The sequence below is a fragment of the Corynebacterium sp. ACRPJ genome, from assembly GCF_022347345.1.
In the GTDB taxonomy this organism is placed as follows: Bacteria; Actinomycetota; Actinomycetes; order Mycobacteriales; family Mycobacteriaceae; genus Corynebacterium; species Corynebacterium tuberculostearicum_D.
The window spans coordinates 57,672-98,746 of the sequence record NZ_JAKRNC010000012.1 but is presented as its reverse complement, the minus strand read 5'-3'; the positions used below and the strand labels follow the sequence as shown (position 1 = coordinate 98,746).

The 41,075-nt window shown below is 57.8% G+C and carries 32 protein-coding genes and 3 tRNA genes (1 of these 35 only partly in view); 20 read left to right on the top strand and 15 right to left on the bottom strand.

The features are described 5' to 3' along the window. Nucleotides 1-380, bottom strand: a 380-nt coding sequence (locus tag MHY08_RS09285; protein WP_239236388.1) for a PH domain-containing protein, incomplete at its 3' end; no start/stop codon positions are given. Nucleotides 381-687: 307 nt separating this feature from the next. Between MHY08_RS09285 and MHY08_RS09280 the strand changes: the two genes are divergently transcribed. From MHY08_RS09280 to MHY08_RS09245, 8 genes are all read left to right on the top strand, one after another. Then, the gene (locus MHY08_RS09280) at nucleotides 688-2,538 is read left to right on the top strand and encodes an acetolactate synthase large subunit (protein WP_239236387.1); all 1,851 of its coding nucleotides are present in this window, start codon (nucleotides 688-690) and stop codon (nucleotides 2,536-2,538) included. Nucleotides 2,539-2,540: 2 nt separating this feature from the next. Beyond that, nucleotides 2,541-3,059 carry an acetolactate synthase small subunit gene (gene ilvN / locus MHY08_RS09275; RefSeq protein WP_239236386.1) on the top strand — a complete coding sequence of 173 codons (519 nt, stop codon included), beginning with the start codon at nucleotides 2,541-2,543 and terminating at the stop codon, nucleotides 3,057-3,059. 99 nt (nucleotides 3,060-3,158) lie between these two features. Beyond that, entirely contained in the window at nucleotides 3,159-4,172 is a 1,014-nt protein-coding gene (ilvC, locus tag MHY08_RS09270; RefSeq protein ID WP_239236385.1) for a ketol-acid reductoisomerase, read from the top strand. Nucleotides 4,173-4,284: 112 nt separating this feature from the next. After that, nucleotides 4,285-6,075, top strand: a complete 1,791-nt coding sequence (locus MHY08_RS09265) for a DUF262 domain-containing protein (protein WP_204609314.1) — start codon at nucleotides 4,285-4,287, stop codon at nucleotides 6,073-6,075. After that, complete coding sequence (locus MHY08_RS09260; RefSeq protein WP_239236383.1) at nucleotides 6,023-6,970, top strand: hypothetical protein; 948 nt, start codon at nucleotides 6,023-6,025, stop codon at nucleotides 6,968-6,970. Before MHY08_RS09265 ends, MHY08_RS09260 begins: the two co-directional genes overlap by 53 nt. Nucleotides 6,971-7,033: 63 nt before the next feature. Further along, the gene (gene serA, locus MHY08_RS09255) at nucleotides 7,034-8,620 is read left to right on the top strand and encodes a phosphoglycerate dehydrogenase (RefSeq protein ID WP_239236382.1); all 1,587 of its coding nucleotides are present in this window, start codon (nucleotides 7,034-7,036) and stop codon (nucleotides 8,618-8,620) included. Between the two features lie 117 nt (nucleotides 8,621-8,737). Further along, entirely contained in the window at nucleotides 8,738-9,757 is a 1,020-nt protein-coding gene (locus MHY08_RS09250; protein WP_239236381.1) for a 3-isopropylmalate dehydrogenase, read from the top strand. Between the two features lie 175 nt (nucleotides 9,758-9,932). After that, the gene (locus MHY08_RS09245) at nucleotides 9,933-10,742 is read left to right on the top strand and encodes a fumarylacetoacetate hydrolase family protein (RefSeq protein ID WP_198492937.1); all 810 of its coding nucleotides are present in this window, start codon (nucleotides 9,933-9,935) and stop codon (nucleotides 10,740-10,742) included. A gap of 216 nt (nucleotides 10,743-10,958) precedes the next feature. Here the strand turns inward: MHY08_RS09245 and MHY08_RS09240 are convergent, their stop codons facing one another. Then, a complete protein-coding gene (locus MHY08_RS09240; RefSeq protein ID WP_239236380.1) occupies nucleotides 10,959-12,062 on the bottom strand; it encodes an isochorismate synthase MenF in 1,104 nt (367 codons plus the stop codon). 100 nt (nucleotides 12,063-12,162) lie between these two features. Between MHY08_RS09240 and MHY08_RS09235 the strand changes: the two genes are divergently transcribed. Continuing rightward, entirely contained in the window at nucleotides 12,163-13,302 is a 1,140-nt protein-coding gene (locus MHY08_RS09235; protein ID WP_239236378.1) for a PHB depolymerase family esterase, read from the top strand. Between the two features lie 78 nt (nucleotides 13,303-13,380). Here MHY08_RS09235 and MHY08_RS09230 read toward each other — a convergent pair whose 3' ends face one another. From MHY08_RS09230 to MHY08_RS09200, 7 genes are read right to left on the bottom strand one after another with little or no spacing between them, the layout of a single operon-like run. Continuing rightward, nucleotides 13,381-14,829, bottom strand: a complete 1,449-nt coding sequence (locus MHY08_RS09230; RefSeq protein WP_239236376.1) for a choice-of-anchor M domain-containing protein — start codon at nucleotides 14,827-14,829, stop codon at nucleotides 13,381-13,383. After that, the gene (locus MHY08_RS09225) at nucleotides 14,826-15,737 is read right to left on the bottom strand and encodes an anchored repeat-type ABC transporter permease subunit (protein ID WP_239236374.1); all 912 of its coding nucleotides are present in this window, start codon (nucleotides 15,735-15,737) and stop codon (nucleotides 14,826-14,828) included. Before MHY08_RS09225 ends, MHY08_RS09230 begins: the two co-directional genes overlap by 4 nt. Further along, nucleotides 15,734-16,468, bottom strand: coding sequence for an anchored repeat-type ABC transporter ATP-binding subunit (locus tag MHY08_RS09220; protein ID WP_370658796.1), 735 nt, complete (start codon nucleotides 16,466-16,468; stop codon nucleotides 15,734-15,736). The genes MHY08_RS09225 and MHY08_RS09220 overlap by 4 nt, the downstream gene beginning before the upstream one ends. Beyond that, nucleotides 16,455-17,333: a choice-of-anchor M domain-containing protein gene (locus tag MHY08_RS09215; protein WP_204609296.1), complete on the bottom strand. Its 879-nt coding sequence runs from the start codon at nucleotides 17,331-17,333 to the stop codon at nucleotides 16,455-16,457. The genes MHY08_RS09220 and MHY08_RS09215 overlap by 14 nt, the downstream gene beginning before the upstream one ends. Then, a complete protein-coding gene (locus MHY08_RS09210) occupies nucleotides 17,326-18,834 on the bottom strand; it encodes an anchored repeat ABC transporter, substrate-binding protein (RefSeq protein WP_239236367.1) in 1,509 nt (502 codons plus the stop codon). Before MHY08_RS09210 ends, MHY08_RS09215 begins: the two co-directional genes overlap by 8 nt. Next, entirely contained in the window at nucleotides 18,834-20,435 is a 1,602-nt protein-coding gene (locus tag MHY08_RS09205) for a choice-of-anchor M domain-containing protein (RefSeq protein WP_239236366.1), read from the bottom strand. Before MHY08_RS09205 ends, MHY08_RS09210 begins: the two co-directional genes overlap by 1 nt. A gap of 36 nt (nucleotides 20,436-20,471) precedes the next feature. Then, nucleotides 20,472-22,916, bottom strand: coding sequence for a choice-of-anchor M domain-containing protein (locus tag MHY08_RS09200; protein ID WP_239236363.1), 2,445 nt, complete (start codon nucleotides 22,914-22,916; stop codon nucleotides 20,472-20,474). Nucleotides 22,917-23,148: 232 nt separating this feature from the next. On the opposite strand from MHY08_RS09200, the gene gltX reads away from it, so the two are divergent. From gltX to MHY08_RS09180, 4 genes are all read left to right on the top strand, one after another. Continuing rightward, complete coding sequence (gene gltX / locus MHY08_RS09195; RefSeq protein WP_239236390.1) at nucleotides 23,149-24,642, top strand: glutamate--tRNA ligase; 1,494 nt, start codon at nucleotides 23,149-23,151, stop codon at nucleotides 24,640-24,642. Nucleotides 24,643-24,880: 238 nt separating this feature from the next. Further along, a tRNA-Gln gene (locus MHY08_RS09190) sits at nucleotides 24,881-24,952 on the top strand. A gap of 39 nt (nucleotides 24,953-24,991) precedes the next feature. Beyond that, nucleotides 24,992-25,064: transfer RNA gene (locus MHY08_RS09185), tRNA-Glu, on the top strand. Between the two features lie 668 nt (nucleotides 25,065-25,732). After that, nucleotides 25,733-25,808: transfer RNA gene (locus MHY08_RS09180), tRNA-Glu, on the top strand. Between the two features lie 427 nt (nucleotides 25,809-26,235). On the opposite strand, the gene MHY08_RS09175 is transcribed toward MHY08_RS09180, so the two are convergent. The 4 genes from MHY08_RS09175 to MHY08_RS09160 form a co-directional block, all read right to left on the bottom strand. Then, nucleotides 26,236-28,443, bottom strand: coding sequence for a YhgE/Pip domain-containing protein (locus tag MHY08_RS09175; protein WP_239236361.1), 2,208 nt, complete (start codon nucleotides 28,441-28,443; stop codon nucleotides 26,236-26,238). A gap of 3 nt (nucleotides 28,444-28,446) precedes the next feature. Next, nucleotides 28,447-31,098, bottom strand: a complete 2,652-nt coding sequence (locus tag MHY08_RS09170; RefSeq protein ID WP_301438135.1) for a YhgE/Pip domain-containing protein — start codon at nucleotides 31,096-31,098, stop codon at nucleotides 28,447-28,449. A gap of 214 nt (nucleotides 31,099-31,312) precedes the next feature. Beyond that, nucleotides 31,313-31,606: a hypothetical protein gene (locus MHY08_RS09165; protein WP_239236359.1), complete on the bottom strand. Its 294-nt coding sequence runs from the start codon at nucleotides 31,604-31,606 to the stop codon at nucleotides 31,313-31,315. A gap of 183 nt (nucleotides 31,607-31,789) precedes the next feature. Beyond that, entirely contained in the window at nucleotides 31,790-32,473 is a 684-nt protein-coding gene (locus MHY08_RS09160) for an IclR family transcriptional regulator (RefSeq protein WP_239191400.1), read from the bottom strand. 52 nt (nucleotides 32,474-32,525) lie between these two features. On the opposite strand from MHY08_RS09160, the gene leuC reads away from it, so the two are divergent. The 3 genes from leuC to MHY08_RS09145 all read left to right on the top strand — a co-directional run bounded on the left by leuC (nucleotide 32,526) and on the right by MHY08_RS09145 (nucleotide 35,685). Further along, nucleotides 32,526-33,947: a 3-isopropylmalate dehydratase large subunit gene (gene leuC, locus MHY08_RS09155; RefSeq protein WP_239236356.1), complete on the top strand. Its 1,422-nt coding sequence runs from the start codon at nucleotides 32,526-32,528 to the stop codon at nucleotides 33,945-33,947. A 21-nt stretch (nucleotides 33,948-33,968) separates the two neighbouring features. After that, entirely contained in the window at nucleotides 33,969-34,559 is a 591-nt protein-coding gene (leuD, locus tag MHY08_RS09150) for a 3-isopropylmalate dehydratase small subunit (RefSeq protein WP_239236354.1), read from the top strand. A 199-nt stretch (nucleotides 34,560-34,758) separates the two neighbouring features. Continuing rightward, on the top strand, nucleotides 34,759-35,685 hold the full coding sequence (locus MHY08_RS09145) for a hypothetical protein (RefSeq protein ID WP_239236352.1): 927 nt from the start codon (nucleotides 34,759-34,761) through the stop codon (nucleotides 35,683-35,685). Nucleotides 35,686-35,787: 102 nt separating this feature from the next. On the opposite strand, the gene MHY08_RS09140 is transcribed toward MHY08_RS09145, so the two are convergent. Beyond that, nucleotides 35,788-36,786 (bottom strand): bifunctional NUDIX hydrolase/histidine phosphatase family protein, encoded by a 999-nt coding sequence (locus MHY08_RS09140; protein ID WP_239236350.1) that lies wholly within the window; start codon nucleotides 36,784-36,786, stop codon nucleotides 35,788-35,790. 161 nt (nucleotides 36,787-36,947) lie between these two features. On the opposite strand from MHY08_RS09140, the gene MHY08_RS09135 reads away from it, so the two are divergent. After that, nucleotides 36,948-37,946 carry an NAD(P)H-dependent glycerol-3-phosphate dehydrogenase gene (locus tag MHY08_RS09135; RefSeq protein ID WP_239236348.1) on the top strand — a complete coding sequence of 333 codons (999 nt, stop codon included), beginning with the start codon at nucleotides 36,948-36,950 and terminating at the stop codon, nucleotides 37,944-37,946. A gap of 22 nt (nucleotides 37,947-37,968) precedes the next feature. Next, complete coding sequence (locus MHY08_RS09130) at nucleotides 37,969-39,030, top strand: D-alanine--D-alanine ligase family protein (protein WP_239228520.1); 1,062 nt, start codon at nucleotides 37,969-37,971, stop codon at nucleotides 39,028-39,030. A 13-nt stretch (nucleotides 39,031-39,043) separates the two neighbouring features. Here MHY08_RS09130 and MHY08_RS09125 read toward each other — a convergent pair whose 3' ends face one another. After that, a complete protein-coding gene (locus MHY08_RS09125) occupies nucleotides 39,044-39,943 on the bottom strand; it encodes a DUF3515 domain-containing protein (RefSeq protein ID WP_239191388.1) in 900 nt (299 codons plus the stop codon). Between MHY08_RS09125 and MHY08_RS09120 the strand changes: the two genes are divergently transcribed. Beyond that, a complete protein-coding gene (locus MHY08_RS09120; RefSeq protein ID WP_239228522.1) occupies nucleotides 39,891-40,928 on the top strand; it encodes a thiamine-phosphate kinase in 1,038 nt (345 codons plus the stop codon). The two genes, MHY08_RS09125 and MHY08_RS09120, sit on opposite strands and share 53 nt — an antisense overlap. A gap of 2 nt (nucleotides 40,929-40,930) precedes the next feature. Continuing rightward, nucleotides 40,931-41,075 carry the 5' end (the start) of a uracil-DNA glycosylase gene (locus tag MHY08_RS09115; protein ID WP_239228523.1) on the top strand. It continues 494 nt past the right edge of the window, so only the first 145 of its 639 coding nucleotides appear in the window; the start codon lies at nucleotides 40,931-40,933; its stop codon lies off the right edge, out of view.

Below are 41,075 nucleotides of genomic sequence, written 5' to 3'. Positions count from 1 at the left end.
GCCTCCGAAAGTCGCGGGAGCGAGTTAAAGGTCACGCCGGGCAGGTTGTGCTCCGCGCCGGCCTTGGTGCGGGCGAAGGCGCGGGCGCGTTGGAAGCCGATTCCGGCAAAATCGTCCCATGCGATCTGGATATTTTTCCGGAATGCGTAGGAGATAGCGATTCCAGATTCGGAGACTTTGGTGCGGGATTTTATGACCCACCACAATCCGAGGATGGGGATAATGAACAGCCAGGCGAGGTATTTGGGGGCCCATCCGATACTCAGCAAAGCAATGGCGGACAGAATGAGGATGCCCAAGATGTGGTCGCGGGATGGCTTGAAAACCTCTGCCTGGGTGGTGGACCGACGAGGTTTGTTGTCCTTAGGTGGTGGAGTCATAGTGTGCAAGCCTAATTCACTAAGGCGGGCAAGGGCGAACCTATTTTCAGGCGTGTCTCACCAGGTGGGAATCGGATCCCAAAAGGGGGCAATTGCCACGAGTGCAATACCTATCAATGTATAGTCAGGCCCATGATCATTATTCGACTTCAGGTAGTACCAACGCGGTGGTGACCGCGGTGCCTCACGACGTCGACGCTTTTCGCCCCCGCAGACAGACAAGCCCGCGGGGGCTTTGTTCATATCTGGGGCCGATACCGATGATGATCAGGACCTGCAATAAACCAATTCAAGGAGCACATTAACCGTGGTTACGACAACTTCGCCCACGCCCGCTTCGGTGGCTGCAGCCTCACGCGCCCACGCTCCGGAGCGGATGAGTGGTGCCCATGCCATTGTCCGCACTCTCGAAGACTTGGGAACCGATCTCGTCTTCGGCATTCCAGGCGGTGCCGTGCTTCCTCTCTACGATGCTTTGCACACCTCGACCAAGCTGCGGCACGTGCTCACCCGCCATGAACAGGGGGCCGGCCACGCCGCCGAAGGCTACGCCCAAGCTTCCGGCAAGGTGGGCGTATGCATTGCCACCTCCGGGCCGGGTGCGACCAACCTGGTGACAGCGCTTGCCGACGCCAACCTGGACTCCGTTCCCATCGTCGCCATCACCGGCCAGGTGGGCAGCAACCTCTTGGGAACCGATGCCTTCCAAGAGGCCGATATTCGCGGCGTGACGATGCCGATTACCAAGCACAACTACATTGTGACGGAACCGGGCCAGATTCCAGCTGCCATTGCAGCCGCATTCCATCTGGCTTCTACGGGCCGTCCGGGGCCGGTCTTGGTGGATATCCCGAAGGACGTGCAAAACGGTGAATTGGACTATTCCTTCCCGGCTACGTTTGAACTGCCTGGATATAAACCGACGACCAAGCCGCACCATCGCCAAATCACGCAAGCGGTTGAGCTCATTGCACAGGCAGAAAAGCCGGTCATCTATGCCGGCGGCGGTGTCATCAAGGCCGAGGCAGCCAAGGAGTTGCGCGAGTTTGCGGAATTTTCCGGAATTCCTGTCGTGACTACGCTCATGGCCTTAGGCTCCTTCCCGGAATCTCATCCGCTCCACATGGGCATGCCGGGCATGCATGGCACCGTCCCTGCAGTTGCGGCGATGCAGCGAGCTGACCTGTTGATTACTATCGGCGCGCGATTTGATGACCGAGTAACCGGTGATACCTCCACTTTTGCCCCTGAGGCCCAGGTAATTCATGCTGATATTGACCCGGCTGAAATTGGGAAAATCCGCGACGTTGCCGTGCCGATCGTGGGTGATGCCCGCAACGTGTTGGCCGGTCTCTTAAAGGAGTACCGTAAGAACTCCGCGGTGAAATCTCCGGGAGTAGGCCCATGGCGGGAGTACCTCGATGGGCTCAAGGAACGGTTCCCCCGTGGCTATGATCCCACTCCGGATGGGCAGCTCAATCCCCAATTTGTGTTGGAAAAGCTCAGTGAAACCGTAGGTCCTGAGGCTATCTACTGTGCCGGTGTGGGACAGCACCAGATGTGGTCGGCACAGTTCATTGATTTTGAGCATCCACGCTCTTGGATCAACTCCGGCGGTGCCGGCACCATGGGCTATGCCGTGCCGGCGGCCCTCGGCGCTAAGGCAGCATGCCCGGATAAAGAAGTGTGGGCGATTGACGGTGACGGTTGCTTCCAAATGACCAACCAGGAGCTCACCACCGCGGCAGTGGAGGGCTTTCCGTTTAAGGTTGCCGTCATTAACAACGGCAACCTCGGCATGGTCCGTCAGTGGCAGACACTGTTCTTTAATGAGAACTACTCCAATACCAAGCTGCGAGAACGAGATGTCTATACCCCAGACTTCGTCCGCTTGGCAGAGGCGCTGGGATGCGAGGCCATCCGAGTCACCTGTGAGGAAGAAGTAGTGCCGGCCATTGAACGGGCCCGCGCAATCAATGACCGCCCAGTGGTCCTTGATTTTATCGTTGGTGAGGACGCCCAGGTCTGGCCAATGATTGGCGGTGGGGCTTCTAACGAAGAAATTCAATATGCCCGTGGCTTGCGCCCGCTTTTTGATGAAAATGAATCGGCAGCAGAAACTCCTGCCGATATCGACGAGACTATCCAGGAGGTATAGGCATGGCACCCAGTGACGTTTCCCGGCATACTTTGTCGGTCCTGGTAGAAGACGTAGAGGGGCTTTTGTCGCGCGTTACGGGCATGTTTTCCCGGCGTGGATACAGCATCATTTCGCTGGTTTCTGCCCAGACGGAAAATCCAGGGATTAACCGGCTGACTATCGTGGTCGATGCTTCCGAAAGGATTATGGAGCAGGTAACCAAGCAGCTCAACAAGATCGTGCCGGTCATCAAGGTGGTGGAGCTCGAAGCAGACTCGACTGTGGCGCGAGCCCTGATGCTGGTCAAGGTGGCTGCGAATAATGCCAACCGGCCGCAGGTGGTCGATGCCGTTAATATCTTCCGTGCCCGCGTGGTAGACGTGGCACAAGAATCAGTGGTGGTGGAGGCTACCGGTACCCCTGGAAAGCTGGCGGCCCTTCTCGATGTCCTGGAGCCATTCGGTGTGCTCGAGCTGGTGCAGTCTGGTGACGTGGCCTTGGGGCGTGGTCCCAAGGCGATGGCGCCCCCGCGAAATTAAATCCCACTATATGGTCACTCCGTCTCGCACAGTGGTATAGTGCTAGGTGGGACGTTAATTCATTGAACTTACAATTACTACAGAATTGAGGACTACGACATGGCTATTGAAACCTTCTACGACGATGATGCGGATCTGTCTATCATTCAGGGTCGCAAGGTAGCCGTTATTGGCTACGGCTCCCAGGGGCACGCGCACTCGCAGAACCTGCGCGATTCCGGCGTCGAGGTTGTTATTGGTCTGCGTGAAGGCTCCAAGTCGGCGGCGAAGGCCGAGGAAGCCGGTTTTGCGGTCAAGACCGTTGCAGAAGCTGCCAAGTGGGCAGACGTAATCATGCTGCTGGCACCAGATACCTCTCAGAAGCAGATCTTTGAAGATGAAATTGCCCCCAACTTGGAAGACGGCAATGCGCTGCTGTTTGGGCACGGCTTGAATATCCACTTTAAGCTGATTGAACCACAGGCCAATGTCACCGTCGGCATGGTTGCCCCTAAGGGGCCTGGCCATCTGGTTCGCCGCCAGTTCGTTGATGGCAAGGGTGTTCCGTGCCTGATTGCGACCGAACAGGATCCTAAGGGCGAAGGCCACGATCTGACCCTGTCTTATGCTGCAGCCATCGGCGGTGCGCGTGCCGGCGTTATCCCGACGACCTTTGAAGCAGAGACGGTTACTGACCTCTTTGGCGAGCAGGCTGTCCTGTGCGGTGGCGTAGAGTTTCTGATTCGCACCGGCTTCGAGGTTCTGACTGAGGCTGGCTACGAGCCAGAAATGGCCTACTTTGAGGTGCTGCACGAGATGAAGCTCATCGTGGACCTGATGTTTGAGGGCGGCATTGCCAACATGAACTACTCGGTATCTGATACCGCCGAGTTTGGCGGCTACATTTCTGGCCCTCGCGTTATTGATGCCGATGCCAAGCAGCGCATGAAGGGTATCTTGTCCGATATCCAGGATGGCACCTTCACCAAGCGCCTGCTGGCCAATATTGAGGGCGGCAACAAGGAGCTGGAGAGTCTGCGTGAGGAATTTGCGCAGCACGAAATTGAAAAGACTGGCACCAAGCTGCGCGATTTGATGAGCTGGGTCAAGAACCCGCTGGATGCTACTGCCTAGGAATAAAAGGCGGCGTCTGCAGCGCACACCCACGGTGAACAGGCATGTTTACCGTGGGTTTTGCCTTATTTGTGTCAGGTAAAACTCCGGTGCGGGGAGTAGGATGAGGGCCATGGGTTTTACGACGCCAAGCTATGATCTCAAAGACCTTTTTGCACGAATTGATCGCGGGGATATCCAGTTACCTGACTTCCAGCGCAGCTATGCCTGGGATGAAGATCGTATTCGATCTCTTATTGTTTCCGTGCTGCGCGGTTATCCCATCGGCGCGCTCATGGCTCTTGACACCCGAAACGAAAAGATGCGCTTTCGTCCCCGTGCCCTTGCGGGCGCACCTGACACTGGCGTCGACCCCGGCTTGCTCCTTTTAGACGGGCAGCAGCGCCTGACCACCCTGTATCACTGCTTTAACGGCGAGGGCTTTGTAGATACCACTGACTTCCGCAAGAAGAAGATTCACCGCCGCTTCTTTATCGATATCCGCGCAGCCGTACGCGGCAATCTTATGCCGGATGATGCCATCTTCGCAGTCAATCAAGACGGCAAGATTTGCTCGCACTTCGCACCGGCAATTGAGAGCGAAATCCTAACGCGCGAAGATGCGCTAGAGAATATGTGCATTCCCGTGGCCTCTCTGCTGAGTGAAGACGGCGTCGGCATGCTTTTTGAACTTGCGGCGACTAAGCAGGAATATAGCGCGGAACTGGCCGCCTTTAACAATCGCATCATTCGACCTTTGTCCGGCTATGACCTGCCAATGATTCGACTTTCCCGCGAGACGGAGCGAGCCGGCATCGGCTCGATTTTTGCCCAAGCGAACTCGGCCGGCCTGCAGATGGACGTATTCGATCTCCTAACTGCCGTCTTTGCCTCTGAGGATCCCAGCTTCCACTTGGCCGCTGATTGGCAAGAAGTGGAAAAGGATTTGCGTAAATCCCCAGCCTTGGACGGAATTGGGCGCACCGAGTTTCTCTCCGCTGTATCGCTTCTGGTCTCCGGTGAAAAGGGCTGTGCAGGTGGCCAGCGCGAGGATATTTTGAAATTGTCATTGGCGGAGTACAAGTCGGCAGCCAACGATCTGCGCATTACCTTCCGTGAGGTATCAGAGTTCTTGGCGGAGCGGTGCATCCTCAGCATGGATCAGGTTCCGTTTAATGAGCAGATTGTTCCCCTGGCAGTCATTATCGCCCGCTTGGCCAAGCGCGGGGGAGCGCTTTCTACCGAGCAGTCCTGGAACCGCATCAACCAATGGTTCTGGTGTGGCGTCTTTGGCGAGCTCTACGGCTCTTCTGCAGTGCAGCTGCGTGCAGCTCGCGACGTAGATGAGGTCACCGAATGGGTAGCCGGTGCAACGGACGAGACGCCGAAGACCGTCGCTGATGCCACCTTCCGTGAATCCCGGCTGCTTTCCGTAGATGGCAAAGATGGCGTATGGCACGGACTCTATGCCCTCCTCATGGCGCGCGGCGCGAAGGACTGGCGCACCGGAAAGGCCTTCACCCGGCATACCTTTGAAGAGCTCAAGCCAGGCTTTTTCCCTGTATTCCCGCTAAATTGGTGCAAGCGTCACGGAGTTGATCCCGTCTTGGCTGAGTCGGTGATGAACTACACCCCGATGGGCAAGCGAACCGAGGTAGTGCTCGACGGTTTCGCCCCCAACCGCTACCTACCTCGCGTTCAGTCCAAGTCCATCATGGAAGATGCGCAATTTGATGAGGTGCTAGCATCCCACGAAATGAACCTGGATTTCCTGCGGGCGTCACAGCCGCGTGAATTCCTTGCGGACCGCCGTCACCGTTTCTTGGGCATCGTGGAATATGCTTTAGGTAAACCCGTTATCCGCGATGTGGATGAAGCAAACCTTTTTGGTGGAGAGGAAGGTCCGCAAGCTTTTGATCGCTAAATCTGTGCGCTTGGCCGCTACAGTGCTTGTTGCTTCTCTTGCACTAGCAGCCTGTGGCACTCCGGTCACAGAATCCAAGCTGGTCAGGCGTGGTCTGTCCGATCTGGATGAGTCCGAAATCGATCTCAGCAAGGCCAAGGCGGAAAACCAAAACCGTCTTATTGATCCGAAATTTGATGGCAAGTTGGTCATTGTTAATGACCCCATTGGAATTGAAGCCAGCCGACTATTTTTTGAAGATTCGGATTCGCTTGTCCTTTTTGCCCCGGACGATAAGTCTATTCTTCGTGCAGCAACCTTGGCGGTAAACCAGCATTTGCCAGCGGTGCAGTATGACGATGCTAGGCGTTTGGAGATCCATAAGTTGCTCACGGACTTGGGAGTAAGGCGCTTGGTGGTAGTAGGTGACGTGCCGTGGACGAAAACCTCTGGTGAATTCAGCGTGATCAAGGATCCAGGAACGCATAAAGCACTGGGGGAGTTCACGGCATTCCAATATGGTTCCAAGGTGGTAGCCTCGCCGGAGCAGATGGTAAAAGATATTGCACGGCTGGATAAGACTCCCCAAATGGAGCTGCGTCCTGCCTGGGTGCCGTATGAAGGCGAACTTGATGCCGGAGAGGAAAAGAGCCAACCCATCCCAGCACAGTCCCGCAGGGACGGTCAGATGGCGCCAAATATCGTTGCCACTAAGGATAGTCCCATCGCGAACGTTATTACTGCGGCAGCCTACGGTGGAAGAGTTTTGGTCGTGCCGACTGCCGATCCGCTAGCGGATAAGCACAGCATGGCTGCTGTTGCGGGCCTTGAGGACGGCGCCTTAGTAGCTTTGGGGCCGGAATTCGGTCGAGTGAAAGAATTTAAGGCAAAAATCAAGCAGGGCACTCCTGACTGAACTACACTTCCTTGACACGCGGGCAACCCGCGTGCACCGCATTTCACTTAAGCGAAGGAAGATATGTCGAAGCCGGTAGTCCTTATTGCCGATAAATTAGCCCAGTCCACGGTTACGGCCTTGGGGGATTCTGTTGAGGTCCGTTGGGTGGATGGGCCGAATCGTGCCGAGCTCCTCGCCGCGGTTCCGGAGGCAGAGGCTTTGCTGGTGCGCTCTGCCACAACCGTTGACGCAGAGGTATTGGAGGCGGCCACAAAGCTCAAGATTGTGGGCCGTGCCGGGGTGGGACTGGATAATGTCGATATTCCGGCGGCCACAGACAAGGGTGCCATGGTGGTCAATGCGCCAACATCGAATATTCACTCTGCGTGTGAACAGGCAATTGCATTGCTCTTAGCGACGGCGCGTCAGATACCAGCGGCCGACCAGTCCCTGCGCGAAGGGGAGTGGAAGCGCTCTTCTTTCAAGGGCGTAGAGGTCTACGGAAAGACCATCGGCATTGTTGGCTTTGGACACATCGGCCAGCTCTTTGCCCAGCGTCTGAAGTCCTTTGAGACAACTATTATCGCGCACGATCCGTACGCCAACCCGGCTCGCGCGGCAGCGTTGGGCGTGGAATTAGTTGAGCTAGAAGAGCTGATGTCGCGTTCGGATTTCGTGACCATTCACCTGCCAAAGACTCCGGAGACAACCGGAATGTTTGATAAGGAACTTTTGGCCAAGGCGAAGCCAGGACAGATTCTCATTAACGCAGCGCGAGGCGGTTTGGTAGATGAAGCGGCTCTGGCTGAGTCTATCGAGTCGGGACATCATCGAGGTGCGGGCTTTGACGTTTATGCCACGGAACCGTGCACTGATTCTCCGCTCTTTAAGCTGCCGCAAGTCACCGTGTCCCCGCACCTAGGCGCCTCCACTGTAGAGGCCCAGGACCGTGCGGGAACCGATGTCGCGGAGTCTGTCTTGAAGGCGCTCGAAGGAGAGTTCGTCCCGGATGCGGTCAACGTCTCCGGCGGGCCAGTGAGAGAAGAGGTTGCTGGTTGGTTGGACCTCGCCCGCAAGCTAGGACTTACTGCTGGCCGCCTTTTGGGGCAGGCTCCCGTTGCCGTCGAGGTGGAGGCCTGTGGCGAGTTGTCTACCGAAGGCGTGGAGGTGCTAGGACTTTCTGCCGTTCGGGGTCTGTTTAGCGGCGTGACTTCGGAACCGGTGACCTTTGTCAATGCAATGCAGATCGCGCATAGTCGTGGGGTAGAGGTTGAGGTATCTACTAATACGGAGTCCAAGGGGCACCGCTCTTCCCTGCAGGTGAAGGTCATTGGTGCTGATGGCGAGATCTCCTCGCTCACCGGCGCACTTATCGGCGTCGATGGAACCGAAAAGTTCATTCGCATCAACGGTCGTGGCGTAGATATGCGTGCTACCGGCCGCAACCTCTTCTTCCGCTACGCGGACGCCCCTGGTGCACTGGGAACGGTAGGTACCAAGTTGGGTGCTGCGGGAATCAACATCGTGGCGGCCGCTCTGACGCACGGTAAACAGGAATCTGATGCTGTGCTGATTCTGCGCGTGGAAGCCGAGGTGCCAGAGGAGCTCATCGCCGAAATTAATGCGGCCTTGGGCGCTGAATGTGAACAGCTGAACATGGAGGCATAAGGCTGCGGACTGCAACAGAATCTCAACCCGCGTGGTGCTAGGTAATTTCCTGCGCTGTGCGGGTTTCTTTTGCTAAGGTAATCTCATATCCACTCTGTGAGAAAGGAATCTTATACAGTGAAACTTGCGGTGATTGGCGGCGACGGAATTGGACCAGAAGTGACGGCCGAGGCGCTCAAGGTGCTGGGTGCCGTTCGTTCCGATATCGAGACCACCGAGTATGACCTCGGTGCGCGGCGTTATCTGCGCAATGGGGAGCTTCTCACGGACGCTGATTTGAAGAGCCTGCGCGAACACGATGCGATCCTGTTGGGGGCGATTGGCGCCCCAGGTGAGGTGCCGCCTGGCGTTCTGGAGCGGGGGCTGTTGCTTAAGATGCGGTTTGCGCTGGATCATCACGTGAACCTGCGCCCCTCCAGGCTCTATCCCACCGCTTCCTCGCCGCTCGCTGAACCGGGCGATATCGACTTCGTTGTGGTGCGCGAAGGTACCGAGGGTTTGTACTGCGGAAACGGCGGTACCTTGCGTGAGGGTACTGAGCACGAGGTGGCCAGCGAGGTATCGCAAAATACTCGTTTCGGCGTGGAGCGTGTAGTGCGCGATGCGTTTGCGCGGGCAGCGCAGCGCAGTAAGCATCTGACCTTGGTGCACAAGACAAATGTCTTGGTCAATGCTGGTGGGTTGTGGCAGCGCACCGTTGATGAAGTCGCCGCCGAGTTTCCAGAGGTTCGGGTGGATTACCAGCATATTGATGCTGCAACCATTTATATGGTGACCGATCCGGCGCGCTATGACGTCATTGTCACCGATAATCTTTTTGGAGACATTCTCACCGATTTGGCGGGCGCGGTAACTGGCGGTATTGGCCTTGCTGCATCCGGAAACATCGATGCCTCAGGCGCGAATCCTTCCATGTTCGAGCCGGTGCATGGTTCTGCGCCAGATATTGCGGGTAAGGGGATTGCAGACCCAACGGCGGCAATCTTGTCCGCCGCCATGCTTCTTCGTCACCTGGGCGATGAGTCTAATGCGCAGCGGATTGAGGATGCGGTGGCGCAGGATGTTGCCCGCCGCGGTGCCGAACCGGTAAAGACCGTCGAAGTGGGTGACCGAATCGCCAAGCTGCTCGTCGAATAGAAGCGGGCTTTTTGCGCTGGGTGCTTGCCGACGTCCCCAACCCCCGCGTCCTGGCGTAGTCCGCACTGGGGTTAGCAACGGTGATTAAAGGACAATGGGAATTTACTCAAATTAACTAATTAACACCGTACCCTTTGCACACATGTGAAGGAGGCGATTGAGTAGGATTGCCGCTATGCGTTTAGGACGAATTGCACACCCAGAAGGAATCTGTTTCGCCATTATCGATGGGCCAAAAGACGCCCCAATGGAAGAGCTAGTAGCAAAGGAAATTGCCGGCACGCCCTTTACTCCGCCGGAGCCAACCGGCCGCGAGTGGAAACTTAACGAGGTTCGCCTCTTGGCGCCGACCCTTCCCACCAAGGTGGTAGCACTTGGCCGCAACTATGCGGACCACGTTGCCGAGGTTTTCAAAAAGTCTGCCGATAGTCTCCCTCCCACCATCTTCATTAAGCCATCTACCGCGGTCATTGGCCCGGATGCTGCAATCAAGATTCCGGACTACGCCACCAACGTCGAGTTTGAGGGCGAGCTAGCCGTGGTCATTTCCAAGCCGTCGAAGAATATCAAGGCCGAGAACTGGAAAGACCATGTGCTCGGCTACACCATCTGCAACGACGTTTCTTCCCGCGACCTGCAGTTTAAGGATGGTCAATGGGCTCGTGCCAAGGGCATTGACACCTTCTGCCCGCTCGGCCCGTGGATCGAAACCGATCTGGATAGTTTGAATCTGGACGATCAGAAGATTAATGCCTACCTGACGCACGAGGGTTCTCGCGAGCAAAAGCAAGATTCCAATACGGACCAGATGATTGTGAAAATGGGCGGCATTTTGGAGGAGATCTCCGCTGCCTACACTTTGCTGCCCGGCGATGTCATCACCACCGGCTCCCCAGCTGGTACCGCTCCTATGGTCCCAGGTGACACCATCGAAATCGAGATCCCAGGCCTCGGCACCCTGCGCAATTCCATCCACCGTGCATAACCCAAGCCACTAGGAGCACCGCGCCTGCGTACCCACCTCCGAAGAAATGGGGGAACACTACCAGAGTTCTGGGCGGGTGTGATCGGGCAACCCCAATGAGACCCTTGTCGATTACGCCGCGGGACTTAACCCCGGCACCGCCCTCGGCATTGGATGTGGGGAAGGCGCGTGTGCGCACCACCAAAGCGACGTCGTGCTCGTCGCCAAGCGTGTGGGCTAGAGGCTAAGTGCCTTCAAAATGGTGCGCAGCTTGGCCGTGGTTTCTTCCAGCTCGGCATGGGCATCGGAATCGCCTACGATGCCACCGCCGGCCCAAGCACGCGCGGAAAGTCCATCGCCGGCCACTTCCGCGCAGCGGATGGCCACCATGTACTCGCCGTCGCCGGAGCTATCGCACCAGCCCACCGCTCCGGCATAGAATCCACGGTCCGTTTCTGCAGTCTCAATGAGGGCTTGGGCGGCCTCTGCTGGAGTGCCACAGATGGCCGGTGTGGGGTGTGCTGCCAAGGCAAGTTCAAGAGCGGTCAAGTCTTTATCCTTGAGCGTTCCGGAAATTGGCGTGCCTAGGTGCCACATCTCATTGGTGCTAATAAGTTGCGGGGCGTCCGGGATATCTAGCCGCTCGCATAATGGGCTAAGCACCCGGCGCAGGTGTTCCACTACAAAGGAATGCTCGTGGAGATCCTTGGCAGAATGCAAGAGATCTTGGCCTGCGATGTGATCCTCAGCCGCTGTGGCGCGGCGCGGTGACGATCCGGCCAAGGGGAAAGCAGACACCGTCGAGCCCTGACGCTTGACCAAAACCTCTGGAGAAGAACCAACTAGCATCGCGCCCGGCCGCCCAGCAGGGGAGAGATCGGCAATGAAGCCATCGCGGTTGGCGGAAAGGTCGATAAGGCGTGCCGCGACCAGGCGCGGATCAATAGCCTCAGGGAATTCGATATCTACGGCACGGGCCAAAACCACCTTGTCCAGTTTGGAGGTCTCGATCGTGCCGATGGCCGCCTCTACGCGGCGTAGGTGCTCTTCGGGTTCCGGATCGAATCCGACCACTCGCGAGTTTAGGCTTTTATTGCGGTAGTAGGCGTGCGGCTCCAAGGGGCCCTCTTCGCGGATGATGGCCTCCGGCACCGTTAGCGCGGCGGGTGTGTCAGAGTCGAACGGAATCGCACCGACGACCATGTCAACATCTTTGCTGCGCAGGGCAGAAACCGCTGCGTCGGTGTCATTAAAAGTGTGGCGCGCACCTTGGGTACGGACAGACCCCGTTGCTCGCGAAAGCAAAAAATCGGGGGCGGTGCTTGGTCTGTCTTCGTGCATGGGGATCTAGCTTAGTGCCTTGGGCTTTTCTTACAGAATTGAGTGTGCACTGGGCGTGTAAACAGTGAATCAAGTGAAGGATGTGGTTAATTCTAACCTTGTGGCTAATGTTACTAAGTTTCTTTATCGTTCTCTATACCTGATCCTCGCTGCTGCGCTGGCTAGCGCTGCGCTTGTGTGCGCCGCTCCTGCCCATGCTCAAGAAGGGCCACCTCCCGCACCCGCCCCTGGCCCTGAAAATGCACCACAGCCAGCGCCAGCTCCAGCACCTGCTCCCGAAAATGCAAAGCCGGTTACCCCGCAGCCTGATGGGTCCCACCTAGTTCCAGAAGGTGTTAAGGAATCCACCCCGGCACCAGTAGAAGGCGGCAGCAGCGATGACAATGCAGCGCCTAGTCCTGAGGGATCGTCTCTTCCCGAGCCAGCGCCGCGGCCGGCAATGGTAGATACCAGCATCAATCCGAACCCGCCGTTTGCGCCGGGTTCCATGCAGTCCCTAGAAATGGAGCACGAGGGTAAGACCCGTAGGTACTTGTTGCGTATTCCTAACCACTATTCGCCGGAAAAGGCGGCGCCCGTTCTCTTCGGCTTCGGTGGGTGGGGAGATTCCCCGGAGAACTACTCCAGCTATGCACGCATGCAGACCACTGAGGCCAATAACGAGGCCATCATCGTCTATCCAGAGGGATTCGAGCGCGCCTGGGAGGCTGCGCCTTATGCTAAGACGCGCGATGGGGAGGATATCCGCTTTATCAAGCGCATTCTTGATTCGGTAGACAAGGACTACCACGTTGATCGAAACCGCGTATACGCCATGGGTATGTCTAATGGAGGCGGCTTTACCTCGGTGCTTGGCTGCCACGCACAGGACACCTTTGCTGCTGTAGCTATGGTTTCGGGTGCCTTCTACAACCCGGTTGAGGTCAACTGTGCCGATGCGCCGATGAATACCCTCATCATGCACGGCGTTAACGACGAGATGATGACCTATGAGGGCGGTGACCGGCACGAGGCTGGATACCTCCCTGTTCGTACGGTGCTCGGCGGCTATCTGAAGCGAAATCGCTGCGATATGACCTTCCAGTCCACTCCGGAAGCAGGCGGCTCGGAACGCTTGAGCTTTAACGGCTGCCAAAAGGATGTGCAATTGGTTAAGGTTCCGCAAGACCACACCTGGTTCTGGCAGCCAGATACGCCGAACGTGGTCTGGGACTTCCTGTCGTCCAAGACTCGGGTATAGAAGCATGAGCTCTTAGCCACCGCTAAAGCCCAGAGGAGAGATCCTCTGGGTTTTGTGCTTTCTTAAGCCGGGCCTGCGCTAATCGACGCCCGGTATGTTCGCCGTGGCATCACTGGCCTGGTGCTGGTGTGGTGTCTTCTTTTTGCGGAAGAACTGGACATAGACCAACAACCCGATGCCGAGCGCTAAGGCGAAGGCGCCCAGTCCGGCCAGGGTCCCCGCCCAGAAGCTGCTTTTTGCGAGGGTAGAGGTATAGGCAGCGGCATCGGTCAGCACATTCTTGCTGTCCTTGTTCTCTTTGTCGGTTGCATTTGGAACATGCTGTGCACTGCGGGCGTCGGCGGACTTTGCTTTCGTACGGGAGGAGGATTTTGTGTCCTTCTTACTGGCGGACTTCTTGGCAGTCGAGCGGGAAGAACCGCTGGTGGAAGCGGAGGAGTGCGAGCCAGATGACGTGCTCTTGCCTGATTTTGCGGTGGAGGCAGATTCGTTGACACGGCTAGCCGAGTGGTGGGTCGTAGTTTGTGAACCAGAACTGGACTTTTGCGCAGGTGCAGCGGATCGGGTTGATGTCGGAGCGTGGGACTTTTGTGGCGCTCCAGACTTTTCAGTATTCGCCGGCTTCTTGGGTGTTGAGTGCTTGCCCTTTTCGGCATCGTCAGGTGCGCCGCCGTCAAGGAATTTTTGGCCTTCCTGCAGGGTCTTCTCCAGTTCCTTGTCCAACCCGGCGATGGATTTGTCTACGTCCTTGATGTCCTTTTCCAGTTGCTTGGGGCGGCTATCCGCGCCGTTGCCAGAACCAGTGGCCGCATCTGCTTCGGAATAGTCCACGTCGCACAGGTCCTTCGCCTCAGCCTGCTTTCCTACGAGGAAGCCGGCATGGAGGTGGTGGCGGGAGCCATCGGGAAGCTCAAAGGTAAAGCTCACCGCGTAGGTTCCGGGCTTGGTAAACGCAAATGCCGGGTGGGAATGCGAATTGCCTGGGTAATCCCAGGCGGATCCATCTTCAGTGTCCATGAGCACCGTGGGTTCGCCTAGCTCCGCCTGGTAGGCCACAATGCGCCCATCTTCTGGGCCCTGTGCGATCGCCATGCTTAAGGTTGCGGTGTCATCAGCGGCGAGTAGGTCTTGGGATAGCTCCTGGGTGTTAAAGCCCAGCCAGGGAGCGGTGGGGTCTTGGGTTTGAGGCAGCACCCAGCCTTCTTCAGGAAGGGAACTATCTCCGAGCCCAGATAGTGGCTGTTTCAACCCATCGGATACCTCGATAGCAAAGGTCTCAGAGTCATGCTTGATTCCCTTGTCATCGTCTTTGACGGTGAAGCTGAGATCGCCGGAATCGCCGCTAAGCGCCATGTCTTGGTGGCCCTTGGTAATGAGATCGAAGTCGCTGGCGGAGCAGGCCGCGGTGGACTCTTCTGCGTGGGCGGAGGCGGGGGCTATGGCAGCTACGCCCGTCCCTGAAAGTGAGCCGAGGCCGATGAGACTGGCAGCGCCTAGGGCCACCGTGGTGCGGCAGACTGGTTTCATGAGGTAATGGATTCCTTTCGTGGGGTGTCGGGACGTGGGGCGTCGGAAAGCGAGGCACCGGCGTGCTTGCGGGCGCCGAGGAGTGGATGGATGGCCCAAACGCTTAAGAAAATGACGGTGAGCGTGAGCACGATGGTGGCGCCGGCTGGAAGATCAATGGCCCATGCCAGGTAGATGCCGAGGAAGCTGGACAGCGCGCCGATGAGGGCGGAAAGCCACATCATGGTCGCAAGATGCGTGGTAAGCAGGCGTGCCGTCGCGGCCGGGGTGATGAGAAGTGCGAGGACCAAGATATTGCCAATGGTGCTCACAGAGATGACCACGGCGGCTGTGACGCACAGGTACAACATGATGTCGAGCACAACTACGGGAAGCCCCATGGCGCGGGCGGTTTCCCGGTCCAGGCAGGTGGCGTTGAGCTGGGGGCCAAAAGCTACGACGACGGCGATAACCAGTGTGCACACGCTGGCCGCGACGATGATATCGCTGCGGGATACGCCGGTGAGCGAGCCGAAGAGAAAGCTGGTCAGCGAAGCACTATAGCCATCGGTGCGCGAGATGATCACCATGCCTAAGGCAAAGGCCGCGGCGAAGAAGATGCCGATGATGGAATCTGCCCGTACGTGGCGGCGCTGCGAAAAGGCGGCGATGAGCAACGCCACAACCGCACCGGCCACCGCGCCACCGACGAGCACGGAGGCTTGCAAAGCGAAAGCAATGGCTAGGCCAGGAAAGACCGCGTGGGAGACGGCGTCGCCGATAAAGGCCATGCCGCGCAGCACCACGTAGCAGCCGACGACGCCGCAGACGATGGCCGCAAGCACAGAAATACCTACCGCGCGGGCGAGAAAGTCGAGGTGGGGGTTAGCAAGGTCGCGGAGGAAATCGAGGAAGGAAATTTCTATCATGCGGAGACTCCAATGGCAGAAAGCAGGGGAGAACCGGCGCGTACACCAAAGGTTTGCGTCCACGGAGCGGTCTGGTGAAGAAGGCGCGGAGCGGAGTCATCGGCCACCACGGTGCCGTTAAAGAGGACCAAGCGGTGGCAGGAGTGCGCCGCTTCAGACAGGTTGTGGGTGGACATGAGGATGGCCTTGCCGCGCTGGGAAAGCTCTTCGAATAGCTCGAGTAGTGATTCGGTATTGGGGGCGTCGAGGCCGGTGAAGGGCTCGTCGAGCAGCAGCACGTCTGGTTGCGTGGCGAGCGCTCGGGCGATGAGGACGCGTTGGCGCTGACCACCGGAGAGCTCTTCGATGGGGCGGGTGGAAAAATCTTCCATGTTTACCAGGCGAAGAGCTTCTGCCGCCGCGGCGTGGTCCGCGGCACGTGGCCGTTTGAGCCAGCCAATGATGCCGGTGCGCCCGCTGAGTACGGTGCGGTAGACATTGATGGGAAAGCCCCATTCCACCTCGTGCCGCTGGGGCACGTAGCCTACGATTCCCCCGATCTCTCGGGTACCGGAGGAGGGGATGAGCCCTAAGATGGCACGCATAAGTGTGGTCTTGCCCGCCCCATTGGGGCCTAAGAGCCCAATGAATTCGCCCGATCGGACCTCTAGGTTCGCACCTGTGATTACGCGCCGGTGGGATAGCGATACTTCCAGGTCGGCTACGGAAATGAGCGGTTTAGCCACGGCTATCGCCCCGCTTGGAAGAGCGCAGTACTAGGCCAAGGGCCAGCAGGAGTACGACTGCACCCACGCTGGCGAGGATAAAGACCCAAGTGGGGATGGAAGAGCCTGCGGTCTGGGCATCGTCTGGATTCCAAGTAGTGTCTTGGGCCGCTTGGACGTCGGCATCATCGCCCACGGCAAAGGTGAGCACGCCATCGGTACTGAAATCAGCGCCATCTTTGGTCTTACCTTTGACTCTGATGCCTACCTGATGGGTGCCTGGCTCTGTAAACGTCCAATTGGCATGGGTGTGGGTATTGAGGTCTACCCAGAAGTCTTCGTCGCTCTTTTGCGCGGTAGACCACAACAGCTGTGGTGCTTCAAAGCCGCCGTTTTGCAGGAAAAGGGAGAAATCGCCAGGACCGGAGTGGCCGAGGAATTCCATGGTGACTCCGCGATCGGCGGCATCGACAAGCGAGGGCGCTTGGGTATTCCAACCCAGCCAGGGAACCCCGACCTGCTCGGTTTGGGGAACCACCCAGACCTTATCGCCGGACTCAGCGCCAACGAAGCCAAAGTCATCCGTATCGGGAAGGGTTTGCTGTGCCTTATCGCCCACGGAAAACACGAGGTCGTCCAAGTGACGCCAGACTGGCTTATCGCCGGCATCATCGCGGGCCATAAGCTCAGACTCCGTGCCATCAAGCAGGGCGCCAACGTCTACGTGACCGGTATCGATGACCTTTTCTTCGCCCTGCGGGGCAACGTGTTCATCGGCACCGACCACCTGGGCCAGGTCGCCCGCCCAAGCAGGGCTGGTAGAAAGTGCCAAACCTGCAGTGAGGACGCAGGCGGCGGTGCGGGTGGCGGTACGAGTAGCGAATTTAAGCATCTTTATCTCCATGGGTGGGGTTGGGGTTCAGGCAACGCTGCAGGGAATCAGCGTTAAATTTCATAAGGTCGATGTAGGAGCTGACGGTGTCATCGAACGTGTCGCCGTAGATGGGGCACAGCTCCACGCCTTGCTCCGCGGCAGCCTGCTTCAGGGACTCGGCGCTTGCCTGCTGCACGGGTTCTACAAATACGGCTGGCAGATGGAGGTTCTCCAGCGTGCGGCGCAAGGAAATGACTTCGCGTGGGGAAGGCTCGATGGCCGGATTGGGAGTGACGAAGCCGGCCACCGACATGTCATAACCTTGCTCCAGATAGGCGTAGCCGTGGTGCGTGGTCACAAGGTGCCGGTTTTCTTGAGGAATGGAAGAAATGGCGTGCTCTACGTAGGAATCCGTATCCCGCAGGCGCTGGGTGTAGGCCTCCGCTCGTTGGCGGTAGGACGCCCCGTGGGAAGGATCTGCCTGCGCCATTTCCTCGGCAATGACATCGACGTAGGCGATGGCGTTGTCCACGTTGTGCCATAGGTGCGGATCCACCTCGCCGTGGATGTGTTTTCCCAACACCGCCTGCGGCAATAGGTAGGTATCCGATCCCGGCCTGCCCAGGAAGCGGTAGGACGGATCCGGCGGTATGGGCTGCAGTACCGAAGAGGGGATTGACACCACGGTGGTGGCAGGGTCGAAGCGCTTGTCCTGGTCGCGCAGGTCAATGCGTCGCTCGGCTAGGTCTCCTGCAATATCCAGGTGTCCGGAATCTATCACTTGCATGCCTTTAGGCGGGTTTACTCCCACGGCCACAGTGAGGTGTTGGACGTCGGTGCCCTCTGCTTGAAACCCGAGGTGGTAGATTCCCGGCTGGGAAAATCCCCAGGACACGTGCGTGTGGGCGTTGGCCGGCAAGGTCACTGAGTCTTTTCCATCGATGCCATCGGCCGAGTTAAAAAGAACCTCCGGGGTGCCGAAGGTAGAGACCACATAGGCCGCGACGTTACCTGGCCCATCGGCAGAGACCATGCGGAAGTCCACTCCGGAAGAACGCTGCTGTGCACCGCTGATGCGCAGCCCCAGCCAAATTGCCTCGAGCGAGACATCTTCTACCAGCGGCACCAGAGTGGCACCGCGGGTGGAGGCAGCATCGGCGACTTCCACCACGGGGGCATCGGTGGATTCGTGCAGCGTATCGATGAGAGACTGTGGCTCCAGCAAGTAGCCATTGCTCAGTGCCAAATCGGCATTGGCAACATCGCGCACCGTGCGCAGCGTTGGCTCAAAGGTATGCGGATCTTTTCCGCTGGGGATAAGGCTTTGTACCCGGGCATCTTCTCCCGCGACGTTGCGCGCAAGATCCGCGAGGATCGGGGTGGTGGCCACCACGGCGAATTTTTCTCCGCTTCCGGTATCCAACGCAGCTGAAGGGGCACAACCAGTGGCCAGCAGGCAGGAGCCCAGCAGCGCCCCTATGGTCCGAAGCCTGCGTCTATGGGATAGCGCACGCGCCATTAGTCCGCTGCCTTAGCTACAGCTAGACGGGCAATGCCTAGGCCGAGGAAGAGCATGCCCAAGCCCAACGCTCCGATGCCAAAGGGAACAATAGGAGTCCCCGTATTGGCTAAAGAACCGCCCTTGCTGTGTGCCTGCCCAGACTGGCCAGTGTTGGATCCGGTGCTTGCGGTAGAGCCACCAGCGCTTGCCGACGCCCCACCTGCCGCAGCGCCATGCCCGCAGTCGCCGCCCTCCGGATTTACCGCAGCGCCCAAGTCGAAGTGACCGTTGTCAAAGGCTTCAGCCGGCTTGTCGCCGCCGACCACGAAGTGAAGTGTCGCTTCACCGGCAACTTGCTTGCCCTCATCGGTCTTGGCCACCTGGCGAATGGTGACGTCATAGGTGCCCTGCGCACCAAAGACCCAGTTGGGATGCACGTGCGTATTGGGGGCAATCGAATAGGTGCCCTCCGCCGCATCGGCATTGCCTCGGAACCACTCATCGCCCACAATCTTTCCCAGTCCGCCCTGGGAGTAGACCATCATCGGGCCAGGGCCCTTGAAGCCTGCTAACTCCCAGGTGACATCGCCAGGGATATTCTCGCGCATTGAAGGGCTTTGGGTATTAGCGCCGAGCCATGGCACACCATCGACCTGGGTAGAACCAATCATCCACGCCTGACCGGCTGGCACTGGGCCTACCTCTTGGGGCAGATCGACGCTGGATTTATCGGAGAGATAAAAGGTAGCGCCATCAGCATCGCGCCACTGGGAAGGGGAAACCGTATCGTCTTTGATTTGCGGCGTCATGCCCGGGGTGCACTCTTCGTCCCCGGAGACGCCGGACTTATCGGCAGCTGCAGCGCCGCCCTTGTCTGCTGATCGTTGGGTGCTAGAAGCTTCTTGGTCATTGCTAACCTCGCCCGTGTCAGCCGATCGATCCGCTGTGGACGCATCACCGCCGTCGCCCACCTCCCAGGTGTAGGTCACAGCATTGCTGGACTCGCCGTTGGAGTGGGCCCGCACCGTCATGGTGTAGGTGCCAGCCTCGCTAAAGGCCCAGTTGACGTGCCTGTGGGCCGGAGTGGGTTGATTGATGACCTCACCGCTGGTCAGCTCCATTGAACCGGAATCAGTAACCGCCTGAATGTCACCGAAACCGCTGGTCTCAAAGACATATACCGAACCCGGGCCGGAAACTTCGGCGAATTCTAGGTCAACGTTGTCAAAGCCGCCATCGCGTGCAGGTTGGGTATCCCAACCCGGCCAAATGATGCGCTGATCTTGTGTCTGCGGCAGGAAATAGGTGGGTTGGCCGATCTCTGGCACGGCCTCGGTGGCATCCGACCAGGCATCCTCGACAACCTTGAGCACCACATCATCGCCGGAGCGTGGAACGCCCGATCCAGTGATGTCTTCCTTCATCGATAGGTGTAGCTGGCCATCTGGGGCCGTGACATAGAAGGCGTCTACGTGGCCAGAGTCGAAGACCTCATCAAAGGCAAGTGCCGCGGCGGGGGAGAAGAAGGCCAGTGCTGTCGCAAAGACGGCAGCGAATACGTGAATAAATCGGCGCCGCAGCGGGACGTGCCGGGAGGCAAAGGATGGTGAATAATGCATTGTGGTTTCCCGTCTAATTGGTGGGGTAGAAGAGGCTTAGAAGTTGAGGCCGAAGCGCTTGCGGATGAGGTCCTCGTTATCTCGGAAAAAGTTATAAAAGGCCTTGAAAATCACCACGAGGACCGCTGGTAGGACCAAACTCCACGGGCTAAACGAGGACCCTGTGGGCTCTTCTGGCCGGCCGGGGTGGGCTGGTGCGTCCGGGGTATCTGGGGCGGACGGTTGCGTGGAAGGCTCCTGGGAAGGCTCCGCGGAAGGCTTAGTTGTTGGACTTTCGTTGGGCTCTCCGCTCCCGGTCGTGCCCGGCGCGAGGAAGGAACAGGAGTCTAATGTCTTATCGCCTACGGCAAAGGTGAGGGTTTGGGGCGCGGACTTTAGTTCCTTGCCGTCCGTGCCCGTGGCCGTATAAGTAGCCTCAAAGGTGTACAAGCCAGGCTTGGAAAAGGCCCAGTGCGTATGGGTATGGGCCGGAAAGTTGGTTTCGATGGTGTAGTCCTTAGCCGCAGAATTGGCGAGGACCGAAAAGCCCTTGCCATGGGAGGCGTCGATAAAGGCGCCCCACTCGGCACCGTCCGGCGTGGAGGTAGGCTTCAAGTTAAGGTTGACGGCATTGTCCTTAGTTAAGGAATAGTTCAAATCCTGGGTGTTATAGCCTGGCCAAATGATGTTTTGGTCCTGGGTTTGCGGCAGGTGATAGAAGCGCTCACCGGGCTTTCCTAGGAAATCGAACTCCTTGCCCGCGAGCTTCTTATTGCGCGGGGTGAGCGCATTATCGTGTACGCCGAGTACAACGTCATCGAGTTTGCGGTCAACAGACTTCTTGTCCACCTGTGCCGTGTCATCGCGCAGAACCGTTGCAAAGCCGTCCTCGGCAGGCTGGGCCTTGATGTCTACATGACCACGGTCTAGTAGGTACTTTTCGCTGCATTGTGCATTGCCGGTTTGCGGTTCTTCGGTGCCTGGCTGCGGCGCGGAAGACGGAGTGTCTTCCTTGCCTGGGGTAGCCTCTGGTTCTTCATTGGAAGTGGAGAACTTCCCACTGACTTCGTAGTTGTCACCAAAAGCAAAAGACTCAGTAATAACGCTGCTAGCATGTCCAGCTTTAACGGTGGAATGGGGGAAGAGGTTAACCTTGGCAAAATAGCCTTTGAAGTACTCGCCCTCATCAAAGGCGACCTCGCCGTGGCCGTTAGTAATAGGGGTTTCCAGATCCACGGTGGGGTATTTAGCCCCCTTCGTGTCATAGAGCCCGCCCGTGAGAAGGCCGTTGAAGGTTTTATCGTCAGTATCCACCACGATCTTGGTGCCACCATTGCCCTGCTTGCGCATGCGGATGGTGTAGCCGAGCTCCTTTAGCTCGGTTTCCTCGGTGGGGGCAAGCTGGCGCGGCTGGGAGGTTTCCTGCCACGTATCAGCGGCGGCAGAAGAATCGGTGTGGCTGGATTTACCGGGTTGGAAATCAAGGGGCTTGGATATCCAGCGTGGGGCATCGCCCTCTGGGGTGAAGACGGCCTGTACCTGGGACGGGTCGGGGCCCATATATTCGTCCCACTGAGCATGCCCGTCCTTAACGGGAAGGTCGGTGAGGAAGTAGCCGTCGATAAGCAGAGTGAGAGTGCCTTGTGCCTTGTTCTTGGCGTCGAAGGAAATGGTGGTGAGCTTGTCGTCACCGTCTTTTTCAGGATTGGACTTGGGGGCCATGCGCAGGCTGTAGCCTGCAGCAGCGGCGTTGCCGGCCGCAGACTGGGCGAAGCGCTCCTTGAGGCTCGGCGTTTTCTCCTCTTTGGGCTTTTGACCGCCAACTTGGATGGTGGTGGTCTGTGGCTCATTGGCTATGAGCTGGCCGTCCTTACCGCGCGCACTGGTGCGGTAGGTCAGGCGGTATCGTCCTGGCTTGGTAAACAGAGTGGAGTTGTGCGTATGTGTGCCGGCAACAAGGTAGGCAGAGTGCGGCGAATCCGGGAAGGAACCGAGCATACGGTGCAGCTGGGTTCCGTCCTCATCTTCATCTTTATTGGTAAAAAGCTCCACCTCGCCGGGGCCATCGACGTTGAGCAAGTCAAGGAAGGCTACGCCATCCCGAAATTTGTCCGTGGGCAGGGAAGCATCTGCGCCAAAGCCCAGCCAAATGGGCGAAGTATTACCGGATACCTGGTGCGGTGCTGTGTAGTAAGTCGTGCTAGGGGCCCCAATGTAGTCTTGGGTCCCGTTTGCCGGAAGCGTATAGAGATACTGGTTGCTGTTATCCGTAGCGCTGTAGCCCTTGCCCACCCAGGCAACAGTGTCTGCAATTGGGGGCTTTTGACCGCCAAACTCGGACTTTAGGACGAAATCGTTGTTCTCCCAGAAAGACTTGGGGGAGTCAACGTGGGTATTGGTAGCGATGTGCTTGCCATCATCGGGGCCTGCGACAGCCGTGGCGGGAGTGATAAGCGCCAAAGTGCTCAGCGTGGCAAGGAAACGGGTGCGTGGGGAAGCCACAGTTGGGAAGGCCTTTCTACAGTTCTCACAAGTTCACCAGAAACTATAGAAAATGATTCCCATAACCTGTTAGACGTAATGAAAGTCAGTTTCATTGACCTGTGGTTTTGTAGTGAAACCCGTTTCCAGTTACCCCAATTTGCGTGTAGGAATAGACTGCAAATTGCTGCGCGCCGGGCAGGTTTTAGGGGCGCTTGGGCTGGTGCGGACTGGAATCGGCGGCTCCACTACGATGGTGGGCATGACTGAAGTACGCGTTAGATTCTGTCCATCCCCAACCGGCACACCGCACGTAGGCATGGTGCGCACCGCACTATTCAACTGGGCCTATGCCCGCCATACCGGCGGCAAGCTGGTATTTCGCATCGAAGACACCGATGCCGCCCGTGACTCTGAGGAGTCCTACCAGGCCATCATTGATTCCCTGACCTGGCTTGGCCTGGGCTGGGATGAAGGCATCAATGTTGGCGGCCCGCACGAACCTTACCGTCAGTCCCAGCGCATGGACATCTACAAAGAGGTTCTGGACAAGCTTATCGACGGCGGATTTGTCTACCCGGCATACTCCACCGCTGAAGAAGTGGAGGAGCGCCACAAGGCGGCCGGCCGTGACCCGAAGCTGGGCTATGACAACTTCGACCGCGATCTCACCCAAGAGCAGATCGATGCTTTTGAGGCCGAAGGTCGCAAGCCGGTCTGGCGCCTGCGCATGCCGGAGCAGGACTGGACCTGGACCGACCTGGTGCGCGGGGAAATGACCTTCAAATCTGAAACCCAGCCAGATTATGTGGTTGCTCGTTCCAATGGTGCGCCGCTCTACACCCTGGTTAACCCGGTTGATGATGCCCTGATGCGCATTACCCACGTGCTGCGTGGTGAGGACCTGCTGTCTTCTACTCCGCGTCAGCTCGCGCTTTACGACGCCCTTAAGAAGATTGGCGTTGCCGAGTTCACCCCAGAGTTTGGCCACCTGCCCTTTGTGATGGGCGAGGGCAATAAGAAACTATCTAAGCGCGACCCGCAGTCCAACCTGTTTAATCACCGCGATAACGGCATCATCCCTGAGGGCATGCTCAATTACCTGTCCCTGCTGGGCTGGTCGTTGTCCGCGGACCAGGACATCTTCAGCATGGATGACTTGGTTGAAAACTTCGACGTCCACGACGTGCTGGGTAATCCCGCACGCTTTGATCAGAAGAAGCTCGAGGCCATCAACGCGGACCACATCCGCCAGCTGGACCCAGAAGAGTTTGCCTTCCGTCTGCGCAACTACTTGACCGAGTACACGGATTTCCCGGCCGACTATGATGGCGAGAAGTTCGCCTTCGCCGCAGACCTTGTCCAAACCCGCATCAAGACTCTGTCTGTCGCCTATGGCCTCATGAGCTTTTTGGTGACCCCGGATGCCGATCTAAAGCTCGATGAGAAGGCGGCGAAGAAGAACCTCAAGGAAGAGGCCATTCAGCCGCTCGAGGTGGGCATTGAGACCCTCGAGGGCGTTGCGGAGTGGAAGACTGAGAATATCGAGGCGGCACTATCCAAGGCCCTTATTGAAGACCTTGAACTGAAGCCCCGTAAGGCCTATGGCGCACTGCGCGTAGCCATTTCCGGCGCCCAGGTTTCCCCACCGCTCTTTGAGTCCATGGAGCTGCTGGGCAAGGAGTCTACCCTGGCCCGCCTTCGTGCGGCTCGTGAAGTGACTCCCTACGCGCCGGCGGCACAGTAGGAGGAGTGCCTCCCGTAAGGCGGCGATAGATATCTATCCCGCCCCTCGATGCGGTGAATGACAGCTGAACTACAGCGCTGTCATTCGCCGCATTTTTATTAACCATCCTAATGGCCTGAAAATGGGCTGTGTGCTGGCGATTTGGCAGTTTACGCGTTGATCATTATAGTTATTACACGTTGCAGCGAGCAAGGGAGAACAGCCGAAAAGCAGTAAGCTTCCAATGCAAGTTAGCAAATGGCCTATGGTGTAATTGGCAACACAGCGGTTTCTGGTACCGCCATTCTAGGTTCGAGTCCTGGTAGGCCAGCAGTGAAAATGCTTTAAACGGCAGGCTCACTAGTTCTATGCCCCGTTCGTCTAGCGGCCTAGGACGCCGGCCTCTCACGCCGGTAACACGGGTTCAAATCCCGTACGGGGTACAAAGACCTCCAGCCTAAAGGCTGGAGGATTTTTCATACTCGGGGCAGTTCTTTTCTTGGCGTCGTCATCTCCTGGCGCCATACGGGGTGCGAGTAGCGGGTGGCTACAACTGGTTATAACCTACCCCCAGACCATTGGACTCGTCCGCGCAGTCAGCAGCGTCCTGCCAATGAGACCAGGGTTAAGACCGCCGCGAAGTTGTGCAAAACCCTTTCTGTCCTGCATGCGTAGGCATAGACTGCAAGTACAGCAGAAAACAAACAGAAAGGAGAGCGGGTGACAGAAAGCGAAACGCACCACAGCCAAGGCGCACAGCCCGAAAGCACAGCCAGGTAGTAACGCTATAATCCACAACTTCTTTCCCACCAACGTTTGTACGAAGTATAGGAGCCTGCCGCATATGCACTTCGACGCACAGCGCCATCCCGAGTCCTACTAGCACAGCGTTCTCGGCCACGGACTATCCACAGATTGCTTGCGGAATAACCACTGATTCGATCCGCACCTCGGCCACGAAGAACCCTCACTGCAGTACCGGACTCGGGAATTTTTGCGTTTTCCTTCGCCTGCCCTCAAAACCGTCCTTGACCGCGCGATTTGTGCTGAATTAACCCATCGTTTACTCTTAACAAGTCCGCAACGCACAGTGTGCGATTGCTGCGAACGCGCCCCGTTCGTCTAGCGGCCTAGGACGCCGGCCTCTCACGCCGGTAACACGGGTTCAAATCCCGTACGGGGTACCAACTGAAAGCTGCGAGCCAGATGGTTCGCAGCTTTTTCTTTATCCAAGACCTGTGCGGTTTAGCGGCATGTAGGACAGGTCTCGATGTCCAAGGGCTAACCGTCCTGCCCACGGGACGGTATGGGAGCTGGGGTAAAGCGGGGCGCAGACTCCCGTAGCGGTCCTTCAGTAGGGATTCAGGTGGGCCGTAAGTGGGTTACGTGCCCGATAGCTGCGTTCGAGGGAATCCCTTAAGAAGGAAGCTAGACCTAGCCGATAGGAAGGGTATCCGAGTCCCTTTAGTGGATGCCTATGCGGCTTTCTCAGCCCCTTTTAGGTCTTTGGGGCACTAGCGTGGGACCCGAGCATGAAAGAAGCCCACCAAGCCGTGAAATAGGGCTTGGTGGGCGGTGTAGGAAGGGCGGGAGGGGAGGCGTCGACCAGCGTGGCTACGCCATAACCTTCGTCTTCTTAATCGCCTTCTTGAGGCGCTTGTGGTAGGCATCCATGGCGCGGCGGAGAATGAGGCCGACGATGAGTGCCGGGATGGTAAAGAGAAGTAGCATGCCCAACTCGCGCCAAATATCGCCGTGATAGGTGCCCGCAATGGCGCTGCGGAAAGCATCAATGGCGTACGTTGCTGGCAGCCACGGGCTCACGTTCTGGAACCATTCAGGCAGCAGAGGCAGCGGGTACGCGCCGCCGGAGCCAGAGACTTGTATCACGAGCAACAACACCGCTAAGGCCTTGCCGGCACTATCGAGTGTGATGACAAGCGCATAGATGATCAACATAAACACCAGTGAGACTATCCATGCGGCAAACATGAGCATGAATGGGTGAGCAGGCTCGATTTGGACGAAGAAGATGAGGCTGAGAACCACCAAGGTGGCCTGCGCAAGGCCGACCAGGCCGAGTGTGGCAAAGCGACCGAAGAACGCTTGGCCACGGGTGAATTCGCTCTCGTCGTATTTGCCGTTCTCGTCCTTGCGCAAGTATTTACGCTCGGCGTTGGTATGCACCAACACGCATGCCAGAAGGGCACCTACCCATAGCGACAAGGTGAGGTAGAACGGCGTCATACCCACGCCAAAGGCAGCGACAGGGTAGACCGGCTGGCGGTCTACGGCCACGGGAGCGGCGATGCGAGAGGCAAGCAGTTCTGGATCGTTGCCGACGATATCCGCTAGCTTGTCTAAATCGCCGCCACGGCGCGCCTCGTCGATTTTTCGGCCCATGTCCGCAAAACGGCCGCTTTGCTCCCGCAGGGTGCCGGCAAGGCCGGCGGTGGTATCGCGGGCGCGCGCCAGGCTTTGCTGTGGCGACCCGTCATCCTGGGAAACCGAAGAGCGAATGCCTGCGATGTCCTGCTTGACAGCATCAATATCGTCCGCGACCACCGAGACGCTCTGGTTGAGCTGATCTAGCTGCGGTTTGAGGTTCTCGTTATAGGAATTGCGTGCCTTTTCAGCAGCCTGCTTGGCATTGGCGATGGCATCCTTGGTGCGCTGCCGGGAGTCTTGGGACGTGCCCCGGCCTTGCTCAAGGTCATCGGCGGTAGATACCAGCGAATCATGCAGAGCGTTGCTCTGGGCAATGGAGGCATCTATCTGGCCCATCATCGCTTTATATCCACCCGCGACCGCGGCAGGTAGAGCTACTTTATCGGCTTGCTCCTTGATGGAAGTGCGAACTCCCTCAAAGGCCTGAGTTTGCTCATTCACCCGTTCAGCGGCGGTGCGGTAGGTCTGCGCCGTTTGTGCGCTGGTGGTGCTTGCATTATTGAGCAACTCATCGACCTGGGCAGAGAGTGCATCGTAGCTTCGCGTCGTAGCCGCCAAGGAAGCGTCGAGCGAACCAGCCGAGTCATTGAGGGTAGAGCGCAGAACGTCGATGGGGTTTTCGCCTTGGTCATTGTCTGTCTCCGTAGCCTGGCGGCCAGCCTCAGCGAGAATATTGTCCGCAGCCTGCGTAAGCGGCAGCGTGGAGTCGACCAGATTGCTTAGTGCACCTACGGTGCCAGCCGCAGCATCGAGGCGAGTGCTGACGTTATTGACGCGATTGTGCAGGTTATTGAGTGCAGTCTGGGTATCGTCCTCATTGAGGTATTTATCAAAATCCGAGACGACGCCAAGGCCGACATTGGATACCACGCGGGTGAAGGACTCGTCGATTTTCTGGATGACGCCGTCCGCACTCTTTTGCGTGATGGTGGTAGACAGCGCATTCTTCTTCTCATTGGTATAGAGGTTGAGCTTGCTTGGTTCGGTTCCTTCTACATAGAACGTGAGAAGGTCCGCGCTGAAGTCTTTGGGAAGGACAATGCCGGCATAGTATTCGCCGGACTTTGTTCCTTCAACTGCATCGGCGCTATCAGTAATGACCCAATCGATTTCGTGATTGCGGCTGAGCTGCGAGAGCACCTCATCGCCCAGATTAAGCTTCAGGGAGGCGAGGTCGCTTTCGTGGCCTTCATCCTCGCTGGCCACAGCAATCTTGAGCTGGTTGGTATTAGCAAAAGGATCCCAGCTAGCCAGCACGTTGAAGGACGTGAAAAGCAACGGGATGATGGCAAGGCCAAAGATGATGACCGCGGTCATTACATTGGTGCGAATGGCGTGGAGGTCATCGCGGAGAATGGTCAGAATGTTTTTCATGACTTACTCGCCTCCCTTTCCGGAGTCATCACCATCAACGGCGGGCATTTCCTTGGTCTCGCTGGTAGTAGAAGGTGTGGATTCCTCGTCAAAGTCCTCTAGGAGGTAGTGGTTTGGGTGTTCCTGTTGGTGCTCGAGGTGCTCCTGGATTTCCTCATCGCTGAGATCCGCCAGACGGTTATCGTGCGCGATGCTCTGCTTGACGTACTCAAGGGAGCAGATAACCCCCACCGCAATGAGCGTAACCAGGCAGGCCAGGCCGAAGATGATGGCCTTTTCTTCAGGGTTAATGCGTGAGTAGATGCCCAAAGCGACGACTAACGCTAGGCCTACCGCGACGGTGATCTTCATCAGCTGGGAGTAATTCTTGCGAGCCATGCTCCATTTATCCTCCAAGCTTTGTTGGTAGGCCTCGCGGTCATTCAAGGCATAGAGAAGGTCCGTGAAGCGATAACGGCTGCCAATGAGATGGACTTGCTCATTGATGACGAGCCCGCCCTTACGTAGCTCATCATTGACCAGCATGTTGACGTTGGACAGGCCGCGGCGCATCACAGTACCGATGAGGTAAGCGATCGCGGCCATGCCGATGAGCGCGGCAAGGTCGCGTGCATAGTGGTTGCCGTAGAAACCACCAACGGTTTCGCGCATGGCATCGATGCCGTAGGTAAAAGGCAGGAATGGATGTACCGCGCGGAAAAAGTCTGGGGTCATCTCAATCGGGTAGAGGCCGGAAGCGCCCGGAATCTGGATGAAGGCGAAGACCACCGCGATGCCGCGGCCTACGTGTCCAAACGTAGAAACCAAGCTATAGGTAATGCTCAGGTAGCACAGGCCCACGATAACAGCGGTAGCGACGTAGGCCAATGCATTCGCATGTTCAACACCAATGGCCAGGTTGCCGATGGACACGATGAGTGCCTGTGCGATGGCAAAGAAGGAAAGCAACAGGAAGCGGGCAAGGTAAGCCTTGGTAATGGTGAGGTTCTTGCGGCCCTGCGGGTCTACCTCAGCACGGAAGATGATGAGCAGCATGAACGCGCCGATCCACAGCGTGAGGTTGATAAAGAGCGAGGACATGCCGGAACCATAGTGCTTTACAGGGAATACGGCGTGGCTTTCCATCTCCGCAGGGGAGGCAAGGAAGGAAGACACCTCATCGGTGTTAAGGCCCTTGACAGACTGCAGGATGGAATTGTTATTGGCAGTATTGCTCAGCGCAATCACGTCGCTGCGGGAGGCACGAAGCCCCTCCTCAATACCGTCGAGGTCCACCGAAAAACGCTCAACTACTTGCTGGGCCTGGCTTAGCTGCTCGTCGACGCCGCCCAAGAGCCCATCGGTTTGCCCGACTAGTGCCTGCTGGCTTTCGAGTGAGGCGGATAGCTTGCCGGTGGTAGCGGTGACGTCGGAAAGCGCAGCGTTGAGCTTGGGTAGGCCTTCGGCCACATTATCGCGCAGCGCGTGGGAATCATCGCGCGTTTGGGCGGCCATCTTTTCCAGCATGCCCGTGGTCTTATTGAGCGAATCGATGGTGTCGTTCGTATCGCCGTTGAGAGTATCTAAGTCACCGAGAACGGCCTTATTTTGATCATTGCGTTCGCGGAGGTCTCCTACCTGATCCTTAATCTGTTGGGAAACCTGTGGTGGCAGGGCCGGTGAAGACGCAAGCTTTTCAAGCTGATCGATGGCCCGGTCAGCTTCACCGACGATTCCTGACGCGCCCGCAGATGCGGCACCTACGCGATTTAGGGCGCCGCGCAGCTTGCCGGAGACCGAGCCTACGGTGGCATTGGCGGAGGCGGTGCCGTCCGCCATGGCGGTCGTGCCTTCTACATAGGCGGCGGTGGCATCATCCGAGAAAGAAGTGACTTCCCGCTGGACCTCTGCAGTAATGGAGTTAAGTTCATCCAGGGCAGTCTGCGCATCGTCGACGGTCTTTTGCACCGTGCCCAAAGACTCGCGGGCTTGCGCGATGGTAGGGCGCGCATCCTCGATGGTGGCATGCACGTCAGCAAGCTGGCTCCGGGAGTTAGCTACCGTATCTGCGGTCTCTGAAAAAGAATCCGCGGTCTTGCTTGCGGTGCGGTTAATCTTCTGGCTCAAATCGCCACCGGAGTTCTTTAGCTCCGTAGCCACCGAATCCGCTACCTGCTCATTGAAGGTCGAGCTAATGGTGGTGTCTAGGGTAGAAGCGCCAGTATCAGTAATCTTCGGTGCAATGGCGTTGAGCTTTTCATTGACGTGATATTCCAGCGTGGGCTGAGAATAGGTACCTTTAAAAAGGCTCACGAAATCGGCCGAGAAGTCCTCGGGGACGATCACCGAGGCGAAGACGTCACCCTTCTTAACGGCGTCCTCGGCTTCCTGGCGGTCCATGAACTGCCAGCCCAGCTTGTCATTGTCATGCAGCTTGTCAATCATCTGCCCGCCGACATCTAAGTGGCCAGTCATCTCCGAGGATGCGCCTTTGTCCTCATTAACTACGGCGACCTTGAGGTGTTCTGTGTTTCCGTACGGGTCCCAGAAACCGGAGACGTTTACCCAGGAATACAGGGCTGGGGTGATCATCAAACCTATAAGGATCACCCAGACCTGCGGGGTCCGCCACAAGCGGACGAAATCTTGGAGAAATATCTTCCAACTAGTAATCACTCGAAGAACCGTAGCACCCAACCGGAAAGAACTAATAGTCTGACTGTCAGTTTTAACAGAAATGAGAGAGTGCGTCCTGTCGAGCTCGCAGATATGTTTCTGGTGTGAATTTCAGGGCGTTCTAAAGCGAAAGAACAGACATAGAAAAGGCCGCCGTGACCCATAACGTCAGGGGCCAGGGCGGCGCGATAAGGGGCTAAGCCCCGACAGGCGATTAGTGCTCGTCGTAGTGATCGCCGTGTGCGGCGTGGCGGTGGCCATCGTGCAGATAGTCCACATGGTCGCCGTGCGGGATAGCTACGTGGCCGCAGCCTTCACCATGGGTGTGGTCACCGTGCGCCTCGGCTTCAACGTGCTCGGTGGTCTCGCACTCATCCCAGTGGCCATCATGCTCACGGTGAATGTGGCCCTCGTGGAGGTAGTCAGTGTGGTCACCGTGCGGGAAGGAAACGTGGCCGCAGTCAGCGCCGTGGGTGTGGGTATGGTCTTCGTGGGTGGTGTGGGTCATGATGCCTGATCCTCTCTGGTGGGGGAAGCCCCGTTGTTTTCAGTGTGTTTTCATTAAACCGTATTTTCATTTCGGTTTCAATAGGTGTGGGCGCGTTTCTCTAATTTTTCCGGTTTGGGAAATAAAAAGGGCCCGCCTCCTTGGGGCTAGGTGGAGGCGGGCGTCGTAAAGCTGGGGAGGACCTTAAAGGAGATTGCTCAATTCGCGTGCGGCGGAAGTGAGAATGTTGGCGTATTTCTGGGCTGGGGAAGGTTGGAAGCGCTCGACAGATCCGGAAATCGACAACACTGCGAGGAATGTCCCGGAACTATCGAAAACGGGCGCTGAGATGGAGGCTAAGCCGGCTTCGCGTTCCTCAATAGACTCGGAATAGCCTTGGTTTCGGGCCGCCTCAATGTCTTCTTGGGTAAACGAGGCGTTATCGGTATTGATGTCTACGTATGCGGCAATGATGCGCGCGGCAGAGCCGGAGCTAAGCGGTAGCTGGCGCCCGACTGGTACGACGTTGTGGAGGCCGGATTCCGGCTCCCTGGTGGCAATGCAGGTACGGGTATTTCCGGTGACCTCGTAGAGCTGGATGGATTCTCCGGTGTCTTCGCGCAGTTTCTCCATGATTGGCCCGGCTGCCTCGAGGAGATGATCGCGGTTGCCGGGGAGGGCAGGGCCGGCCTTCCACTTTCCATCGGGGGTGCGAACGAGGATGCGGTGTGCCTCGAGTGCGGTGGCCAATCGATGTGCCGTCGCCCGAGGCAGCCCCGTGGTTTCGCATAATTCATTGAGGGTGGAGGGGTGGTTGGCGGCAGCCATCATGATGGCCATTGCTCGATCCAACACTTTAATTCCGGAAACTTCGCTATACTCTCCCATACAATGAAATCTACGTCCCAAATTATGAGATTTCAAGTGTGGAGAGATGTTTATGAACCAGAAGCTGACATTGGCAGAAAAAGTCTGGCGCGATCACGTCGTCCAACACGGCGATGCTGGGGCCCCGGACCTTATCTTTATTGACTTTCAGCTACTACATGAAGTTACCAGTCCGCAGGCATTTGATGGCTTGCGGCTGGCCGGCCGCACGTTGCGTCACCCTGAGCTGCACTTGGCCACCGAGGACCATAACGTTCCCACGCAAGGCATCAAGTCCGGCAACCTCTTGGAAATCAAGGATGAGGTTTCGCGCACCCAGGTATCGACCCTGCGCAAGAATTGCGAGGAATTTGGAGTGCGCTTGCACTCTATGGGTGATGCCCAGCAGGGCATTGTGCACACAGTTGGCCCGCAGCTGGGAATCACCCAGCCGGGTATGACAATCGTGTGTGGCGACTCGCATACCTCCACGCACGGCGCCTTTGGTTCTATCGCCATGGGTATTGGCACCTCTGAGGTAGAACACGTCATGGCTACGCAGACGCTTTCTTTAAAGCCATTCAAAACCATGGCTATTGAGGTGACTGGCGAGCTGCAAGAAGGGGTATCTGCCAAGGACCTCATCTTGGCCATAATCGCGAAAATCGGTACCGGTGGCGGGCAGGGCCACATCATTGAATATCGCGGTGAGGCCATCCGCAAGATGTCCATGGAAGCGCGCATGACGATGTGCAATATGTCTATTGAGGCAGGAGCCCGCGCCGGTATGGTCGCTCCCGATGAGACGACCTTCGAGTATGTCAAGGGCCGCGAGTTCGCTCCCACAGGAGCAGACTGGGATGCTGCAGTTGAGTATTGGAAGACACTTCCCACGGACGAAGGGGCAGAATTCGATACTGTCGTGGAAATTGATGGCTCCTCGCTGACCCCATTTGTTACGTGGGGAACCAATCCTGGACAGGGCCTTCCGTTAGGGGAGAAGGTCCCGGATCCGGAAGATTGTGGTGACGATAATGAAAAGGCCACTGTGGAAAAGGCTTTGCAGTATATGGACCTGCAGCCAGATACTCCGTTGCGCGATATCAAGATCGATACCGTCTTCGTCGGTTCCTGTACCAATGCCCGCATCGAAGACCTGCGCGCTGCAGCCGACGTGGTTAAGGGGCGCACCATCGCTGCCAATACGCGGATGATGGTCGTGCCGTCCTCCGCCGTGGTCAAGGCCCAAGCGGAGGAGGAGGGCCTCGACGAAGTCTTCCGACAGTTCGGCGCGGAGTGGCGTACGGCCGGCTGCTCGATGTGCTTGGGTATGAACCCAGATCAATTGGCTCCGGGCGAGCGATCCGCCTCCACCTCCAACCGCAACTTCGAGGGGCGACAAGGCCCTGGTGGGCGCACGCACCTTGTCTCCCCGCAGGTGGCTGCCGCGACTGCCGTGACCGGGTACCTGTCTAGCCCTGCAGATCTGGATTAAGCGCTTAGAAAGGCATTGACAATGGAGAAGTTTATTACTCATACGGGAACGGGCGTGCCCCTGCGCGCTTCCAATGTGGATACTGACCAGATCATCCCCGCGCGCTACTTGAAGTCGGTCAAGCGTACCGGCTTTTCAAAAGGCCTATTTTCAAATTGGCGCTCCGATGACAACTTTGTACTCAACCAGGCGCAATTCAAGGATGGCTCGGTGCTTTTCGCGGGCAGTGATTTTGGTACCGGATCCTCCCGTGAGCACGCAGTGTGGGCGTTGAGTGAATACGGTTTTCGCGCGGTATTTTCTTCCCGCTTTGCTGATATTTTCCACGGCAACGCTGGAAAGTCCGGACTGCTTACTGGATTGATGGAGCAAGAAGATATTGAGCTCATCTGGAAACAGCTGGAAGCAGGAGAAACCCAGGTCACCGTGGATCTGGAGGCTCGAACAGTCACAGTGGGGGAAAATACCTACCGCTTCGATATTGATGACTACACCCGTTGGCGGTTGATGGAAGGGCTGGATGACATCGGCATTACGCTTCGCAACGAGGATGCAATCGCTGCCTACGAATCGCATCGCCCCAGCTTCAAGCCTGCTGTTCACGCCCAATAGCAGAAGAATCGATGGCGATCGGCGGGCCAGCAGTGCCCCTACAGTCCTGCTACGCGAAGAGGCCGTAGGGGCGCCGTGCGCTCACACGTGAACTTTAAACTTCCGCCTTGGGGTAAATGGGGGTATTACTCGGTAACGTATAGGTAACAATTGCTTGCTCCAGTTTCCCGCAACAAAGTATCACCCTAGCTTTAGACTTATGAGCAATCCCTATTCGAATAATGATTCCTTCAATTCAGGAAACAACGGGGCAGAGTATCCCGGAGCTGGCCATGAGTCTGCATCTTATGGACACGATGCGAATGGTCAGCCTGGCTACGGCCAACAGCACTATGGCCAACAGCACTATGGCCAACAGCAGTTTGGCCAGCAACAGTATGGACAGCAGCAAAACGGCCAGCCCGGATACGCCGGAAGCCCGTATCCGGGAGACGATTCCCTGTTTGGCCAAGATGTAGATGCTATTCAGGTCATCGGCGATAGCTTCCGGTATTTTGGTCGCAATTGGGCACAATGGATTTTTGGCCCACTGATCCAGGGCGTAGTGATGTTTATCCTCTACTTGCTATTGATTGCGGTCCTAGCGGGCAGCGGATCATCCATTGATGCCCTAGCCAACAGTAGCTCGGGGTCTGATGCTGCGCTTACTGGCGGGTTGGTCGCAGTGATGGTTCTTGTCTTTATTGCGATGTTCCTCGTGATGATTTGGGCATATAGCACCTGGTACCAGGCCGCCAATAAGCAGGTGGATACCGGCACGCTGCAGATAACGGACTTCCTCAGCTTAAAGAATATCGCCGGACTCATGGCGGTCTATTTTCTGTCGTTCGTGGTTGTCATTCTGGGCTTTTTCCTCCTGATTATCCCGGGCCTCTTTGCTGCCTTCTTCTTCACGTGGATGCCGGCCGTCAAGGCTGCACGCCCTGAGCTATCCGTGGGCGAAACCTTTGGTGCATCCATCGAGGTGGCAAAGAAGAATGTTGGAGTTACCATCTTGGTGCTCGTGCTCATTGCCGTCCTGTACGCCGTGCTGAGCTTTACTATCGTCGGCATCATTTTGTTCCCGGCGCTGAATACGCTCATTACGGTCCTCTTTGTCCGCCGCACCCTTGGACTGCGCGGCTAGAAAGCTGCGTAGTCGCACAATAGGAGTGCACAGAAGGCCCTGCCGGTCCACCGAATCAGGTGGCAGACAGGGCCTTAGCCGTAAAACGGGAAAGGTGAAAAGCTAGCGCACCGGCAGCGGGCTAGCCAGGTAATCGGCACCGGTCAGCTCGCCATTGTTGAAAGACAAGACCCACACAGAAGCTTTCTTGAACTTCAGCTTGTCCACCGGCTTTTTGAGGAACTTTGGGGCGAGGTCCTCAATAATGCCGGGAATGGTTTCACCTTGACTGACGATGACGGGCACGCCACCGTCGTTGACCACGCGGCGGAAAGCTTTCTTGGCCGCTTCTGGGTCGTTCTCCCAGGCCTCGTCACCAAAGTTTTTGTTGATGGAAATGTCCTTGCCCAGTTCGTCGGCGAGCGGGGCAGCTGTCTGCTGGCAGCGCTGGGGCAAGGCCGAATAAATCGCGGTGGGTTGGTAGGCGCTCAGCATCGGCACCAGCATCTCTGCTTGGCGGCGGCCCTTTTTATCCAGTGGCCGCAGGTTGTCATCGCCTTGCCAGCTGCCCCTTTCATGCGCGCGTGCGTGGCGCACATAAAGCACGCGGGTAGCGGGCGCGATGCGTAGGCGCTTAGCCGCCTTGGCCACTACCGCGGTATCAACGTCGTAGGACAGGAGGTCTTGCGCCTCGTCGATGGGCAGCCACCGTAGCTCATCGGTTTCACTATTGGCGGAATAGGTTCCGCCCAGGTATTTGGCCACCCAGTAGTAGACCACCTTAGCGCGGCCCTGGACTGGGTACGTTACTTTGCCGATGAGCTTGCCTAGACGCACGCTAAAGCCGGTCTCCTCCAGGATTTCCCGGGCCGCGGTAGTGGGCAGGGATTCGCCGGGATCGACCTTGCCCTTGGGCAGGGACCAATCATCGTAATGGGGGCGGTGGATGAGCGCGATTTTTGGGTCCTGCGGGGACCCGCGCCAGATTACGGCGCCGGCGGCAAGGGTAGTGCGGGGGAATTCCTTGGCCGGGTCCACCGGGATTTCCTGATGGCGGCCGGAAATAAACTCCTCGTGCTGCTGATCCTTGTCGGTTTCGTGCATCTTTTTAATATTGGGCATCGTCTGCCTCCACGGGGCCTTTCCACAGTAATCGGGTTTATGAGGACAACGTCTAAGCGCCCATTGTCCCACGGGTAAGGCGCGTTGTGCATCCTCGCCCCACGGGGGACGGGCATGCTTTAAGGTTGGGGTTATAGATTTGCACGTTTGGAGGAGACACCATGGTTAACGTTGCCGTGATGGGTGCTGGTTCTTGGGGCACTACCTTGGCCAAGGTCTTTGCGGACGCCGGAAATGACGTTCGCCTGTGGGCGCGCCGTGCGGAATTGGCGCAGGCCATCAACGAGAACCACACCAATCCGGACTATTTGCCGGATACCCGCCTGCCGGCCGCGGTGCGGGCCACCCATGATGATGTCGAAGCGCTGGCGCTTGCCGACGTCGTCGTGTTCGGCGTTCCCTCCCAAACCTTGCGCGCCAACGTGGAAAAGTGGGCGCCGCAGCTGCCAGAGGACGCGACCCTGGTGTCTATTTCTAAAGGCGTAGAGACCGCCACGCTCAAGCGCATGAGCGAGGTCATTATGGATGCGGCGGGCGTGCCATCAGACCGCGTGGCGGTACTGTCTGGCCCGAACTTGGCCAAGGAGATTGCTGCCGGCCAAGTGGCCGCCACGGTGATTGCCTGCTCCGATGAAGACCGCGCTCAGCGCGTGCAAGCAGCGGTCGCCGCGCCGTACCTGCGGCCCTACACCAATACCGATGTCATCGGCGCGGAAATCGGTGGCGCCTGCAAGAATGTCATCGCCTTGGCCTGTGGTATCGCCTCCGGCAAGGGGCTGGGCAATAACACCATGGCCACCATCATCACCCGCGGTCTGGCGGAAATTACCCGCCTGGGCGTGGAGCTGGGGGCGGATCCATTTACTTTCTCCGGCCTCGCAGGCATGGGCGACTTGGTGGCAACGTGCACCTCGACTTTGTCGCGCAACCGCACCTTTGGCTACCGCCTGGGCCAAGGCGGCACGATTGAAGAGGCCAAGGCCGCGACCAATGGCCAGGTCGCGGAGGGCGTCTATTCCTGTGACTCCATCTATCGCCTCGCCCAGCGGGCCGGGGTTGAGATGCCTATCACGCACGCCGTTTATGGCGTGTGCTACGAGGGCATGGCGGTGGAAGATATGATCATCGCTTTGATGGGTCGGTCCAAGAAGTCGGAGTAGGTCAAGGGTAAAATCTGCGGGCATGACTGAAAAGACCCGCGTGGCCGTTATCTATGGCGGCCGTAGCACCGAGCACTCCGTCTCCTGCGTATCCGCAGGCGCGATCATGAACCACCTCGATCCAGAGAAGTTCGAGGTGGTGCCCATCGGTATCACCCGTGAGGGCGCGTGGACGCCCGGCACCACAGAGGGCTTAGAAATTGTCGATGGTGTTATGCCGGAGGTCAGCCCAGGTGCGGAACTGACCCTTTCCCTGGATCCCAATGCCAGGGGACAATTCCACAACGTCACCGACGGCACCCTCTTCGCCGAGGTCGACGTGGTATTTCCCATTCTGCACGGCCCCTTTGGTGAGGACGGTACAGTCCAAGGACTCTTTGAGCTTTCCGGCCTGCCCTATGTAGGCCCAGGGGTCTTGGCGTCCTCGGTGGGCATGGATAAGGAATTTACCAAGAAGGTGCTGGCGGCCGCAGATCTGCCAGTAGCGCCCGAGGTTATCCTCAAAGGCCGCACCGAGCTAAGCGAGGAAGAAAAGCAGCGACTAGGCCTGCCCGTCTTTGTCAAGCCTGCTCGCGGTGGATCCTCCATTGGCGTATCCAAGGTCTCTACTTGGGAGGAATTCCCCGCAGCCGTCGACCTGGCGCTAGAGGATGACGAAAAGATCCTGGTGGAGCCGGAAATCTTTGGCCAAGAGGTAGAAATCGGCGTGCTCCACTATGCCGATGGCACCTTGCTGGCCTCCGTCCCGGCACTGCTCGCCGGTATCGATGATTCCGATGAGGGCTTTTATGGCTTCGACACCAAGTACCTCGACAATGTGGTTACCGCCGAAATCCCGGCGCCGTTCGCACCTGAGCTGACCGAGAAGCTACGCGACATGGCAATCCGCGCCTTCGAGGCCCTCAACTGTGAGGGCCTGTCCCGAGTCGACTTCTTCGTCACCGAGGACTCCGTCTACATCAACGAGATCAATACCCTGCCGGGCTTTACCCCGATCTCCATGTACCCGCAGGTGCTCGCGGCTTCCGGGGTGGAATACCCGGCGCTACTTGAGGCGCTTATCGAGCAGGCCCTAGCCAAATAGGCCCGAGCGCTGCCTACTTTTCGGTCGTGTGCTCTGCGAGCACATCGCCGATTTCCACCAGTGCCGCCTGCGCGGCATCTTGTGGGGCGTGTAGCGCAAGGTAGTCCTCGCGGCCGAGGGCAAACCACGTGCCTGCGGTCGTGCCATGGGCCAAGGTGGTGTCCTCGAACCATGGAATATCGTTAACCTGCTGGAGCTTGACTCCGGCCCGGTAGTTCTCCGGCTTGGCTACGCCGCATCGCGCAACGATGTCTTCGCGGCCATCGGCGCTCCACACATAGGTATTCTTTTCCTCAACCTCGCGGCGGCGGTAGCCCTCAGCTACTTCATCCGGAAGTGCCTTTTCTACTTCTGCGCACATCTGGTCATTGCCCGCCTTGAGAGCCTTAAGTGGCGCCTCGTGGGCGGTGGCAGGCTTTTCTTCGAGGGACGAGAGGGCGTCGTTAAGCTCGCCCGGCTCTGCATCAGTGGAGGCAGTGACCGCGACAATGGGGAAGCGCTGCGGCGCATACCAAGTGGTGAGGTTCGAGCCAGGGGTGGCATCGCGCACCTGGAACCACTGTTCGCCCTCTACGTCCTGGGTCTGGGAGTACTCGGTGTACTGGAAAGGCATATCTACGCCACAGCGCACGGTGACTTTATCGTCTGAGGTAGTGGCCCAGGCCGCGACGCCGGAAGGCACGGGCTCGGCAATATCGGCACGTGGCTTATCCATGACCTCATCTGGAAGGGCGTCGATAAAGCTGCGGCAGGCTTGCGAGTCTGCCTCCTTAGACTCCACGGGGGAGACCGCCACGGGTGCTTTGGCGACGTTATTGAATACGTATTTTGCGCCGAAGAGGACCGCCAGAACCATCACTATGGACAACCCAAGTGAAATGAAGATCGCGGTGCGGTTAAATTGGGATGTCATAAGGGCTCATAGTATCGAAAGGAAGCTGGTGAACTTAACTCAGACTCTCGCAGATGTGGGAGAACGCGCCGCTATCCGGGAAATTACCTCCGTGGCCTCCAGTGGGCTCAATGGAGACGATGCCGCGGTTCTGCCCAGTGCGCCGCCGAATTCCCGCACCGTAGCGGCCACCGATTTGATGGTGGAGGGGCGTCATTTCCTGCGGGAGTGGTCTACCCCGCGCGAGATTGGCAAGAAGGCCATCTTGCGCAATTTTGCCGATGTGGAAGCTATGGGTGCCCGACCGGTTGCCGCCCTCCTTGCAATCGCCGCGCCAGGCGATACCCCGGTGCCCTTCGTGCGCGGCATTGCCGAGGGAATCGCGGAGCATAGCTCTTTCTATAACGCCGAGTTGGTCGGCGGCGACCTTACGAAGTCCGATCTCTTGGTCATCAATATCACGGCCGTAGGCTTCCTCGGCGGCAGCCTTCCCGCCTTGACCTTGGACGGAGCGCGGGCAGGCCAGCAGGTGGTAGCGCACGGCAAGATCGGCCACTCGGCCGCCGGCTTGGCCTTGTTGGAGCGCCTTGGCCGGAACCTTCCTGCAGGGCATGAGCACCTGCAGCCGCTTATCGACGCCCACTGTGCCCCCTGGCTCAACCCCGGCCGCGGCGTCATTGCCCGTGCCGCGGGGGTCACCGCGATGACCGATAACTCAGACGGTCTGATTCAAGACTGCACGACGATGGCCGAGCACTCCTGCGTGCACATGGACTTGGATCCGCAGGCCTTGCAACCGGAAGAATTGCTGTGCCAAGCCGCGGATCTACTCGACTGCGACCCGTGGGAATGGGTACTCAGCGGCGGCGAAGACCACACCCTCATCGGCACGACGGCAAAGGAAGCCCCCTCCGGATTCCGAAAGATTGGCACCGTAACCCGCGGCTGCGGGGTTACGCTGGGAGGCACGACACCGAGCTATCAGAAAGGCTGGCTGAGCTTTTAACCATGCACCCCACCTACCACCCCTCTTGGGAGCCGGTGCTGGCACCGGTAGTTGAAAAGCAATGGCCACAGATTTCTCACGCTCTTGAGGGGCAGGACTATTTGCCCCCGGCGGAGGACGTCTGCCGTGCGTTGCAGATACCGCTGG

What these genes read in the sequence shown, in the direction of transcription:
- MHY08_RS09230 (WP_239236376.1), bottom strand. Translation starts at nt 14,829, where the DNA reads ATGAAACCAGTCTGCCGCACCACGGTGGCCCTAGGCGCTGCCAGTCTC.
- MHY08_RS09175 (WP_239236361.1), bottom strand. Translation starts at nt 28,443, where the DNA reads ATGAAAAACATTCTGACCATTCTCCGCGATGACCTCCACGCCATTCGC.
- MHY08_RS09245 (WP_198492937.1), top strand. Translation starts at nt 9,933, where the DNA reads ATGCGTTTAGGACGAATTGCACACCCAGAAGGAATCTGTTTCGCCATT.
- MHY08_RS09265 (WP_204609314.1), top strand. Translation starts at nt 4,285, where the DNA reads ATGGGTTTTACGACGCCAAGCTATGATCTCAAAGACCTTTTTGCACGA.
- MHY08_RS09215 (WP_204609296.1), bottom strand. Translation starts at nt 17,333, where the DNA reads ATGCTTAAATTCGCTACTCGTACCGCCACCCGCACCGCCGCCTGCGTC.
- MHY08_RS09225 (WP_239236374.1), bottom strand. Translation starts at nt 15,737, where the DNA reads ATGATAGAAATTTCCTTCCTCGATTTCCTCCGCGACCTTGCTAACCCC.
- gltX (WP_239236390.1), top strand. Translation starts at nt 23,149, where the DNA reads ATGGTGGGCATGACTGAAGTACGCGTTAGATTCTGTCCATCCCCAACC.
- ilvN (WP_239236386.1), top strand. Translation starts at nt 2,541, where the DNA reads ATGGCACCCAGTGACGTTTCCCGGCATACTTTGTCGGTCCTGGTAGAA.
- MHY08_RS09135 (WP_239236348.1), top strand. Translation starts at nt 36,948, where the DNA reads ATGGTTAACGTTGCCGTGATGGGTGCTGGTTCTTGGGGCACTACCTTG.
- MHY08_RS09165 (WP_239236359.1), bottom strand. Translation starts at nt 31,606, where the DNA reads ATGACCCACACCACCCACGAAGACCATACCCACACCCACGGCGCTGAC.
- MHY08_RS09140 (WP_239236350.1), bottom strand. Translation starts at nt 36,786, where the DNA reads ATGCCCAATATTAAAAAGATGCACGAAACCGACAAGGATCAGCAGCAC.
- ilvC (WP_239236385.1), top strand. Translation starts at nt 3,159, where the DNA reads ATGGCTATTGAAACCTTCTACGACGATGATGCGGATCTGTCTATCATT.
- MHY08_RS09145 (WP_239236352.1), top strand. Translation starts at nt 34,759, where the DNA reads ATGAGCAATCCCTATTCGAATAATGATTCCTTCAATTCAGGAAACAAC.
- MHY08_RS09240 (WP_239236380.1), bottom strand. Translation starts at nt 12,062, where the DNA reads ATGCACGAAGACAGACCAAGCACCGCCCCCGATTTTTTGCTTTCGCGA.
- MHY08_RS09125 (WP_239191388.1), bottom strand. Translation starts at nt 39,943, where the DNA reads ATGACATCCCAATTTAACCGCACCGCGATCTTCATTTCACTTGGGTTG.
- MHY08_RS09210 (WP_239236367.1), bottom strand. Translation starts at nt 18,834, where the DNA reads ATGGCGCGTGCGCTATCCCATAGACGCAGGCTTCGGACCATAGGGGCG.
- leuC (WP_239236356.1), top strand. Translation starts at nt 32,526, where the DNA reads ATGAACCAGAAGCTGACATTGGCAGAAAAAGTCTGGCGCGATCACGTC.
- MHY08_RS09205 (WP_239236366.1), bottom strand. Translation starts at nt 20,435, where the DNA reads ATGCATTATTCACCATCCTTTGCCTCCCGGCACGTCCCGCTGCGGCGC.
- MHY08_RS09120 (WP_239228522.1), top strand. Translation starts at nt 39,891, where the DNA reads ATGGACAACCCAAGTGAAATGAAGATCGCGGTGCGGTTAAATTGGGAT.
- MHY08_RS09130 (WP_239228520.1), top strand. Translation starts at nt 37,969, where the DNA reads ATGACTGAAAAGACCCGCGTGGCCGTTATCTATGGCGGCCGTAGCACC.
- MHY08_RS09260 (WP_239236383.1), top strand. Translation starts at nt 6,023, where the DNA reads ATGAAGCAAACCTTTTTGGTGGAGAGGAAGGTCCGCAAGCTTTTGATC.
- serA (WP_239236382.1), top strand. Translation starts at nt 7,034, where the DNA reads ATGTCGAAGCCGGTAGTCCTTATTGCCGATAAATTAGCCCAGTCCACG.
- MHY08_RS09160 (WP_239191400.1), bottom strand. Translation starts at nt 32,473, where the DNA reads ATGGGAGAGTATAGCGAAGTTTCCGGAATTAAAGTGTTGGATCGAGCA.
- leuD (WP_239236354.1), top strand. Translation starts at nt 33,969, where the DNA reads ATGGAGAAGTTTATTACTCATACGGGAACGGGCGTGCCCCTGCGCGCT.